Origin of the sequence: Synechococcus sp. CCAP 1479/9, assembly GCF_019038535.1 — a bacterium.
Taxonomy (GTDB): domain Bacteria; phylum Cyanobacteriota; class Cyanobacteriia; order PCC-6307; family Cyanobiaceae; genus Cyanobium.
In genome coordinates this window covers 1-53,424 of the sequence record NZ_JAFKRK010000002.1, presented here as the reverse complement: position 1 = coordinate 53,424, position 53,424 = coordinate 1, and the positions used below count along the sequence as shown (strand labels likewise).

Genomic DNA, 53,424 nt, shown 5'->3' with positions numbered 1-53,424 from the left:
CCGGTTGCCAGCAGCCTGCGAGCCAGGAGGCGCCGGTCAAGATCGGCTACAGCGCCTGGCCGGGCTGGTTCCCCTGGAAGGTCACCGAGGTCAAGGAGCTGTTCAAGGAGCAGGGGGTGGCGGCCTCGATGCAGTGGTTCGACGGCTATCTCGATTCGATCAACGCCCTCAACGCCGGTCAGCTGGATTGCAACAGCCAGACCCTCAACGACACCATCAGTTCCGTGGCGGGTGGGGCTGATCTGCAGGTGGTGCTCCAGAACGATTTCTCCACGGGCAATGACCAGATCATTGCCGCGGCGGAGATCAAGTCGATCCCCGAGCTGAAGGGCAAGAAGGTCGCCGCCGAGGAAGGCACCGTCGACCACTTCCTGCTGCTCAAGGTGCTCAAGGATGCGGGTCTCTCCGCCAAGGACATCACCTTCGTTCCCCTCGAAACCGGCGCCGCCGCCGCGGCCTTCGCCGCCGGCAAGGTGGACGCCGCCGGTGTCTATGCCCCCTTCACCACCCAGGCCCTGAAGCGACCGGGCAGCCGGGCCCTGGCCACCTCCAAGGATCACCCGGGAGCGATCAGCGATCTGCTCGTCTGCCGCACGGAATTCGTCGCCAAGAATCCCGAGAAGGTCCAGAAGATCGTCAACGCCTGGTTCGCCACCCTCAAGACGATCAAGGACGACCCCGCCGGCACCCTGCCGATCCTGGTGGAGCGCTCCGGCGTCAGTGAAGCCGAGTTCAAGGAGTACAACGCCGGTACCACCATCCAGACCCTGGAGGAAAACCGCAGCAACTTCAAGCCGGGCACCACGATGCTGTCGCTGCCCTATGCCGCCGAACAGATCAGCGTCTTCCTGGTGGAGACGGGCCTGGCCAAGACCAAGCCTGACCTCACCAAGCTGCTGAATTCCCAGTTCGTCGACAACGCCCGTTGAGCACCATGGCCCGGTCCCCAGCCCTGCGCCGCTTCCTCAGCCACCCCTGGGTCCTGGGGGTGCTCGGCATCCTCACCGTCTTCCTGGTGTGGTGGCTGATCACCTCCAGCGGCATGGTCGACAAGCTCTTCCTGCCGGGCCCCGGAGCGGTGTGGCTAGCGGGCAGCGACCAGTTCCAGCGCGGCATCCTGGTGGCGGATGCGGTGGCCAGCATCAAGCGGGTCTTCATCGGCTTCGTGATCTCGGCGGGGCTGGCCCTGCCGATCGGCATCGCCATGGGCACGAACCGCACCATCTGCCACTTTCTCGAACCCCTGATGGCGCTGATCCGCTACATGCCGGCGCCAGCCTTCATCCCCCTGCTGATCATTTACTTCGGCCTCGAGGAACTCCCGAAGGTGATGTTGATCTTCATCGGCACCTTCTTCTTCAACGCCCTGATGATCATGGATGCGGTGAAGTTCGTTCCCTCCGAACTTGTGGAAACGGCCCTCACCCTGGGGGGCCGGGGTCTGCCGATCCTCACCCGGGTCGTGGCCCCCTACATCGCCCCCCAGGTGCTCGACACCTACCGCATCAACATGGCATCCGCCTGGAACCTCGTGATCGTCGCCGAACTGGTGGCCGCCAACGAGGGCCTGGGAAAACGCATCAGCCTGGCCCAGCGATTCCTGCGCACCGATGAGATCTTCGTCGGCCTGATCGTGATCGGACTGATTGGTCTCATGATCGATCTGGGTTTCCGGTTTCTGATGCGACGGGCCTGTTCCTGGGCCAACTGAATCCCATGCATCTCCAGGTTTCCCAGGTTTCCAAGAGCTTCGGCGAGGGGCGGTATCGCAAGCTCGTTCTCGAAGACATCAGCTTCGAACTGGTGTCGGGTCAGTTCATGGCCCTGGTGGGGAGTTCGGGATCCGGCAAGTCCACCGTGATGCGCTTGATCGCCGGGCTCGAGCGGCCCAGCGAGGGCAGCATCCACCTCGATGGCGTGCCCGTCCGGCGCCCCGGCTCCGACCGCGGCATGGTGTTCCAGAAGTACAGCCTCTACCCCTGGCTCACGGCGGCCCAGAACGTCGCCTTCGGCCTGTCCCTCCAGGGACGGGGCAAGGCGGAGATCCGCGAGCGGACCGCCTACTTCCTCGACGTGGTCGGGCTGGCGGACGCGGCCCGGCTGCTGCCGCGGGAACTCTCGGGGGGCATGCAGCAGCGGGTGGCCATCGCCCGGGCCCTGGCCACCGAGCCGAAGGTGCTGCTGCTGGACGAACCGTTCGGGGCGCTGGATCTGCAGATCCGCGAATCGATGCAGGAGTTCCTCCATGACCTCTGGAAGCGCACCGGGCTCACCGCCCTGCTGATCACCCACGACATCGAGGAGGCGTTGCTGCTCGCGGGCACCGTCCACATCATGGCGCCGCGTCCCGGCAGGATCGTCCACACCGTCGATGTCCAGCTGGACCGCTCCGACCTGCGCCACCTGCGCGTGTCCCAGCCCTTCCTGGAACTGCGCGAGGAACTCGCCAGCCGCCTGCGCAGCCTGGATGGCTCCCTGCTCTGAGCGTTCCCTCCGCCCTGCCCTGACCGTTCGTTCCATGGACACCGCCACCCGGGCCGCCTTTCTGCCAACGGAGCTGTACGGCTCGGCGTCCGTGGCCGCCCTCGAGCGCGAGCACTACGCCAGCCGCTTCTGGCACCCCGTTGCCGCCGCCGCCGATCTGCCGCCGGGGCATGTGCGGGCGCTGGAGCTGCTGGGCCTGCCCGTGCTGCTCTGCCACGGCAGCGATGGCGTCGTGCGGGCCTTCCGCAACCGCTGCCCCCACCGAGCCGTGGCCTTTCGCGAGCCGGCTGAGGGCAGCGTGGCCTGCCGGAGGCTGGTGTGCCCCTACCACGGCTGGACCTACGACCTGGGCGGCACGCTGCTGGCGGCCGCCCGGGAAGGGGAGTTCGTCGACCCCTTCGATCGCGGTGCCTGGCCACTCGAGGCCCTCGGCTGCCAGGTGCGGGCCTCCCTGATCTGGGTGGCCCTGGGGGCCGATCCGATCCCCCTCGACGACCAGCTCGATCTGCCGCTGCAGGAAGCCCCCGAAGCCCTCGCCCGAACCCTGGTGCCCCTGGCCTTCCACGAACGGGGGCTCGCCTGCAACTGGAAGATCGCCCACGACAACACCCTCGACGACTACCACGTCGCCATCGCCCATCCCACCACCCTGCATCGGCTGCAGGGCCCGGTGCGCGACTACCGCCATCGCTTCGGCACCTGGGTCAACGTGCTGGCCACCCCCTGGCCCGAGGCGGAGGGTGAGTTCCTCACCTTCGGCCTGCCGCCGTGGAACCACCTGCTGCTGTGGCCCGACGGACGGATGGCGATGATCCAGTTCCTGCCCGAGACCCTGGACACCTGCCGCATGCAGGTGTGGCTGCTGGGCCCCGCCTCACGCCAGGCCGAAGGGGAGGCGCTGATGGCGGAGATGGTCCACTTCCTGGCCGAGGACCGGGACCTGGTGGAGTCGGCGCAGCGGGGCTACAGGGATGGTTTCCGCACCGGGCCGCCGCACAGGCTGGAGGCCCGGATCCTGCACCAGCAGAGGATCTATGCGGCGCTGCTGGAGCCCTGGTACGCATCGGGGCGGATGCCCAGATAAACGGCCTCCTTGAACAGGGCGCGCTTGGCATCGGCGTCCTGACGCTGCTCGGCGATGGCGTAGCGGGCGCGCAGGGAAGAGACCAGGGTGGCCTGGCGGGGATCGGAGCCTTCACTGGAATGGCTGGCTGATGGTGTGGCGGTGGGGGCGTCGATCACGTTCATCACGACGTAACTCTGTTCACGATGAACACAGCTTATCGCTGTTTCCGTCTAAAGGCTGGCTACGCAACCACTGCGCCATCGCCCGGTTGATCGTCAGCAGATCGGCCACCGGGCGGTCGGTGAAGGGGAGGGTGGGCATGTAGCCATCCGGTCCGAACTCGGGCGTGAGGCTGGGCGGCGGCGCACCGCGCTGGAGCGCCCTCTCGGTGAACAGGCGCCAGCAGGACCGATGGGCCGCGAGTGCCTCCGCATGCTCAGGGGCGAAGGGATGGGACACCTGGGGACCCTGGGCATGGCCCACCCGGGCATGGATGTGGTCGACCCGGTCGGCCATCAACCGCACCGGCTCCAGATCCGGGGTCATCAGCCGTTCGGCCACGACGCACCAGTGGCTCAGGTCGGCCGTGAGCCGCAGCCCGGGCACGGCCTCCAGCAACGGCGCGATCGTCCAGGGCATCCCCAGGCAGCGGGACCGGTGGGTTTCGAAGCTCACCGGCAGGCCGCTGGCCGCCGCCAGGGCCTGGGCCTCGGCCAGGAAGGTCAGTTGCCGCTCCAGGGGCCAGGCATCGCTGCCGGTGAGCACGGTCACCCGGTGGGGGCGGAGGTGGGCGCAGCGGTCGAGCTGGTCGCCCAGTTCGGCGAGGTGCTGGGCCGGCGTGACGGCCAGCTGCGGCACGTAATCCCCACCGGTGACCACCTCCAGCACCAGGGGCCTGCCGGAGGTCAGCAGACGGGCGGGTCCGTCCGGGTCGCCGACCAGGGAGGGATGGTGGATGTTCAGCTCCAGCCCGTCGAAGCCCCCCCCTTCCGCCGTCTCCAGGGCCGTGGCGAGGGGGCCTTCGAAGCCCCAGAGGGAGAAGAACAGCAGGGAAGGCACCGGGCCTGCACGACGCAGGTCCCACTCTTCCCTGCCGCGGGAGATCAGCGCGTAACCATCCCCACAGGGCGCCACACCCGGTGCGAGTGTTCGTGACGAACGGTGTCCGGCGGACCCCGAGCGGGACAGTGGGTCCACGACGTCTCCCTCCGCCGACCAACGGCGACCTTCGTGACCGCCTCCCCACCCTCCGCGCCACCGGCGGCCGGCCCGGGCGCCGCTGCGCCGCTGCTGTCCGGTCCCCTGCTGCAGCGCCTCAACGAGCGACGGGATGGGCCCGGCTGGCGCCGGCTGACCTTCCACCTCACGGTGCTGGGGCTGGGGGCCCTGCTCTGGGGATGGCCCATGCCGCCCGCCCTTCCCGCCGCAGCCTTCTGGGGCCTGCGGCTGGTGGGCCTGCTGCTGCTGGGCTGGGGCCTGGCCTTCGGCTTCTGCGCCATGCACGAGTGCGGTCACCGCACCGCCTTCGCCGACAAGGGCCTCAACGACGCCGTGGCCTGGTGGGCCGGTCTGCTGAGCTTCTACAACGCCGATTACTACCGCCGCTACCACCAGTGGCACCATCGCTTCACCCACCAGCCGGGCCTCGATCCGGAGCTGGAGGACGCCCCCCCCACCAGCCTGGCCGGCTATCTGCTGGAGCTCAGCGGGCTTCCCTGGTGGATCGGCAAGCTGCGCGGCCATGCCGCCGGCCTGCGGGGTGACTTCGGCGGCAGGCCCTACATCCCCGCCGAGGCGGCCGCGGCCGTCACCCGCTCGATCCGGCTCCAGGTCGCCGTCTACGCCGTCCTGCTGGCCGCCTCCCTGTGGCAGGGCAACGGCGCCCTGTTCTGGTTCTGGCTGCTGCCCCTCGCCGTCGGCCAGCCGCTGCTGCGCTTCGTGCTGATGGCCGAGCACGGGGGCTGCAGCACCGACACGGACGGCCTCAGCAACACCCGCACCACCCTGACGCTGCCGCCCCTGCGCTGGCTGATGTGGGACATGCCCTTCCATGTCGAGCACCACCTCTACCCCTCGGTGCCCTTTCACGCCCTCGCCGAGGCCCATGGCCATCTGGCCCCGCATCTTGTGCACACGGGCCAGGGCTACCTGGCGGTGCACCGCGATTTTCTGCGCGATCCCGCCCGACTCGCCCTCCCCTGAAACCCGCTCCCTTGCCCCCCAGCCCCGCCCCCCCGCGCCGCTTCAAGCTCGGGGACTTTCCCCTCGCCGCAGGCGGGATCCTTCCCGCCGCCTGGCTCGACTATCGGGTCTACGGAACGCTGGCAGGCGACCGCTCCAACCTGGTGCTCTACCCGAGCTCCTACGGCGCCTGGCCCGAGGACATCGACTGGGTGGTGGGGCCGATCCTCGATCCGGAGCGCTGGTGCGTGGTGCTGGTGAGCCAGTTCGGCAATGGCCGCTCCACCAGCCCGAGCAATGCCGGACCTGGCCTGGCTCCCGGCCACTGGCCCGTCGATCACCGCGACAACGTGGCCGCCCAGCGCCGGCTGCTGGAGGAGGTCTTCCAGGTGGCCGCGCCGGCCCTGATCTACGGCTGGTCGATGGGGGCCCAGCAGGCCTACCACTGGGCCGTGCTGGAACCGGAGCGGACCCAGCGCATCTGCTGTGTCTGCGGCACGGCGCGCACCACGGCCCACAACCGGGTGTTCCTGCTCAGCCTGCGCCAGGCCCTCACCGCCGATCCCCACTGGGATGGGCTCCGCTTCCGGGGTGTGCCCGAGCAGGGGTTGCGCACCTTCGCCCTGATCTACGCCAGCTGGGCCGCCAGCCAGCCCTTCTATCGCCGCGGTGCCCATCGCCAGCTGGGCTACGCCAGCGTCGAGGCCTACGTGGAGCAGGCCTGGCTGCCGGCCTACCGCCGCCATGACCCCCATGACCTGCTGGCCATGCTCGACGTCTGGCTGGCGAACGACGTGGCGGCCGCCGCCGGGATCAGCGCCGTGGAGATCAGCGCCAACGATGCCCATGGCGATCCCGATGCCGACCTCGCCGCGGCCCTGGGCCGGATCCGGGCCCGGACCGCCGTGATCGCCGGTCGCCACGACCTCTATTTCACCCCCGACGACTGCCAGGCCGAGGCCGCCCTGATCCGCGGCGCCCACTTCGAGGTCCTGGAGTCCGACCTGGGCCACCGGGCCGGCAATCCCCGCGACGCACCGGCCGAGCAGCAGCAACTGCGGGCCGCCGTGGATCGGCTCTGCGCCGACTGACGGCTTTGCGCCGACTGACGGCTCTGCGCCGACTGACCGCCTCCGGCCAGCCCCCACACCCGCCTCACCCCGCAACACCCCCGATGACCGATCTGGCCCGCTTCGCCGCCACCCATGGCATCCGCCACTTCCTCTTCTCCTTCTGCGACCTGTTCGGGGTGCAGCGGGCCAAGCTGGTGCCGGCGGCCGCGGCGGCCGAACTGGCCCGATCCGGGGCCGGCTTTGCCGGTTTCGCCGCCTGGCTCGACATGACCCCGGCCGATCCGGACGTGCTGGCGATCCCCGACGTCACGAGCCTGATGGTGCTCCCCTGGCAGAAGGAGGTGGCCTGGGTGGCCACCGATCTTCAGGTGGAAGGTGTGGCACTGGAGCAGTCCCCCCGGAGGGTGCTCCAGCGGCAGATCGCCCGGGCGGCGGCCATGGGCCTGCAGTTCCGCAGTGGCGTCGAGGCGGAGTTCTTCCTGATGGACCCGGAACGGGACGCCATCGCCGATGGCCTCGACCGGCAGTCCAAGCCCTGCTACGACCAACTGGCCCTGATGCGCCACTACCCGCTGATCAGCGAACTGCTGGACGGCATGGAGAGCCTCGGCTGGGGGCCGTACCAGGCCGACCACGAGGACGCCAACGGTCAGTTCGAACTCAACTGGACCTACGCCGAATCCCTGCTGACCGCCGACCGCCACGCCTTCTTCCGCGTGATGGCGGCCGCCCTGGCGGAACGCCATGGGGTGCGGGTGAGCTTCCAGCCCAAGCCGATCCCGGCCCTCACCGGCAACGGCGCCCACCTGCACGCCTCGCTCTGGGACGAAGGGGGGCGCAATGTGTTCCACGACCCGGCCGGGGAGAAGGGCCTGTCGGAGGTCGCCTACCGGTTTCTCGCCGGCCTGCTGGCCCACGCCCCGGCCCTGTGCGCCCTCACCAATCCGGTGGCCGGCAGCTACAGGCGCCTGGCGCGGTCCGTCACCAGTTCCGGCGCCACCTGGTCCCCCTCCTGGATCAGCTACGGCGGCAACAACCGCACCCACATGGTTCGCATCCCCGACGACCAGCGGATCGAGCTGCGTCTCGGCGACGGTGCCGCCAACCCCTACCTGCTCCAGGCGGCAGTGCTGGCGGCGGGTCTGGACGGCATCGAACGGCGGCTCGAGCCCGGCCCCCGCAGCGATCTGAACACCTACGTGGAGGCACCGGCGGGGGCGACCTCCCTGCCCACCTGTCACGCCGATGCCCTCGAGGCCTTCCGCCACGACGCGCCGCTGCGGGACTCCCTGGGGGAACCGTTCTGCACCGCCTACGAAGCCCTGGTGGCCCAGCGCAACGACGAGTGAAGGCCCAGGGGGGCGACCCAACCCTGCGCGGGCGAAGACCAGCACGATTGCCTATGGCCAGGGCGGCCGGGAGGGATGAGAGTGACCACAGAAACCAGGAGGCTCCAGCGATGGAAGACACCCCGCCCGGTCAGATGTCAGGAGTGTGCTGACGGCAGGCCCCTGCTCCAACAGTCTTGTTCCCTATAACGGTTTCCCGATCGATCGCCGATCACCCGATGCATCGTTCAGGTGCCCCCGGGTCCATGGAAACCGGCTCCTGGATGCCTCGGCCCCAGGCGCCTCCCCTCCGCAGCTCCGACTCCGAAACCCACCCCAGGGGACTCCATATGGATCCCCAGCCCAGCTGACCTCTCTTTGATGGCGCGTCCATGGCGGAGGAGCATCCTCGTCTCCCTCCCCATCACCCATCCACGGTCCCCAAGGACCCGATCGTCAGCCCTTCTGATCGTCAACCGTCCGGTCAACCGTCCAACTGAAACCGTCACACCGACCGTTCAAGAGGAGTCACCACCGACATCAGACAATCCGAACCACGTCTGGAACGTCACCGTTCCACCCCAAGCCCGGCGATCCTGGACTCCGGGCTTTTTCATGGGCCAGCAAGCGTGGCCATCGGATCCCGGCGGCCCGGCAGAACCGCCTAGATTTGCTTAACAATTGGTCAGGGTCGATGGCACGCCTGCCCTGGGCCGTTCTGCTGCTGACACTGCTGGGGGCCCGTTATCTGACCTGGCGCTTCAGCGCCAGCCTCAACCTCGCCACGCCGTTGTCCGCCAGCCTCAGCTTGCTCACCCTTGCGGCGGAACTGGTGCTGCTGGCCGGTTTCTTCCTGCAGCTCTGGTTCACGCTCCTGCCCGAACGACCGGCTCCCCCCACGGGTCCGATCTCCACGCCCGTGCCGTCGGTCGACGTGCTCGTGCCCAGCTGCGGCGAACCGGCCGATCTGGTGGAGCGCTGCCTGCGGGGGTGCCTGGCGATGGACTACCCCAGCCACTCGGTCTGGCTGCTCGACGACAGCGACCGGCCGGAGCTGGCGGAACTCTGCGAGCGCCTCGGCTGCCGTTATGTCGCCCGCCGGGAGCACGCCCATGCCAAGGCCGGCAACCTCAACCACGGACTGCGCCTCTGCAAGGGGGAGCTGGTGGCGGTCTTTGACGCCGACGTCGTGCCCCTGAAGCCCTTCCTGCGCCGCACGGTCGGCCTGTTCGCCGACCCGTCGGTGGGCTTCGTGCAGACGCCCCAGAGCTACATGAACGCCGATCCGGTGATGCGCAACCTGCGCCTGGAGCGCTGGCTGCTCCCGGATGAGGAAAGCTTCTACCGCTGGATCCAGCCCACCCGCCAGAACCTCAATGCCGTGGTCTGCGCCGGAACCTCCTTCGTGATGCGGCGCGAGGCGCTGGATCGGGTGGGCGGCTTCGAGACGGCCACCCCATCGGAGGATCTGGCCACCGGCATCCGGATCACCGCCGCCGGCTACCGCAACCACTACCTCTCGGAGAAGCTGAGCGCCGGTCTTGCCCCCTTCACGGCGGCGGCCATGGCGCGGCAGCGCTGCCGCTGGGGCAGCGGTTCCCTGCAGACCCTGCGCACGGGAGCCGATCCGCTGCGGATCCCGGGGCTCAGCCCCCTGCAGCGACTGGCCTACAGCGAAGGCATCCTCCACTGGTTCACCTTCCCCGCCCAGCTGGTGCTGCTCTGCACGCCGCTCAGCCTGGGCCTGTTGGGCATCGCCCCGATCCTCTTCAGCGGGGATGCCCTGCTCACGGTCGCCATGCCGTTCGTGTTCAGCCAGCTGCTGCTCACCCGCTGGCTGAGCGGCCATGCCCGCGCCGCCATCCTGCCGGAGCTGTACCGCTGGATCTTCCTGGTACCGATCTGTGCCGCCGTGGTCGCCACGGCCCTGGGCCGGCCGCGGCGGTTCCGGGTCACCCCGAAGGCGGTGGTCGGCCGGGAGACCGGCCCTGATGCGGGCCTGCTGCTGCCGCTGCTGGCACTGCTGGCCCTGCAGCTGGTGGCCCTCTGGAACCTGGCGCCAGGTCGCCTCCCGCTGATGGCCGGCCAGGAGGGACTGCTGCCGGTCCCGGCCGCCACGGTCGGGGTGGTGCTGGGCTGGAGCCTGCTCAACGGCCTGCTGCTGCTGCTGGCGATCCGCAGCTGCTGGGATCGGCCCCACCGGGAAGGGGTTCCCTGGTTTGCCCTCTCGGTGCCGGTGCGGCTGCAGCACAGCGGCGGGACGGTGCACGGGCGCCTGCGGGCGGTCAGTGCCACGGGCGCCGAGCTCGGCCTCGAGAGCGCGGAGGACGCGCCCTTGCTGCAGGCGGCCGACAGCCTCAGCCTGGAAGGCCTGGTGCCAGGTGTGGCCCTGCCGTTCCTGGCGATGGCCCAGAAAGGTGGTGCCATCGGCGGGGTGTGGGGGCCGCTGACCCCGCTGCAGCGGGATCAACTCGAGACCGTGCTCTACCGACGCGAGGGGCTCTGGCCCACCCTGCGGGCCCCCTTCGAGGTCCGCACCCTGCCCCTGGTGCTGCTGCGCACCTTGCAGCGGGTGGAGCCGGAACGCTGGTTCCGCCGCAGCCTCATTCCCCAGCTTCCACCGCTGGTGGAGCTGCCGCTCCCCAGGCATGCAGACCTTCCAGCACGGGCAGGAGCGCCCGGCCCCGCTCGCTGAGGTCGTACTCCACCCGCGGCGGCACCTCACCGAAGACGCGCCGGCAGACGACGGCATCGGCCTCCAGCTCCCGCAGCTGGGCGGTCAGCACCTTGTGGCTCACCCCCACCAGGGAGCGTTGCAGGGCCGAGAAGCGCTTGGGACCCTCGCGGAGCCGACAGAGGATCAGCAACTTCCAGCGGCCGCGCATCACCCGCAGGGCCAGCTCCGCCGGGCAGAGCTGGGAACCCTCGGAGTCCAGGGAATCGGGGAGAGAGGCCGTCACGGGGATCTGGGTTACCGGCAGGTGCCCCAGGCACAAGCGGGTGCGTTCTTGTCAGTCAGGGTCGGGGTCCGCCAGAGTCCCTCCATGACCTTAACAATCCCTTACGGCCCGGGGCATCCCCGCTCCAGCCGGTCGGTCACCGCCCCATGAGCGACCTGTTCACCCCCCTGACCGTGGGCCCGCTGCAGCTGCCCAACCGGGTGCTGATGGCCCCCCTCACCCGATGCCGGGCCGAGCCGGGCCATGTTCCTGGCCCGCTGATGGCCACCTACTACCAGCAGCGGGCCAGCGCCGGCCTGCTGATCGCCGAGGCCACGATGGTGATGGAGGGCAACTCGTCCTTCTGGCACGAACCCGGCATCCATTCGGCGGCCCAGGTGGCGGGCTGGCGGCTCACCACCGACGCGGTCCATGCCGCCGGTGGGCGGATCGTGCTGCAGATCTGGCACGGCGGCCGGGCCTGCCACCCCCTGCTCAACGATGGCCGCCAGCCCGTGGGGCCTAGCCCGATCGCCATCACCGGCGACGAGGTGCACACCCCCGAGGGGAAACAGCCCTATGTCGTCCCCCGGGAGCTGGCCGACGACGAACTGCCGGCGATCGTGGCGGGGTTCCGCCAGGCCACCCGCAACGCCATCGACGCCGGCTTCGACGGGGTCGAGGTGCATGGCGCCAACGGCTACCTGCTCGACGCCTTCCTGCGGGACGGCAGCAATCGGCGCCAGGGTCCCTACGGCGGGCCGGTGGCCAACCGGGCCCGGCTGCTGCTGGAGGTGCTGGAGGCCGCCCGGGCCGAATCGCCCTTGGTGGGTCTGCGGATCTCGCCGCTGAACGGCTACAACGCCATGGTCGACAGCGACCCCATCGGACTGTCCGCCTGGCTGGCCCAGCGGCTGGAGAGCACCGGGCTGGATTACCTGCACGTGATGCGGGGGGACTTCCTCGGCCAGCAGCACGGCGACGTGCTCACCCCGATCCGAGCCGGGTTCAGCGGGGTGCTGGTGGGGAACATGGGCTACACGGCCGAGGAGGCCAACGCCACCATCGCCGCCGGCCAGCTGGAGGCGGTGGCCTTCGGCACGCCGTTCCTGGCCAACCCGGACCTGCCCGAGCGCCTGCGCCGCGGCGCCCCCCTCCAATCCCCCGACCCGGCCACCTATTACTCCCCCGGTCCGGCCGGCTACACCGACTACCCCTTCCTGGAATCCGCCTGACATGTCCCCCGATCTTCTGGTGCTCAGTGCCAGCAACGGCGAGAACCTGAAACTCGCCGAGCGTTTCGCCGCCGCCGCCCACGCCCGCGCCATGGCCGCCGAGGTGCTCGACCTCACCACCCTCTCCCTGCCGCTCTACAACCCCCGCACCCACGCGGAGTCCGGCCTTCCCGCCGAAGTGGAGGGGCTGAGCCGCCGGCTTGAGGCCGCCCACCGCTGGGTGATCTGCGCCCCCGAGTACAACGGCTCCCTGCCGCCGGTGCTGACGAGCGCCATCGCCTGGCTCTCGGTGCAGGGGGACGGCTTCCGCAGCCTGTTCAACGGTCGACCGATCGCGATCGCCACCCATTCCGGCGGTCCCGGCGTCGAAGTGCTGGCCGTGCTGCGCATCCAGCTGGCCCACCTCGGGGCCCACGTGGTGGGTCGCCAGCTCTCCAGCAGCCGCAGCAATCCCGCCAAGGACGGCAGCATCGACGACATCGTCCACCGCCTCCAGCGCATGGAACTGATCCAACCCTGAGACCCACACCATGACCCTTGTCTTCCGACCCGCCTCCGAGCGCTTCCACAGCCGTCTCGACTGGCTGGACAGCTGGCACAGCTTCTCCTTTTCCCACCACCACGATCCGGCCTGGATGGGGTTCGGACCGCTGCGGGTGATCAACGACGACACGATCGCCGCCGGCCGCGGCTTCGGCATGCATCCCCACCGGGACATGGAGATCGTCACGGTGATGGTGGACGGCCAGCTCAACCACCACGACTCCATGGGCCACAGCGAGGTGCTGCGGGCCGGCGAGGTGCAGGCGATGAGCGCCGGCACCGGCGTGGTCCACAGCGAGGTGAATCAGGGCGAGAGCCCCTGCCGGCTGCTGCAGATCTGGATCGAGCCGGATCGGGCGGGCCACCCCCCCGCCTACCGCCAGGAGCCCTTCCGGCTCCAGCCGGGCTGGACGCCGCTACTGGATCCGGATGGACGCCAGGGGGCCCTGGCCATCAACCGGCCGGTGCGGCTCTGGCGAGCCAGGGTCGGGGCGGGCGAGCGGCTGGAGCTGGCCATCGCCTCCGACGCTGCCGGCTGGCTTCAGGTGATCGATGGGGAGGGCACGGCCTTCGGCCAGCCGCTGCAGCGGGGCGACGGTCTCGGCTTCCCCGCCGCCGATCCAGACAGCCTCCAGGCCGGCCCCGACGGAGCGGACGTGCTCCTGTTCGAACTGCGCTGAGCGGATCCCGACCGACCGGGGCGGGCGCCGCCCCCCCGGCACGGCCCCAGGATGGGGGGAACAGCCTGACGTCATGGCCCGCTTCCTGCTGCTCTTCAGGCCCCGGGCTCCCCTGCCGCCGACGGAGCTCATCGGTCGGCTGGATCCCCTGTTGCTGCGGTTCCACGCCGACGTGGAGCACCGCTCCCCCGCCCATCTCAGCGCCATGGTCCGGGGCGAGCACGAGACACTGCGACTGCAGCTGATCGCCGACGTGCAGGCCAAGGCGGATGGTCCCGTGCTGGAACTGGTGCTGATGAGCCGGGAGGCCATGGGGGCGGGGGCGCCCCACACCAAGCAGCTGTTCGAGACCCTGGTGGCGATCGCGGCCGAGGTGATGCCCGACCTTGACCTGGTGTTTCGATCCGACAGGGACGGCGCTTTGCCTGACCGCAACTGAGAAAATCGACCGAATGCAGACGCTCTCGCCGACCCCTGCCGCCCTCGCGGAGCTGCAGCCGCCCCGCGGCTATCGCGTGCTCGCCTGGCTCGGTCTGGTGGCCAACCTGCTGGCCCTGCCGCTGGGCCTGGCGGCGATCCTGCTCACCAGCCTCTGGCGCACGGCCAATGTGGTCGTCTACACCAGTGCCGTGCTGCCGGCGGTGGCTCTGGGGGTGGTGGCCTGCGTCGCCCTGCTGAAGTGGCGCCTCTGGGGTCAGGTGCTGGCGATCGTGGCGCTGTCGCTGGATCTGGCGATCGAGATGGCCTACGGCATCGTGCGGCTGGCGCTGGTGGGTGAGGAACGGCTCCTGCTGGCGGTCGCCGCCCCCCTGGCCTGGGGCCTGACCCTGACGGCCCTGGTGTTCTGGTGCCGTCCCGCGATCCGCTCCTACCTGCGCTGAGGGCCGCCCCGGGCCGGCGGGCAACCTGCCGTTCTGTATCAACGGCTCCACCCATGGGGCAGGACGCAAGGATTGGATACCCTCCAGCCGACCCAAGCTGTTTCCATGCCCAGCCCCCAACGCTTCGCCGCCATTCAGGAGATTCACCAGCGCCCGCCGGTGGTGACCCCCCCCATCGAGTCGCTGGATGAGCTCTGGGCCAGCGACGTGTTCAGCCTGGCCAAGATGAAGGCGGCCCTGCCCAAGGACATCTTCAAGTCGGTGCAGCGCACCATCAAGGAGAACGGCAAGCTCGACGTCTCGGTCGCCAACGTGGTCGCCCAGGCGATGAAGGAATGGGCCACCGGCCGTGGCGCCCTCTACTACGCCCACGTTTTCTATCCCCTGACCAACGCGACCGCTGAGAAGCACGACGGCTTCATCTCGGTGCAGGGTGACGGCTCCGTGATCACCGAGTTCACCGGCAAGGTGCTGGTGCAGGGCGAACCCGACGGCTCCTCCTTCCCCAGCGGCGGCATCCGCACCACCTTCGAGGCCCGCGGCTACACCGCCTGGGACATCACCAGCCCGGCCTTCCTGATGGAGACCCCCAACGGTCTCACCCTGTGCATCCCCACCGTCTTCATCTCCTGGACCGGCGAGGCCCTCGACAAGAAGACCCCCCTGCTGCGCTCCAACGCCGCCATGAACAAGCAGGCCCAGCGCCTGCTGCGGCTGCTCGGCGAAACCGAGGTGGCCCCGGTCAACTCCAGCTGCGGCGCCGAACAGGAGTACTTCCTGGTCGACAGCGCCTACGTGCCCCTGCGTCCCGACCTGCTGCTGGCCGGCCGCACCCTGTTCGGCAAGCCCTCCGCCAAGGGCCAGCAGTTCGACGACCACTACTTCGGCGCCATCCCCCTGCGGGTGCAGGTGTACATGCAGGACGTGGAACGTCAGCTGTACAAGCTGGGGATCCCCGCCAAGACCCGCCACAACGAGGTGGCACCGGGCCAGTTCGAGATCGCCCCGTTCTTCGAGGCGGCCAACGTGGCCACGGATCACCAGCAGCTGATCATGACCATTCTCAAGAGCACGGCACGCCGCCACGGCATGAACTGCCTGCTCCATGAGAAGCCCTTCGAAGGCATCAACGGCTCCGGCAAGCACGTCAACTGGTCGGTGGGCAACCCCACCCAGGGCAACCTGCTGGATCCCGGCAGCACCCCCCACGAGAACATGCAGTTCCTGCTGTTCTGCGGCGCCGTCATCCGCGGGGTGCACAAGTTCGGCCCCCTGATGCGGGCCGTGGTGGCCACCGCCGGCAACGATCACCGCCTCGGCGCCAACGAAGCTCCCCCGGCGATCATCTCCGTCTACCTGGGCAGCCAGCTGGAGGACGTGTTCCGCCAGATCAAGGAAGGCGACGTGACGGGCTCCACCCATGCCGGCGTCATGCAGCTGGGTGTCGACACCCTGCCCGAGTTCCCCAAGGATCCCGGCGACCGCAACCGCACCTCCCCCTTCGCCTTCACCGGCAACCGCTTCGAGTTCCGGGCCGTCGGCTCCAACCAGTCGGTGGCGGGCCCCCTGGTGGCCATGAACACGATCCTGGCCGATTCGCTCGCCTACGTCAGCGACCAGCTGGAGCAGAAGATGGCCGCCGGCGAAAGCCTGCCGGGCGCCGCCTTCTCCGTGCTCAAGCAGATCATGACCGACCACGGCAACGTGGTCTTCGGCGGCGACGGCTACTCCAGCGAGTGGCACCGCATCGCCGTGGAGGAGCGGGGCCTGGAGAACCTGCCCACCACGGCCGATTCCTTGCCCGTGCTGCAGCGGCCTGAAGTGCGCGACCTGTTCGCCCAGCAGGGTGTGCTCACCCCCCTGGAGCTGGAAAGCCGCTTCGAGGTCTACGCCGAGCAGTACGTGCTGGCCATCGACGTCGAGGCCAAGCTGGCGGTGCAGATCGCCCAGACCCAGATCTACCCGGCCGCCATGCGCTACCTGGGTGAGCTGGCCAGCTCCCTGCAGCTGCAGACCTCCATGGGTCTCCAGGTGTCCCCGGAAACCCAGCACAAGGTGGCGTCCCTCAGCGCCAAACTGATGGAACTGAGCGGTGCCCTCGAGAGCGCCATCAGCAACGCCCCCCACGGCACCATCGCCCACATGCGCTACTCGGCCGACACCCTGATGCCGCTGATGCACCAGCTGCGGGAGGCGGTCGATGGTCTCGAGGCCCTGGTGGACGACAACCTGTGGCCCCTGCCCTCGTACCAGGAGATGCTGTTCATCCGCTGAACGGCGCACGTTCCGCTGCGGGGAGGGCCTTTCGGGGCCCTCCTTTTTTTGGCCCCACGGGGGGAGACCTCAAGATCTGCACGCTTGGTTCCCATCGGCACAGTCACTGGCCGAGCGGAGGTGCTGGAGTCGTTGCATGAGCGTTCCCGCCGACCTCCCGGATCTGGATGAGCACTACGGCTCCTACTGCCGGGCCATGCGGATGCTGGTGCGGGAAGGGAAGAGTCTCAAGAACGTGCAGCGGACCGTCTGCTGGCAGCAGCTGGCCCGTCTGCACGACTGCCGCCCGGCCCGCTACCAGGAGCCGGATGCCCTCTATCTGAAGCTGTGCCGCGAAGGCGGGGCCTCCGGTGGAGCGGCCTCGAAGCGCTGAGGACCGGACGGCGACGGGGGAGCTTTTCCCGGATTCGGTCACATCGGCCACTGACAGGCACCCCTGGAGCGAACGATGACGGGTGTTCCCATGCTTTCGACGTTTTGTCCATGGACGCACCTACGGCCTTCGCCGCGGTGGCTCTCGCCGCCGTCTCCTGGGACGGGGCCCTCACCATGGCGGGCACACGGGCCCTACGCCACGCCCTCGACTACCGCGCCCCCTTCAAGGGAAGAAGCGACAAGGAGATGATCAGCCTGATGGACACGCTGCTCCAGGGCCTGCGGGCCAAGGGGGCGATCGGCCTGATGGAGGAGGCGGCCGCGGTGCTGGACGACCGGCAGCGGCACACGGCCTATGCGGTGGCGGCGGAGATCATGCGCTCCGACGGCCCCCTGCAGGACCAGGAGCAGGCGATCCTCGCCGACCTGGCCGGCACCCTGCGCCTCGACCCGGAGGAGACCACCAAGGTCCTCGAGGTGATGGACGTTCTCCATGCCAGCATCCTGGAGCCCGCCGTGAGCGCATGAGTTCCGCCCCCGCCGGCCTCCGCATCGCCGTGGTGGGGGCCGGCAGCTCCGGCCTGTTGCTCGCCCTGATGCTGCAGCGCCAGGGCCACCGCGTCTCCCTGTTCGAGCGCTCCGGGCGGCTGCGCACCGAGGGCTGCGGCATCCTGCTGGTGAAGAGCGGTGTGGAGGCGGTGGCGGCGGCCGCCGTCCCGGGCCTGCTCGACGACCTGCTGGCGGGCGGCCATCCCGTGCAGCGGTTCGTGTTCCGCAACCTCAGGGGCGACCTGATCGAGGCCAGCCCGGCGGAACGGCAGGCGGGGGAGCTGCCCTCCCTGCTGATCCACCGCCGCGCCATCCTCGACGCCCTCTGGCGCCATCTCGATCCCGCCTGCTTCCACGGCGACCATGCACTCGTCAGCTGGAGCCAGAGCGAGGACGGCGTCGAGGCCCGCTTTGCCGATGGCCGCCAATGGACGGGCGATCTGCTGGTGGGGGCCGATGGGATCTTCTCCCGGGTGGCGGCCCTGCTCTGCCCGGAGCGACGCCTGCAGTACCTGGGGGATCGGGTCTGGCGGGGGGTGGTGACGGACGCGACCTTCTGCACCGACGGGGATTTCTTCGTCTACGCCCGGGGCCGGGGCATCTACGCCAACTTCTTTGATCTGGGCCCCGACGGGGAGGGGCGGGGGCGCACCCACTGGGGCTTCTTCCAGGAGGAGGAGCTCCCCGATGATCGGGAGACCCGACAGAGGCTGCTGGAAGAGGGGGTGCCCGCCGCCGCCCTCGCCAAGCTTCCCGCCGATGCGGCCGCGGTGATCGCCGCCACGGCCCCGGAAGGGGTGGTGGCCAACTGGTCGTTCGACATCGACCCCCTGCCTGCCCTCGTCGCCGGGCGGGTGGCCCTGATCGGCGATGCCGCCCACGCCATGAGCTCCTCCCAGGCCAGGGGGATGACGGCGGGACTGGAGGATGCGGTGGCCCTGGCGGCCCAGCTGGCGCCCGGCGCCGCCGCCACACCGCAGCTGGCGCTGCAGGCTTACCAGGAGGAGCGCCTGCCGGTGGTCCACCGCTACCAGGAGCGCAGCCGCCAGGTGAGCCATCGCACGGGACGGAAGCGCCCGCCGACCCGCGATACCGCCGCGACGCCGGTTGCGGAGCAACACCGAAAGATGTTGTGAAGGTGACAGTTCGGATCTGGCACAGGGGCCAGAATGCCAATCCTGTATTAGAGGCAAGACGTGGCGATCTCCTTACCTCAGTCCTCCCGCTCGCGCAGCAGCGCCCAGACGCGTAGCAACGTCCAGACGTGCCGCACCTACCGGCTGGTGGATCAGCAGGGTGATCCCCATCCCATCCTCGACGACCTTTACGACTCCCTGGATGCCGCCTGGACCGAGGCGCTCCATTGGTGGCAGGAGGAATTCGGCCCGGTGCAGGGTCCCGTCGGCATCGGCGTGGAGGTGAGCACCCTGAGCGGTGAGTGGCGCACCCTCCGGTATCCCGGCAGCTGATACCCGGAAAGCTGAGCAGGCCTCAGGCCACCGTCACACCCTTCCAGAACGCCACCCGCCCCCGGATGTTGCTGGCCGCTTCCTTCGGCTCCGGGTAGTACCAGACGGCATTGGCATTCTCCTTGCCGTCGACGATCAGGTCGTAATAGTGCGCTTCCCCCTTCCAGCCGCAGAAGGAGCGGTGGCTGGAGGGGCGGGTGCAGGCTGGGTCGAGGGCATCGGCCGGGAAGTAGGCGTTGCCTTCCACCGTCACGATGTCGTCACTGCTGGCGATCACCTTTCCGTTCCAGCTGGCCTGCATCGTGGGCGTCATCAGGGACCCCCATCCTGGCGCCTGCCCAGCGACACCGGCCGATTCACTCACCAATCATTGGGCTGGTAGATCCTCAGGGTCCCCACCCCCACCGGGCTGGGCACCGGCCCGGGGCCGGCCGGGATCGCCGTCACCTGGAACAGGTAGGTGTCGGCCTGGACGGGGTTGAACCAGGGCCGCACCGACACCGTCACCGTCGCGCCGGGAGGGACGGGCTCGGGGAAGCTGAGGTCGAAACGCCGGGCAGCAGGATCGAACGCGGCCTGCACCGGGATCCGGCGCCCCTCACTTCGGGGCAACCCGAGAAAGGCGCGGGTCCGCTCGACGGCAAACGGGAACTGCCAGTCGGCACCTCGGGTCTGCTGGATGGTCAGGCCGCCGAGGGAGGCCCCCGCCCCCTCATCAAGGCTGAGGGTGAAGAAGTACTCCGCGGGCGACTGGCCCACGTTGGTGGTGTAGCTGGTGAGGGTGACCTTCCAGGGGGCCCGCACGAACTGGGTGCGACCGCCCAGTTCCAGGGCCTGGACGGCGGGAGCGCCGGCCGCAACGGCCAGGCTCAGCGCCGCCAGCGGCGGCACCACCCGGCTGAGGCCCCCCAGGGAAGCACGACCCGAAATGCCTGCCATGGCCTCCAACACCATCGAGGCCAACGTTAGGGGGCGGTGCCGAGGGGCCGGCTCGCGGCGGCAAGGAAGGGGGACGGGTCCTGGTCGCGGCGATGCTGCACGGGGATCGGCTCCCCCGCCGCCGAGGGAGCGGCCGGATCGAGACGGGCCGTGGCCTCCAGGGAGCGGCGCAGCAGGCGGGCCGCGTGCAGTGGCATGTCCCTGGGCACGCTGACGCGATCCCGCAGGTAGCGCAGACCACGGGCCGACCCGGGGGGAGGCGGGCAATCCTGGCCCGTGATCAGCCGGGTGAGGGCGCAGCGCAACGGCCGGTCGAAGCCATCGGATCCGAGGGGATTGCGCGCCAGGAGGGGCCCCCGGTGCCGGAGCACCCGGCCCAGGGCCACGGCGGCCGCATCGGCCGGCTCGCCCTGGCTGGTCTCGGGATCGGACCCGGGTGGGGCCACGATCGGCCAGGGGCCGGCGTCGATGCGGTCGGCGAGATTCCGCTGCTCGGCGCTGCCGCTGGCGTAACACCCTCCCATCTGGGGAGGCAGGTCATGGGCGTGGGTGTGGAAGTCGCTCTGGGTGCCGAGGTAGGTGGAGCGCTGCTCGAGAGCCCGGAACCAGCGATCGATGGCGGGATGGCGCTCCCGCAGCAGGTAGCCCTTGTAGTACGCCAGGCTGGCGTTCATGCGCTCGACGTAGGGCACGAAGATCAGGTCCACCGTGCCCAGCTCCCCGACCAGAAACGGTCCCGGCTCGGCCTCGAGGGCGCTCGCGAACCGTTCGGCCCAGCGGTCGAAGCCCTCCCGGCCCCGGGCCTCGTCGGCGCCCCCCCGGGCCGGGACGCAGAGCCATTGGCACCAGGCCCGGAACAGCTGACGCTCCAGCTGGCGCAGCGGCAGGGCCACGGACGACTGCATCGCCGGCCCCAGGGGGCCGAAGCTCTGCTCGAGGGCCTCAAGGATGCGGTCGCTTTCGGTGATCAGACGACCATCGAGCTCCAGGGCCGGCAGCATGCCGCTGGGAACCCGCTCGGTGTACCAGGGCTCCTTCCGCCCGTAGCAGAACATCGTCACCTTGCGGGTCCGATGGGGAACCCGTTTCTCCTCCAGCCACAGCCAGACCTTCTGGCAGTAGGGGCACCAGGCGTGGTGGTCGCGATACAGCGTGACCCGGACCTCCGACTCCGCGTGCCCGAAGAGCCGCAGCCGGGCTTGGGGGCTGGTGGGACCTGCGTTCGGATCGCTCGGCGCCGGCCCGGCGGCCAGGGCCAGCGCGCCCCAGTCCATCGGCTCGGGAGGCATGTCTGCGGGGCCGGCCATGCAGGGGCTTAGGGGCCAATCACCCTAGTCAAGCTGCCAGGGGCGGTAGCTCCAGGGCGCTCGCACCACCCCGGCCGGCGAATCTAAAGTTCAGTTCCACGCTTCCAAGCAGCCCCCATGTTCGACGCCTTCACCAAGCTCGTCGCCCAGGCCGACGCCCGCGGCGAATTCCTCAGCCCCGGCCAGATCGATGCCCTGGGCGCCATGGTGGCCGAGAGCAACAAGCGGATGGACACGGTCAACCGCATCACCTCGAACGCCTCCAAGATCGTCACCAACGCCGCCCGCGACCTGTTCGACCAGCAGCCCGCCCTGATCGCCCCCGGCGGCAACGCCTACACCCACCGCCGCATGGCCGCCTGCCTGCGCGACATGGAGATCGTTTTGCGCTACGTCACCTACGCGATCTTCACCGGCGATGCCTCCGTGCTCGAGGATCGCTGCCTCAACGGCCTGCGCGAGACCTACCTGGCCCTCGGCGTGCCCGGTGCCTCCGTGGCCGAAGGCATCCGCAAGATGAAGGACGCCGCCATCGCGATCGCCAATGATCGAAACGGCATCACCCCCGGTGACTGCTCCGCCCTGATGTCGGAAGTGGGCACCTACTTCGATCGCGCCGCCGCCGCCGTCGCCTGATCTGAGCGTCCGCCGCCACCATCCCGCCGGGGCCCTGCCCCGGCTTTTTTGTGACCGTTCACTGGCCGGAGGGCCTGATTGTTCGTTTGGCTACACAACCATGTCACCCAGGCACTGAAGGTGATTTCTGCCTTTCCCAAGGTTCACCCCCCTTTTCCGATGCATGGATCACCGACTGGTGCATCGACGTCATCCGCGTTATCCGCACTGATGACCTTCGATCGCCTTCGCGGCCGCTTTCTGGCTGGGCTTCAGGATCAACGGCTCAGGAAAATCGCCTTCTTTCTGCTGGCGGTGGGGGCCGGCATCGGTCCGTTGCTCGCCGGCTCGGCCAAGGCGGCCCTGGCCTTGGCTCCCACCGATGGCGCCGACACCCTGCTGATGTTGGTGGGTTCGGCCCTGGTCCTGCTGATGACCCCTGGCCTGGCCTTCTTCTACGGCGGCTTCACGCGTCCCAAGAACGTGTTGAACTGCATGATGATGAGCTTCTTCCTGATGGGGCTCATCGGCGTCCTCTGGGTTGTGATCGGCTACAGCCTGGCCTTCGACGTCGGCTTCGGCAGCCCCTTCATCGGTGGCCTGGGGTCAATGTTCCTCCATGGCGTCGGCGGAGAACTCGGCGACCAGCCTCTGGCTGCCGGCTTCCCGATCAGTGCCACATCCTTCGCCCTGTTCCAGGGCATGTTCGCGATCATCACGCCAGCCCTGATCTCCGGGGCCCTGGTGGAGAGGGTCAGCTTCAAGGCGTGGTTCTGGTTCTGTCTGATCTGGAGCCTGCTGATCTATTCCCCCATGGCCAAGATGGTCTGGGGCGGCGGCTTCATCGGTCCGTTCGGAGCGATCGGCGCCATCGATTTCGCGGGTGGCACCGTGGTCCACATCGCTTCCGGTGTGGCGGCCCTCGTCGCCGCCGCCATCATCGGCCCCCGCACCACCTGGCCGAACAGCAAGCGCCCGCCCCACAACGTGCCCTTCATCCTGCTGGGGGCCGGCCTGCTGTGGTTCGGCTGGTTCGGTTTCAACGGCGCCAGCATGTTCGCCTCCAAAACGGCGGGCTATCCCTTCCTCACCACCACCACCTCCGCCTCGGCCGCCCTGCTGACCTGGTGCCTGATCGAATGGTTCAAGGATGGCAAACCCACGGCCGTGGGCGCCGCCACTGGTGCCGTTGCCGGCCTTGTGGGCATTACCCCCGCTGCCGGGTTTGTCTATATGGAGCAATCGCTCCTGATCGGCGTCATCACGGCGGTGGCCTGCTTCGTTGCCGTGCGGGTGAAGGCCGCCATCCAGTTCGACGATTCGCTTGACACCTTCATGGTCCACGGCGTGGGCGGAACCGTGGGCGCTCTGCTGACGGGCATTCTTGCTTCCAAAGCGCTTGTACCTGGCGATTACTTCCCCTTGTCGGCCAAGATTCTTGAGGAATCAGGAAACTTCGGCCTGTTCATCGCCCAGCTCAAAGCCGTGATCCTCACCTATGGATTTGTCGCTCTCGGCACGGCTATTATTCTCTGGATTCTCGGGGCTCTGATGCCACTTCGCGTCAGCCCTGAAGAGGAAGAGCGCGGTCTCGACTTCGTGGCTCACGGAGAAGAGGCGTACGATCCAATGACCAACTGACGACCAAACCTTCCATGAAAATGATCACGGCCATGGTCCGCCCCTCCAAGGTGGATGCCATCAAGACAGCCCTCGTCGCCCTTGACATCATCGGCATGACGGTCACCGACTCCCGTGGATTCGGTCGCCAGAAAGGCCAGGTCGAGCGCTACCGGGGAACGGAGTTCACCGTCGAGTTCCTGCCCAAGGCAAGGATCGAGATCGTCGTCCCCACGGCCAAGCTGGACGCGGCGATCGCCGCCATCACCCAAGCCGCCCACACCGGTGAGATCGGCGACGGCAAGCTCTTCGTCACCCCGGTCGAATCGGTGATCCGGATCCGCACCGGCGAATCCGGCGAATCCACCCTCTGAGCAGCGGCCGCCGACACCGGCGCGTCCACCGTTCATCACCCGGAGCTGGCCAACACGGTCAGCTCCTTTTTTGTGGGCACTTGACGGACTCCTGATGGGATGCCGGCGGACTTCTGTGGGGCTCCAGTCCATCCCGCAGCCGTTCCGCAGGCCCCCAGCCTGGCCATCCGCCAGGATTCCGGGACCCGCCGCCGCCATCGCCGGCCATGGAGCAGACCCGCACCCTGCTGATCAGCGGCGCCAGCCGGGGTATCGGCCGGGCGATCGCAGAACGGGCCCTGGCCGAGGGCCATCGGCTCAGCCTCGGCCTGCGCGATCCAGCCGCCCTGCCGGAAGGCCCGCTGCGGCAGTCCGCCCGCCAGGGGGGCGACCGGGTGGTGGTGCATCCCTATGACGCCCGCGACCCAGCCCAGGCGACGGCCTGGGTGGCGGCGACGCTGGCCCACTTCTGCGCAATCGACGGGGTGATCCACTGCGCCGGGCTCTTCTCCCGGGTGGGCCTGTTGTTCGGGCCGGGCGGCGAAGGGGAGATCGAGGACCAGTGGCGCGTCAATCTGATGGGACCCTGGTGGCTCACCCGGGCCGCCTGGCCGGCGCTGGTGGCCAGCGGCGACGGCCGGGTGATCACCCTGGTGTCGATGAGCGGCCAGCGGGTGAAGGGCTCCCTGGCTGCCTACCCGTGCAGCAAGTTCGCCCTGATGGCCCTGTGCCAGTCGATGCGCAACGAGGGCTGGGACGCCGGGATCCGGGTGACGGCGATCTGCCCGGGCTGGGTCAACACCGCCATGGCCTCCCAGGTGACGGCCCTGCCCGCCGACGCCATGACCCAGCCCGAGGACCTGGCCGCCCTCACCGCCCAGCTGCTGCGACTGCCCGCCAGCGCCGTGCCCTTCGAGCTGAAGATCAACTGCGTGCTGGAACCCTGCTGAGGCGGCTCAGATCAGCCGCGAGCCGGAGGCCGCCTGGCGCTGGGAGGGGTCGAACACGGCCGCCACGGTGCGGATCAGCCAGCGGCCCGAGGCGGTCACCTCCACCAGGCCCCGGCCATCGGCCTGGCTGAGCCGCACCAGGCCGTCGTCGGCCAGGTCCTGGAGGTCGGCCCACTCGGCGGCGTAGCGCTCCGGATCGATCGCCACCCGGAAATGGCACATCACCTCGCGGATCAGCTCCCGCCGCTCCAGCACCTCCGGATCGCTCACCACCAGCCCCCGCTCCACCGGCAGCTGGCCGGCGGCGATGCTGGCGGCATAGGCCTTGAGATCCCGCTGGTTCTGGCTGAAGAGCCCGGGGAACTGGCTGATCGCCGTGGGGCCCACCCCCAGCAGCTCCAGCTCCCCGCCGGTGGTGTAGCCCTGGAAGTTGCGGTGCAGGCGCCCCTCTCTGGCCGCCACGGCCAGGCTGTCGCCGGAGAGGGCGTAGTGATCCATGCCGATGGCGTCGTAGCCGCAGCCGCCCAGGCGCGCGGCGGCACTGTCCAACATCTGCAACCGCTGACGCTGGCTGGGCAGATCCTCGGCGGCAATTTTCCGCTGCAGGGGGAGCTGCTCGGGCAGGTAGGCGAAGGAGAACAGGGACACCCGATCGGGGCGCAGGTCCTGCACCAGGGCCAGGGTGGCGTCGAACCGCTCCGGCGTCTGGAGCGGCAGACCGCAGATCAGATCGACGTTGACGCTGACGAAACCCGCCTCCCGCATCCAGGCCATGGCCCGGCGCAGCTGGTCCACCGGCACCACCCGGTTCACCGCCTGCTGCACCAGGGGGTCGGCATCCTGGATGCCGAAGCTGATCCGGGAGAAACCCAGGCGGCGCAGCTCCATCACATCCTCCCGGCTGAGGGCCTCCGGATTCACCTCGATCGAGGCCTCCAGATCCCTCTCCAGATCGAAGTGGCGCTCGACCAGCTCCCAGAGCCGCTGGCGCTCGGGGATCGTCAGGTAGTTGGGGGTGCCCCCGCCCCAGTGCAGCTGGGCGAGGCGCCGCCGCTGGCCGGAGTGGCGGCTGATCAGCTCCAGTTCCGCCGCCAGGGCCTCCAGATAGGGATCCACCACCTTCGAACCGGCGCCGGTGGTGATGCGGTTGCAGCCGCAGAACCAGCAGGCGTTGCGACAGAAGGGCACGTGCACGTAGAGCGACAGCGGCGCCTCAGTGGGGCGGGCCAGCTGGGCCTCCAGGTCGGCCGCACTGACGCCTCCGTGGAACGCGGCGGCCGTGGGATAGCTCGTGTAGCGGGGGACGGGCCGGTCGTGCTTGAGCAGCAGATCGATCGGGGTGGTGGGACGCGGGGAAACGGTGGCCGCAGGGGTCATGGGAGGGGATGGGGTGTGGCGGGAGGAAAGGGGGGAGAGGGGCGGGGCGGCTAGGCGGCGAGCTCCCCCAGCTCCGCCAGCAGCCGCTGGGTGTCGTGGAAGGCGATCACCGATTCCTCCAGCAGTTCCAGCTCCTCGTCGGCGCTGAGGTCCATCCGTTCGATGGCGTCATGGAGTTCCTGCTTCAGCCCGGGGATGGGGCGCTGGAACGCCCAGAACTGCAGGGGCGGCAGGCCCTGGCCAGCGAGGATGGCGTTGGCCTGCTCGGCCAGCTGCTGGCCACCGGAGAGATCGCCGCCGTAGCGCACGTAGACGTGGGCCATGAAGCGGTGCGGAGCCTGCTGGGCCAGGCGCTGCAGATGCTCCAGCCAGATCGCGGCCGCCGCGGAAGCGGGCGTGGCGGGGACAACGGCCAGCCGGGCGATGTCCTGGTGCAGGGCCTGGCTGCGGGCCAGGTCGGCCCAGGGGAAACCCTCGGCTCCCAGGGCGGCCGCCAGCAGGGGGCCCCGGGCCTCGATCAGACCGTAGGCGGGGGCGAGGGAACGGATCAGGGCCGCAAGCTGGCGTGGGTGGGCCTGCCCCGCCAGCAGCGACCGGGAGAAGGTCATGCCCTCGGCCTGGTGGTGGGCGGCACCGATGCGGCCATGGAGCCGGCGCACCCTGGGGCCGAACCCCTTGCGGGCGAGAACATCGGCGGGGCCGGCGTGGTCGGAGATGGCGACAGGGATGGCGGTGGTCATGGGGAACGGCGCTGGGGGAGAACGAACCCGGGAGGGGCGCTGATGCCTACGATATAACGGTACTGTTGTTCCATGCTTCTGTGGAGACAATTTCGTTGCATCCACCGCATCCGCTCTCCACCTCCGTCCCCTCCGCACCCCGCCCCGCCATGTCCGCCACCACCCTGGCCCCACCCACCGCGCCCATGCGCTCCCTCTCCTTTCTGGTGGCCCCGCTGGGGCAGCTCAGCGGGGACGGCCAGCTGCGGGAACTGATCGAGGAACGCCGCCAGCGCAAGGGCGCGGACGTGGAGCTCTGGTATCTGGGACAGGATCTGGTGGAGGAGCTGCACCTGGCTCAGGCCTTCCGCCATCCCCCTGCGAAACACCAGGACCCGGGGAGTGCACAGGGGCCCATCGAAGCGGTCGTGGCCGGCGACGCGGCGGTGATCACCTGGCTGCAACTGCGCTTCGGCGGCTGCGCCGGCAGCCTCGCTCTGCCGACGGGCTGGCTGCAGGAGCGGGCGGGCGCGCTGCCGCCCCGGGCGCCATCCGCCGCCACCAGCAGCGCTCGCGCCGACAGGGGCTAGAGGGGGAAGTCCGGCACCAGGGGCCATCGGTGGCCGGACGCGGGGAACACCCCCGGCTGTGGTCCCGGAGCCATGACAGCGACGCTCGGGGGTGTTTCCGTTGGGCTGACGGCCCGATTCCCAGGGCGGAGGCGCAGTGAACCCGACCGCAACGAACCCAACCGCTACGACCCGTTCGAGCCACCCCCAGGCCCCTGCCGCCGGTGCCTGATCTCACCCCGGCCGTCGGCGGCACCTCCGCCGCCCCTTTCTGCAACCTGCTGCTGCCCACCGGCGCCCAGGCGCGGGGGCGCACCCTCCCCGGCCGCAAGGTGGTGATCGTGGGCTGCGGCGCCGTGGGCATGGCCTGCGCCGTGGCGATCCTGCACCGGGGCTGCCAGGAGGAGCTGGTGCTGGTGGATGTGGCCCATGATCGGCTGGAGGGGGAGGTGATGGACCTCTGCCATGGCCTGCCGTTCCTGCCCCGCACCGATCTGCGGGCCGGGAGCGTGGAGGACGAGGGACGGGATGCCGATCTGGTGGTGATCACCGCCGGCGTGGCCCAGCAGCCGGGCCAGTCACGGCGGGAGCTGATCGAGCGCAATGCGGCTCTGTTCCGCAGGCTCGTGCCGCCGATCGCCCTCCACTGCCCCCGGGCGGTGCTGCTGGTGGTGAGCAACCCGGTGGATGTGCTGACCCATATCGCCGGTCAGCTGAGCGGTTTCCCCGCCCACCGGGTGATCGGCTCGGGCACCGTGCTCGATTCCGCCCGTTTCCGCATGGCCATCAGTCGCCGGCTGGGGATCGATCCCCACGACGTCCAGGCCTGGGTGATCGGCGAACACGGTGATTCGGAGGTGCCGGTCTGGAGCCGGGTGGTGGTGGCTGGCTCGGGGCTGGTGGATGGGGGCTGGGAGGGCAGCCGCACCCTGGAGGACCCTGAGCTCCAGGAGCTCTTCCACAGCGAGGTACGCCAGGCGGCCTACGAGATCATCCGGCTCAAGGGCAGCACCTCCTGGGCGATCGGGCTGGCCACCGCCGAGATCGTCGAGGCGGTGCTGCGCAGCAAGGACCAGATGCTCACGGTGAGCAGCCGCAGCCACGGCCACTACGGCCTGCCCGATGTCTGCCTCAGCCTGCCCACGATCGTCAACGACAGCGGCGCCGCCGCCCTGGTGCAGATGGCCCTGAGTGAGAAGGAGACGGGGCAGCTGCGCCACAGCGCCGAGGTGCTGCGGGGCATGCTCGATGAGGCGGGGTTCTGAGGGGATGGATGGTGGCGCCATGGGCCAGAAGCCCCCGAAAAAAGGGGCCCTTGGAGGGCCCCGGTGGCACGGCGGGACGCAGGGTCTCAGATGAGTGCGTTGATCGCGTAGTCGATGTAGTTGTTGGCGATGACGCCGGGGTCTCCGCTGATGCCGTGGTTGGCCTTGATGTGGTTCAGGGCTTCCACGTACCAGGAGGGGGAGAGTTCGAAGGCGCGGTTGATTTCATCGAGACCGGCGATCAGGTACTCGTCGAGGGGGCCCGTGCCGCCGGCGACGAGGGAGTAAGTGATGTGACGCAGGTAGTAGCCGATGTCACGGGAGCACTTGGCCTTGCCTCGGGCGTCGAAGGCGTAGTTGTTGCCCTGGAGCTGGGTGGTGTAGGGGAACTTGTTGTAGACGGCCTGGGCGGCACCGTTGACGAGTTCATCAGCCTTGGCGGTGAGCGCCTTGGCGGCCTCGAGGGCATTCTTGGCGCGCTCGTAGCGACCGAAGGCGGCATTCAGCTCCGTGTTGCTGAGGTACCGGCCCTGGGAATCGGCGGCAGCAACGGCTTCGGTGAGGGGAGTCTTGGACATGACGGGATGAATGGCAGAGGTGAATGGGTGGGAGGCCGTCAGCTGACGGCAGCGGCGGCGCGGTCGAAGTAGGTGCCGATCTCAGAGGCCAGCGCGGAGCAGTCCCCCTGGGTGATGCCGTTGCGGTCGAGCACCAGATCGATCGCTGCGCCCTTGATCAGGCGGACGCCTTCGGCCACCGACGCTCCGGGCACTCCCAGGGCCAGATAGGTCTCGCGCAGACCGTTGAGGCAGCGGTCCTCAAGCACCGACGCGTCACCGAGATAGACCGCATAAGTGACATAGCGGAGAATGATGTCGAGGTCGCGCAGGCAGGCGGCGACGCGACGGTGGGTGTAGGCGTTGCCACCGGGGGCGATTAGGGCAGGCTGCTGGGCGAACAGCTCGCGGGCCGCGTTGGTGACGAGCGTGGAGGCGCTGGAGGTGATCCGGTTCACGGCATCCAGACGCTTGAAACTGTCGGCGACGACGCCGGAAAGAGCGTCCAGCTGGCCGGAATTGAGGAACTCGCCGCGGACATCTGCCTGGGCGATGAGTTTGGTGAAAGCGTCGTAGGTCATGACAGTGACTACTTCTCCCGATGCGGGGATGAGGTTGTTTGAAGAACGCGTACCTCTCCGGCCGAAAGATCCGGCAAGAAGGGTTCATCGCGCACAGACATTCTCGTCGCCAAGGGCCTGTTATTCTTCCATTGACTTCACAAAAGGTCATCGCATTCATGGCCATTGTAGTTTCAACCACATGGGCGGATATGCGCTTCAGAGCCTGATCCTGAGAAGGAAGAACAAGATGGGGTTCCGATGTAGTTCTGGCCACTCATTCTTGAATCAGCTCGTACACCGACCAGCCCGATTCTCCTGGCAGGCCGATCTGGGAGAGACGGCAGCTCAGGCAGCCAGGCGCCGCAGCGCGGCCACCAGGGCATCCACGTCACTGTGGGTGTTGTAAAGACCCAACGTCGCCCGCACGGTGCTCTCCACGCCAAAGCGACGCAGGATCGGCTGGGCACAGTGGTGGCCAGCGCGGACGGCGATTCCCTCCTGATTGAGAGCCGACCCCACCGCCTCGGGAGCCTGCCCATCGAGCAGGAACGAGAGCACGCCAGCCTTGTGATCCGCACGACCGAACAACCGCAGGCCCGGAATGGCGAGCAGCAGAGGCGTGGCATAGGCCAGCAGATCCTGCTCCGCCCTCTCGATCGCGTGCATGCCGATCCTCTCCACGTACTCCAGGGCCGTGGCCAGACCCACGGCGTCCGCGATGTTGCCGGTACCGGCCTCGAAGCGCTGGGGCGGATCCTGGTAAAGGGTGCGCTCAAAGGTGACGTCGCGGATCATGTTGCCGCCCCCCTGCCAGGGGGGCATGGAACGCAGCAGATCCCGCTTGGCGTAGAGAACGCCGATGCCGGTGGGTCCGTAGATCTTGTGACCCGAGAACACATAGAAATCCACGTCCAGGGCCTGCACATCCACCGGCGTGTGGGCAATGCCCTGGGCTCCGTCCAGCAGGACCAGGGCACCATGCCGATGGGCGATCGCGATCATCTCCTCAACGGGAGGGATCGTGCCCAGGGCATTGGAAACCTGGGTGAAGGCGACCAGCTTCGTGCGGGAGTTGAACAGATGCTCGTACGCCTCCAGGATCACCTGGCCGGTGTCATCCACTGGGGCGATCCGCAGCCGGGCTCCCTTCTCATGGGCCAACTGCTGCCAGGGCACGATGTTGGCGTGATGCTCGAGATGGGTGAGCACGATCTCATCGCCCGGCTCGATGGTGTGCCGACCCCAGGACTGCGCTACCAGATTGATCGCCTCGGTGGTGCCCCTGAGGAACACGATCTCCTCGCTGCTGGCCGCGTGCAGAAAGCGGGCACTGGTGGCGCGGGCCTGCTCATAGGCCTCGGTGGCGCGCGCCGCCAGTTCATGGGCCGCCCGGTGGATGTTGGAGTTTTCGCTGCGGTAAAAACGCTCCAGCCGCTTGATCACCGCCAGTGGCTTCTGGGTGGTAGCGCCGTTGTCAAGCCACACCAGTTGCCGCCCGTGGATGCGCTCCTGCAGGATCGGAAAGTCGCGCCGTAGATATGCCGGATCAAGGGGTTGCGCCGTGGGGGAAGCCTGCTGGGTCAGGTCCAGCGGCGAGAGCCCCGCTGGTGCCCCGGCCATGGCCTCGGGTTGGGGCACCTCCGAGGTGGGGAGGCGAGTGGGGGATGGGGCGCGCTCGGCGATGAAGTAGGGCAGGTCCAAGGCCACGGGGAACTGGCTGATCACCCCCTGCAAGGAAGGGAAGGCATGGGGAATCTCAATGGCGAGGGGCGTCAATGCCTGGGGATCCACCGATTCAGACGCCTGGGGAGCGAGATGGGTTGCGGAGACGTCATCGCGCAGTTGACGATCCACATGGAGCTCTGATCCTCCCGAACCTGCCTGGCTCCGTGATGGGTCTGAGGAAAGACCATCCGAAGCGGCGGGGAGCTGGACAACGGATGCAACGGTCTGGGAAGGATGGCCAGAGAGCTGCGCCTGGATCAGGCTGGCCAGACGGTCCAACTCCAGTTCACTCGGGAAACCGTGGGGAATGGCCGCCCCGTCACTGCCCCCGCGGTGATCAGCGGTAGTCATGCTGGTAGTTATGGAATTTGTCCACTTCAACGTTTTCGAGCACGGCGATGGCGTCTTCGGTGAGAACGGCCAACGAGCAGTAGAGCGAGATCAGATAGGAGGCGATCGCCTTGCGTCCGATACCCATGAACTTCACCGACAGCCCCATGCCCTGTTCGCCGGGAAGGCCTGGCTGGTAGAGGCCCACCACCCCCTGTCGCGCTTCACCGGTGCGCAACAGCAGAATGCTGCTGCGACCCGCCTCGATCTTCAGCTTGTCGCTGGGAATGATTGGCAAGCCCCTCCAGGTGATAAAGGGTGAGCCGTAGAGGGTGACCGTCGCCGGAGGAACACCGCGACGGGTGCATTCCCGGCCGAAGGCGGCAATGGTGAGGGGGTGCGCCAGGAAGAAGGCCGGCTGCTTCCATACCTTGGTGATCAGTTGATCGAGATCATCAGGCGTGGGGACACCACTGATGGGCTGAAGACGCTGAGAAGGAATAACATTGTTGAGAAGCCCATACTCCTTATTGTTGATCAGTTCACTTTCCTGGCGCTCCTTGATCGTTTCAATCGCCAGCCTCAGCTGCTGCTGGATCTGATCATGGGGGTTGCTGTAGAGGTCGGAAATCCGAGTATGGATATCCACCGTCGTTGTGACAGCACTGAGAAAGTACTCGCGAGGCTCCTCTTCATAATCGACGAAGGTTTCGGGGAGATCGATCTCATCTCGCTGTGAGCATGCCGTCAGAACCCGCGACTCGTCCTTGACCTTGTTGACGCGATAGATGCCGGCCTCAACCCCAACCCAGGACAGCATCGGCACCAACCAACGCGGCGAAATGCCGAGCAGCTGCGGAACGGTCTTGGTGGCATTCGCCAACTGACGTGCCGCTGCATCGCCTAAAGCCAGATGGGAGGATTTACTGGTTGCCATGGATGTTCAATCAAAAATGGGCAGGATTGGAATCGACAAACCACAGAGCAAACAAAATGCTCTTGAGGAGATAGTCAGTGGTGCACTGGCCCTCAGAGACTGGAGAGCAAGACATCACCTCCGATCAGGAAAGCCACTCATGGGATCACTTAAATACCTCCCCCCTCTCCAAAGGTCTCAGAAAGAGCTTTGGCCTGGGTGATGGTGGTGCCTGGCGGGACGCTGCTTGTCAACCAGACATTCCCACCAATCGTGGATCCCTTGCCGATGGTCACCCGGCCCAGGATCGTTGCCCCGGAATAGATAACGACATCGTCTTCAACAATCGGATGGCGGGACTCGCCCTTGACGAGATGCCCATGCTCATCGACGGGGAAGTGCTTGGCTCCCAGGGTGACGGCCTGATAGAGGCGCACATTCTTGCCAATGATGGACGTGCCGCCGATCACAACACCTGAGCCATGATCGATGAAGAAGCTGTCGCCGATGACTGCGCCGGGATGAATATCCACACCCGTGGCGGAATGGGAAAGCTCAGCAATGATGCGCGCCACCACTGGCGCGCCGAGGCTGTGAAGGGCATGGGCAAAGCGATGGTCGGTGATGGCCTTCATGCCTGGGTAGCAGACAAGCACCTCCTCGATACTGCTGGCGGCAGGGTCGCCTCGAAACGCCGCATGCAGGTCGGAGTCGAGCTGGGAACGGATGCGCGGAAGCTGATGGGCGAAAGCGAAAACAATCTCCGTAGCCTGCTGATCAAGCGTCGGATCCTGCCTGCCGTCATGGGGCAAGGATCGACGGGACTCGATCTCAATGCGGACCTGGTGACGGAGCTCCCGCAGGCAGGTGTCGAGCGTATGGCCAACGAAGAAGTCGGTGGCCGTCGAAGAGCTTGGAACGCCCATCAGGTCGGGCTCTGGGAGCCCTAGGCGATGGGGATAGAGGGAGGCTCTCAGGCCCACCAGCACCCGTTTCAGCGCATGGGTTGAAGGCAGGGGAACCAGGGTATTCGGATGTTGCCAGAGGAGTGGAGACTGGACCCGAAGTTCCCGGAGAGAATCGACAATTCCGGCAAGGTTCAAGCCATGGTCCCCCATACCTTCAGGCTCATCGAGGAGAGATTCGGAGCGACGCTGTCGCACAGAGGTGATCACGTCAGCGCCCAGCAGCGACAGCACGCACCAGCGGATCCGGCCAGTCGCGCAGTCCCGACCGCAACGAAGCCACGGCTGTGTATGCGAGGTCTTGAAGTTCCAGGGCTGCGAGGGCGCTTCTGTTGCCACCAGCGCAGACCACCACCACGGAATGGGATGGATCCTTGAGGATCCCAGGGATCTCCTGGGAGAGAATTGAAGCCCTCACATTGATGGAGCCTGGAATATGCCCAGCCCCATACTCCTCTGGTTCACGGACATCGATCACTGTGGCTCCATCAGCGATCAGGTGCTTCACGCCGTTGGCATCAGACTCCCGGATCTGCGAGCGCGCCGCCGCCGCTCTCTGAAGGAAATCCGAGCCATGCAGAAGAGACATGTGGTCGCTCCGTGATCACATGATCATCCCTCGATTGGTATGCCTGGCAACGTAGTTTCACCCACATCGAGGGGTACGTGCGACTTCAATCAAAGCGCCAGACCATGCTCATTGAAGAGCCCTTCGAACAGGGCTGAACTCAGATAGCGCTCGCCGGAATCCGGCAGCACCACCACGATCGTCCGACCGGCAAAGGCCTCCTCATGGGCCAGCCGCACCGCCGCTGCCGCGGCCGCACCGCTGGAGATGCCGGAAAGGATCCCCTCTTCGCGGGTGAGACGCCGTGCAAAGGCCACCGCTTCCGCACTGCTGACCTGTTCGACCCTGTCGACCAGATCGAGATGCAGATTGGCAGGAACGAATCCGGCCCCGATCCCCTGGATCTTGTGGGGTCCAGGCTGAAGCGGTTGTCCCGCCAGGGTCTGGCTGATCACCGGACTCTCCACCGGCTCCACGGCCACCGACACCAGGGGCTCGCCGAGCGTTCGCTTGATGTACTGGCTGACGCCGGTGATCGTGCCTCCGGTGCCGACGCCTGCCACCAGTGCCGCCACGCGACCGCCGGTTGAGGCCCAGATCTCCGGTCCCGTGGTGTCGTGGTGAATACGTGGGTTGGCTGCATTGGCGAACTGCTGCAGCAGCACATAGCGATGGGGATCGGATGCGGCGATGTCCTGGGCCCTGGCGATCGCACCGGCCATGCCCCGGGCACCCTCGGTCAGGACCAGCTTCGCTCCGTAGGCGATGAGGAGCTTGCGCCGCTCCAGGCTCATGGTTTCCGGCATGGTGAGGGTGAGCGGAATCCCCCGCGCCGCTGCCACGAAAGCGAGGGCGATGCCCGTGTTGCCGCTGGTGGGTTCGACGATCTCCTTTCCGGGACCGAGCAGACCGTCCTTTTCCGCCTGCCACACCATCGCCGCTCCGATCCGGCACTTCACCGAATAGGCGGGATTGCGTCCTTCGATCTTGGCGTAGACGATTCCCTTGGCCTCACCGACGACGCGATTGAGTCGAACCAGCGGCGTCTGGCCAATCGAGAGGCTGTTGTCTTCAAAGGCGGGAAGGGCCGCCGCCGGCGTGGCGGCGAAACCTGTGGAGGTCATGACGGGGCGACGAAAAGCCAGACCTAGCCATGGACCTCCCAATCCCGTCGTGGTGGCGATTACACCCCCACCTCCACCGCCCGGCCCGCCAGTCGCGCCACCAGCCCCCGGGCCTGGCGCGGCTCGAAGCCCACCGTCTCGATCGCTGCCTGGAAGCAGCCCACGAACTCGCCCACCAGCTCGGCCGGGTCGATGCCGATCGCCGTCAGGTCGTCGCGGACGCTCTGGAGCATCGCCATCACGATCGGGACGGCGCGCTCACAGCAGGCCGCGATCGGTGCGGCCACCTCCGGGAACCAGGCCGCCAGCCAGCGGCTGCCGTACGCGAGGTGTTCGGCCTCGTCGGTGAGCACCGACTCGATGATCGGCGCGGCGAAGGGGTCGGCCACCGGCTGGTAGCAGCGGTAGGCGGCCACGGCGAAGCTTTCCACGATCAGGCACTGGATCACCAGGGCGCTGACGCGGTCGCCGCTGCTCACCGCCTCACGGAACAGCCGGTGCAGCGGTGCGAACAGGCGACGCGCCAGCGGCAGATCCGGGCGGATCCCCAGCTGCCTGCCGCAGCCTGAGAAGTCGCGGGCATGGTGCCCCTCCATGGCGGCGAGCCGCATCAGGTCGTCCCGGTCCTCCGGAAGGAGGCCTGCCAGCAGGCGGAAGTGGCTGTCCGCCAGGCCCTCACCCACGATCACCAGGGCGTTGATGCGGCTGTAGGCGTCGCAGTAGGCGGCGCTCAGATGGGGCTGGGGCATGGGAGAAGGGGCAAGGGAACAGAAGCTGAACGATCCGCTGGTGGAGGCCGCAGGGAAAGCCGCGGGCAGCCCGGGCTCAGCCCGCCTCCGCCCGCACCATCGGCTGCCAGAACTGCCGCCACAGCAGCCCGCCGAAGCGCAGCCTCAGGCCGATCTGGTGCCAGGGGCCGGCCCCCTGGCGGCGGGCGGCCCCCATCTCCTGGAAGCAGGCGACAAGGCGATCCCGCAGGGCGATGAAGCCGCCGGATTCCAGATCGAACACCCAGGGGAAGGCCCGGCGGGCCGTGCGGTTGGTCTGACGCATCACCTCGGCGTCGAAAGCCTCCGGGTCCATTCCCAGGATCCGGTAGAACTCGCCGCGCTCACAGACCGTGAGGCTGTGGGTGAGAAACACCGACCACAGGAAGAAGCGACTGAGCAGCTTGCCGCGCAGCCCCTGGCGCAGGGCCGGCCAGCAGCGGATCAGCATGTTGAAGATGTCACCATGGCGATTCTCGTCCTGGCACCAGGGCTCGAAGAAATCGAACAGCGGCGCGAAGTTGCTGTCGGGGTGGGCCTTGAGATGGCGGTCGATGAGGATGTACCGCCAGTAGCCGATCTTCTCCGATAGGAAGACGCTGTAAAGCACCCAGCTCAGGGGGAACCAGGTGATCGGTCGCTTGGTGCTGAGGCTGGGCAGGTCGATCTCGATGCCCTCGGCCACCAGGGCCCGGTTGAGGAAACCGGCATGGCGGGCCTCATCGCGGGCCATCAGCTGGAACAGCCGCCCCATCTCGGGACGCTGCTCCTGGAACAGCCGCCGGGAGAGCTCCTTGAACAGCAGGAAGCCGGAGAACTCCGACACGCAGGAGCGCACCAGATAGCTCTCATACGCCTCCTTCTCCTCGGGGCTCAGGTCCCGGAGCCGGTCCAGCGGTGCCTTGCGATCGAAGTGGTCGCGGTTGTAGTCCGCCTCCATCTCGGCGAGCATCGCGTCGAAGGCCGGCCGTTGCGGCTCCAGATCCGTGCGGGCCGCCTTGGCGATCTGGGTCGTATAGAACCGCGGGGTCAGCAGGTCTTCCCGCAGGTGGGGCGCCGCAGGAGGGGTGGAGAGGGTGGCGGTCATCAGGGGGCGACGCGGCTGCGCATCATAACGACATCGTGATACTACGTGATCCGGTTGCAGCAGACCTGTGGTTTCACGATTCTGTATCAACAGTCTGAGACGCAAGCGTGGTAGCCTCCCCACCATCCCGGGCTTCGCTGCGGTCGATGGAATCTCTGGCCGACTACTTCAAGGTGTTCTCCGAGCCCAACCGGCTCACCGTGCTTGAGACCCTGCGGCCGGGCCCCCTGAACGTCACGGCCGTCGTCGAGAAGACCGGCCTCAGCCAGGCCCTCGTGTCCAAGCATCTCAAGCTGCTGACGATCGCCGGTGTGGTGCGTCGCCGTCCCGAAGGCAGCCTGGTGTTCTATGAAGTGATCGACAAGGGCGTCTTCCAGCTCCTGGCCCAGGCCCGGAAGCTGATGCTCGCTTCCCGCCGCCAGCAACTCGATGCCCTTGCGGCCATCCTCTGACCGTCCCGCCGACCTGCCGGGCGACCTCCCCGCCGACCTGGAGGCCCTCAAAGACGCCCTGGCCGCAGGCCGCCGCCACTTCGCCGGACTGCGGCTGGGGGATCTCGATGGCGTGGCCCTGGATCTGGGCGACTGCGACCTGCACGGCGGCTGCTTCAAGGAAGGCCGGTTCGGCCACGCCCGGCTGGCGGGAGCGAACGTGGAGGCCGCCTGCTTCCAGCAGGCCCTGCTCTGGGGGGCCGACCTCTCCGATCTCAAGGCCAGCGGCTCCTTCTGGCACGACGCCGACCTGTCGGCGGCCCGGCTGCAGGGGGCCGATTTCGGCGGCGCCCTGATGCACCGCTGCTGTCTGCGGGGGGTGCTCGGGGCCCACAGCCGCTGGCGGTCCACCCGGCTGGTGGAGGCCGACTTCCGCGGCAGCCTCGACCAGCCCACCGACCTGGGCGGGGCCGATTTCCAGGGGGCCGACCTCAGCTTCGCCCTGATGCAGGGGGCCCTGCTGCAGGGGAGTGATCTGCGCGGTGCCTGCCTCTACGGCACCAACATGGGAGGCGCCGACCTGCGTGATGCCGATCTGAGCGGCTGCGACCTGCGGGACACCGATCTCCGGGACGCCATGCTGGAAGGCACCGTGCTCCACGACGCCCTGCTGCCATGACCGACTGCTTCGATCTGATCGTCCTCGGGGCGGGCTCCGGTGGTCTGGCGGCCGCCAAACGGGCGGCCTCCTACGGGGCCTCGGTGGCGATCGTGGAGGGCGACCGGGTGGGGGGCACCTGCGTGATCCGCGGCTGCGTGCCCAAGAAACTGCTGGTCTACGGCTCGGCCTACCGGCACCTGCTGGCCGATGCCTCCAGCTACGGCTGGCAGCTGGATGGCTTCCGGCCCGACGCCTCGGTGCTGCTCGCCAATGTGCGCCGCGAGGTGGACCGGCTCAATGAGCTCCATATCGGCCTGCTGGAGAAGGCCGGCGTGGAGCTGGTGCGGGGCTGGGGCCGCTTCGCCGATCCCCACCACATCGATGTGGTCCAGGGCGCCGAGACCACCCGCCGGCTCAAGGGGGAGCGGATCCTGATCGCCGCCGGCGGCCGGCCTCACCGTCCCAGCTTCCCCGGGGCCGAACTGGGCTGGGTGAGCGACGACATGTTCCTGCAGGAGCGCTTCCCGGACCGGGTGGTGGTGGTGGGGGCGGGCTTCATTGCCTGCGAATTCGCCTGCATCCTGCATGGCCTGGGTGTGGCGGTGACCCTGCTGGTGCGGGGCGACCACCTGCTGCGGGGCTTCGACCGGGAGGCCTCCACGGCCGTGCAGGAGGCCATGGAGGCTGAAGGCATCGAGATCCGCTTCGCCCACAGCCCCGCCGCCATCACCGGCGTCCCCGGCGCCCTGGAGCTCACCACCCAGAGCGGTGAGGTGCTGCCCTGCGGCGGCGTGCTGCTGGCCACGGGCCGGCGGCCCTTCCTCGAGGGGCTGCAGCTGGAGTGCGCCGGGGTGGCGGTGGAAGGGCACCGCATCCCGGTGGATGCCGACCAGACCACCAACGTGCCCCACATCCATGCGGTGGGCGACGTGACCGACCGCATCAACCTCACCCCGGTGGCCGTGGACGAAGGCCGGGCCTTCTCCGACACCGTCTACGGCAACAAGCCCCGCCAGGTGAACCACGACCTGGTGGCCAGTGCCGTGTTCAGCCAGCCGGAACTGGCCGGGGTGGGCCTGAGCGAGGAAGCGGCGATCGAACGCTTCGGCCCCGACGGCATCCGGGTGCACCGGGCCCGCTTCCGCCCCATGGCCCAGGCCCTGCCGGCCCGGGGTCCCCGGGTGCTGCTCAAGCTGATCGTGGAGACCGCCACCGACCGGGTGGTGGGCTGCCACATGGTGGGCGAGCACAGCGCCGAGATCATTCAGATGGCGGCGATCGCCATCGGCATGGGGGCCACCAAGGCCGACTTCGACCGCACCATGGCCCTGCACCCCTCGGTGGCCGAGGAGTTCGTCACCATGCCCGGCTGATCGGACACAAGCCGCTCAGAGATCGTCTTCGACGCCCGGCTTGATGGTGCAGTCGGAGAGGGGGTAGCTGACACAGAGCAGGGCGAAGCCTTCGCCGATCTGGTCATCGTCGAGGAAGCTCTGGTCGGACTGGTCGACACTGCCGGAGAGGATCTTGCCGGCGCAGGTGCTGCAGGCTCCGGCACGGCAGGAGTAGGGCAGATCAATACCCTGCTCCTCGGCCGCGTCGAGGATGTAGGTGTCGTCGGGACAGCTGAAGGATTTCCCTCCTTCCAGGCTGATCGTGAAGCTCGCCATGGTGACGCAGGGGGACGACCAGCAAATCCTTGGGGAACCGGACGCGCGTGTGTGTATCGCAGCGAACATCGTGCGCGGGCGGGCACACGGGGCCTTCAGGACCCGGCGCCACCCTGGGGGTCGCCGAGGAAGCCCCAGGCCCGGCGGAGTCCCGGGTCGGACAGCTCCCAGGCATGCTCACTGGCCACCACCGCGGCCCGCACCCCTTCCCCCGTGAGCCCCCTGGCCACCCGGGCGCTCTCGAGCAGCTGGCGGAACCGCAGGCTCTCCTGCAGCAGCCGCTCGACCCGCTCCGGCCCCCCGGCGCTGGTGAGCATCGTCGGTTGCCGGGCGCAGAGTTCGAGGGTGTCGATGTGCTGCTCCAGCCAGGCGGCCTCGTAGTGGAGCATGGCGTCGCTGCAGCCCTGGAGCCGGGCGGCATAGAGGGTCAGATGCTCCTCCAGCACGGCAGGATCGCCGGAGCGGTCGACCGGAGCCGGAGCGGTGGAGCGGTCATGGAGCCGCTGCATGATCTGACGCAGGTAACTCATCGGCGGTGGCCTCGCGGCGCTCGTGCGGTCGGTGGGGTCAGACGGCCGCCAGGCCCCGTTCGTTGAACACGCCTTCGAACAGCACCGAACTGAGGTAGCGCTCGCCGGAGTCGGGCAGCACCACCACGATGGTGCGGCCCTCGAAGGCCTTCTCCCTGGCGAGCCGCAGGGCCGCCACCGTGGCGGCGCCGCAGGAGATGCCCGCCAGGATCCCCTCCTCCCGCATCAGGCGGCGGGCCATGCTCACCGCCTCCTCGTCGCTGACGGCCTCGACCCGGTCGACCAGGCTGAGGTCGAGGTTGGCGGGGACGAAGCCGGCGCCGATGCCCTGGATCTTGTGGGGACCGGGCCGGAGATCCTCGCCGGCGATGGTCTGGCGGATGACGGGGCTGTTGAACGGCTCCACCGCCACCGACACCAGCGGCTGGCCGAGGGTGGTCTTGATGTAGCGGCTGACGCCGGTGATGGTGCCGCCGGTGCCGACGCCGCAGACCAGGGCATCAACCACCCCGCCGGTGTCGGTCCATATCTCGGGGCCGGTGGTGTCGTGGTGGATGCGGGGGTTGGCCGGGTTCACGAACTGCTGCAGCATCACCCAGCGGTCCGGTTCGGACTCCGCCAGCTCCCGGGCGGCGGCGATGGCACCCCCCATGCCCAGCCTCCCCTCGGTGAGCACCAGGTGGGCGCCATAGGCCGTGAGCAGCTTGCGCCGCTCCAGGCTCATCGTCTCCGGCATGGTCAGGGTGAGGGGGATGCCCCGTGAGGCGGCCACGAACGCCAGGGCGATGCCGGTGTTGCCGCTGGTGGGCTCGATCAGTTCCTTGCCGGGCCCCAGCAGTCCATCCTTCTCGGCCTGCCAGATCATTGCCGCGCCGATGCGGCACTTCACCGAATAGGCCGGATTGCGGCCCTCGATCTTGGCGAGCACCCGGGCGCCGCATCCCTCCGTGACGCGATGCAGCTCCACCAGCGGGGTCTGCCCGATGCTGAGACTGTTATCGGCATGGATGGGGCTCATGGTGCTCCCTCTGGTTCCGGTCCATGGGCACCTTAGTCAGCGCGCGATCCCAGGGGACTGTCAAGCAGCTGGGGCACGTCGTCCGGGCGACGTCGGCCCATACGATCGCCCCCGTCGGACGCAGCGTCACCAGGGGTGAAGACACCGGTCCCCGGGATCCATGGACCCATCGCCCTGTTGCTGCTGCTGCTCTCCATCGCCGTGGTGACCGTGGTGATCGACCGGGGTCGCTACTGGTGGAACTGGTGGCGCAGCCGCTCCTCGAGGCGCCAGCAGTGGGAGCGGGTGCTGGCTGACCAGGGCGGAACGGCCGCCGGGCGCCTGCTGGAGGACTGGGAGCTGGAGATGCGTTTCGGCGAACCGCTGCTGCAGGCGGCCGTCGTTCTGGCGCCGCTGCTGGGGCTGGTGGGCACCGTGCTCGGCCTGATGCAGGTGCTCGCCAGCCTCGGCCCCCAGCTGCTGCTGCCGGCAGGGGCCAACCTGGCCGGCTTCGGCCAGGTGCTGCTCAGCACGGCCCTGGGCCTGATCCTGAGCCTGATCGCCACGACCGGCCTGTTCGCCAACCAGTGGCTGCGCCGCAGCCAATGCCTGCGGCTGCAGCGCCTCGGCCGTCCCTGGGCACCGTTGGCATGAACCACGCCCTTGCCGCCCTGGTGGGGTTGACCCTGCTGCTGTGCGGGTCGGTGGCGGCCCTGGCCGACCTGGCCCGGCAGCGACAGCCGCGGCTGCGGCCCCCGGGGGGCGCCTCCCTGACGGGGGCCCTCTGGATCGTGCGGGCGCCCGGCGATCGCTGGTTCGTGAACGGGGAACCCGTCTCCCGCGGCCGACTGCCGGGCCTGCTGGCCTCCCAGCCGGCCGGCAGCGAGATCCACTTCCTGCCGGCGGCCCGCCTGCCCCTGGGCGAGGTGGCCCGCTCCCTGGCCCACCTGCGTTCGATCAGCCCCCGGCCGGTGGGGCTGGCCCTGCCGGAGGCGGGACCATGAACCCCGACACCGGCCAGACAACTGCCTGGGGGGCCGCCCTGGACGCTGCGGCGCTCGGGGCGGTGGCCACCGCACTGGCGCTGCTGACCCTGGCCCTGGTCCTGGTTCCCCAGCGGCTGGCCCAGCGTCCGGCGAACCAGGGGATCGTCAGCCTGCACCTGGGCGCCGACGGCCGGCTGCGGCTCTGGAACCAGTCGGTCCTGCCCGGGCAGCTGGCCGCGGTGCTGAAGGGTCTCAAGGACGGCCCTGGCCAGCCAACCCTGCGTCTGATCCCCGATCCGGACGTCCCCTGGGGAGCGGTGCAGCAGCTGATGGAGCGCCTGGGCCGTTCCGACCTGCCCCTGGAGCTCCAGCTGCCATGAAAGCCAGCCTCCCCCGCCCGTGGGTCTTCCGCCTGCAGGCCCTCCCCCTCCCCCGTTGGCGCCATCTGCGGCTGCCCCTGCTCGGGGCTCTGGCCCTGAACGGGCTGGTGGCCCTGGCGGCCCTGCGTCCGCCCGCCAGGACAGCCCCCGCCGTGGCCGCCACGCCACCGGATGACACCCCCGAACTGCTCCGGTTCAGCCGCCAGCAGGCACGGGAGCCTTCCCTGACAGCCCTGCCCCTGCCGCCGCTGAGCGCCCTGCCGCCGCCCCCTCCGATGGATCTGCCGGCGCAAGCACGCCGCGGGGTCACCGGCCCCCGGCGCGGCGATGGCGGCACAGCCCGGAACCGGGAGCGGGCGGCGGTGGCCACCCCGGCGTCACCGGGAGCCCCCCAGGAGCGCGCCAGCTCCGGGCCGGGCCCGGAGCTGGCAACCCGGATGCTCGCCCTGGCCCTGCAGGCCCGGCCGCTCGAGGCGGCCGAGGCCGCCGCCGTTGCGGCCCTCTGGGAGCAGGCGACGCCCACCCGGGAGGTCCCCTCCGGGATGGTCCCCGCTCCGGACGGGATGGAACTGCGGAGGCTGCCGCTGGCCAGGGTCCGCAGCGCCGGCCTGCCGTTCAGCGATCCCCTCGCCGTGCTGGCGGGCGGCAAGCTGCTGCTGCTGTGGCCCGACGGGAGCACGTTCTGGATGCTGGCGGCTGCCGGCGACAGCCGTGCCGCCGACGCCAGCCGTACCTCCAGCGCCAGGCCCTGAGCGGGGGCAGGGCTCAGTCGCCGCTGGCCTGCAGCACCGCCAGCGCTTCGAACAGGCGCCCCAGGGCTTCGGCCAGGGCACCGGGTTCGAGCATGCCGTAGCTGAGCCGCAGCAGGGCGTGCCCACCGGCCTGGGGCAGACCGAAGCTGTCACCCGGCAGGGCGGCCACGCCGTGCCCCAGCACCAGATGGCGCATCAGCGGCTCGCCCCCCAGAGCGCAGGGGAACCGCAGCAGGCCATAGAAGGCGCCATCAGGGGGGCCCAGCAGCTCCAGCGCCTGGCCGCCGGCACGGGCCGCCGCCACCGCGTCGAACAGCTGCCGGCGCCGCTCGCCCAGGGCCGCGATGTGGGGCCGGCACCAGGCCGGACCGGCCTCCAGGGCCGCCAGCGCCGCCCGCTGGCTCACCTGGGGCGGACAGATCAGCACCGTGTCCTGCACCTTGGCCAGGGCCCCCATCAGCTGGCGGGGGACCGCCGCGTAGCCCACCCGCCAGCCGGCCATGCCGTAGGCCTTGGAGAGGGAGAACAGGGACACCGTGTGCCCGCCGCTGCCCGGGCGCCGACCGGGGCTTCCATGGGGCACCGTCCCATGGATGAAATCGGCATAGGCCTCGTCGCTCACATGCAGCAGCCCGTGGCGGTGGCACAGGGTGTTGATGGCCGCCAGCACCTCCGGCGGCGCCACCAGGCCGCTGGGATTGCTGGGGGAGATCGTCACGATGGCGCGGGTGCGGGGGGTGATCGCCGCCGCCAGCCGCTCGGGGTCGGGCACCAGCCCCGCCGCCACCGGCACGGGCACGCCGCCGGCCAGGCGGATCGCCATGGCGTGGTTGAAATAGAAGGGCAACGGCAGCAGCACCTCGTCGCCCGGGTCGCAGAGCACCTGGGCGATGGCGTGGAAGGCCATGTTGCTGCCGGCGGTCACCAGCAGGTCGCTGCCCTCCAGATCCAGCCCGCGCACCTCGGTGAGCTCCCGCCGGACCGCCTCCAGCAGGGCCTCCTCCCCCTGCACCGGCCCGTAGCGGTCGAGCCGCCGGTCGGCCTCGGCCATCGACCGGCCGACGGCCTGGCGCACCGCCTCCGGTGGCCCCCAGCTGACCATGCCCTGCGCCAGGGAGAGGGCGTCCGGGCGCTGGCGCATCAGGGCCCCCACCTGGGCGATCACCGGGTCGGCCACCGCCGCCATCCGCCCCGCGGCTCCGGGAGCTGTCTTCACCACATCAGGCCACCCCATCTCAGGCCACCGCGGGGAGCAGCAGCTCCATCACCGCCCCGCCCCCGGGATGGTTGGACGCCTGGATGCGGCCGCCATGGGTGACGGCGATCTGCTGGACGATCGCCAGACCCAGCCCGCTGCCGCCCCGGTCGCTGCGCACCCGGGAAGGATCACCCCGGTAGAAGCGCTCGAACATGTGCTCGAGGTCGTCCTCGCTGAGCCCGGGGCCCTCGTCGCGCACCGACAGCAGGCACCAGCCCGCCGTCGCTTCGATCTCCACCCACACGGTGCCCTCCTCCGGGCTGTAGCGCAGGGCATTGTCCAGCAGGTTGAGCACGGCCCGGTGCAGCCGGGAGCCATCCCCCAGCACCGCCAGGTCCCCCGCGGCGATGAGCTCCAGGCGGATGGAACGCCGCTCGGCCAGGGGCCGCAGACCGAGCCAGACCTGCTGCACCAGCTGGGGCAGATCGACACGGCTGCGCAGGCGCACCCCCTCGGGCAGGGTGTTCTCGAGCCGGGAGAGCTCCATCAGGTCGCCCACGAGCCGCTGCAGCCGCAGCAACTCCCGCTGCAGCCGTTCCACCAGCACCACATTGGCGTCGTTGACGTGGGCGGCCAGGCTGTCACCCACCAGCAGCAGGGCCGTCAGGGGCGTCTTGAGCTCGTGGGCCACATCGCTCACCCAGCGCTCCTGCTGCTCCAGCTGGGCTTCGAGCGAACGACGACTCTGGAGCAGCAGCGCCACCCAGCCGTCGTCCCCGGGCAGGACGAACACGGCCAGCTGCTGCTCGCCGAGCTCCCAGTCGAGGCGCTGGGGACGCTCCCGCCGCCGGGCGTTGCGGACCACCTCCAGCAGCTCGGGCGAGCTGCAGACCCGATCGAGGGGTTCCTGGCGCCGCAGTCCCGCTCCGGGGGCCTCCAGCAGCCGTTCGGCCCGCTGGTTGATCAGCTGGATGCGGTCGCCGCTGTCAAGGATCAGCCAGCCATCGGGGGCCTCCCCGATCCAGCGCAGCAGCTGGCGGTGCCACAGGCCGGAACGGGCCCGGGCGGGCCGGCTGGTGCGGCGCGCCAGCAGCCAGCCCAGGGCCAGCCCCAGCAGACCCGCCAGCAGAACCCCCATTCAGCCGAAGCGGTAGCCGAAGCCCCGGACGGTGATCAGGTGCTCGGGCGCCGAAGGGTTGGCCTCCAGCTTCTCCCGCAGCCAGCGGATGTGGACGTCGACGGTCTTGCTGTCGCCGAAATAGTCGTAGCCCCAGACCCGTTCCAGCAGCTTGTCGCGGCTCCAGACGCGGCGGGGGTGCTGCATGAACAGCTCCAGGAGCCGGTATTCCTTGGGCGAGAGGTTGACCTCGAGGCCGTCGCGGGTGACGCGGCATTCCTCGGGATACAGGCTGAGGTTGGCGTGCTGGAGCACCTTGGCGACCACTTCCACCGAGCGGCTGCGGCGCAGCAGGGCCCGGCAGCGGGCCACCAGCTCCCGCAGGCCGAAGGGCTTGATGAGATAGTCATCGGCCCCCACCTCCAGCCCCAGCACCCGGTCGGTCTCGCTGTCGCGGGCGCTGACCACGAGGATGGGCGTCTGGTTGCCGGCGGAGCGCAGCTGGCGACAGAGATCGAGGCCCCCCAGCCCCGGCAGCATCAGATCGAGCACCACCAGGGAGAATTCCTCCCCAGGGGGGCATTCCTGGAGGGTGCGCAGGGCCTCCCGGCCGTTGCCGCAGGCCGTGACCGAAAACCCCTCCAGAACGAGGACGTCGCGAATGGTCTCGCGGATCGTGTCGTCGTCCTCGACGACCAGGAGGGGGGGATGCATGACGGCATTATCGGCGTCCGCAGCGGGCAGATCCCAGAACTGTCTCAACGCCGTGGCAGATAGCTGACCACCAGACGCCGCTGGCTGTCGAGCTGCAACCAGCCCTCGTCGCGCAGGGTGCCGATCACGCGCGTGACGGTGACCCGTGTGGTGGCCAGGGCGCTGGCCACCTCCTGATGGGTGAGGCGCAGGTTGAGGCGCAGGCCCGATTCGCAGGGCTGGCCGTACTCGCTGGCCAGCAGTTCGAGGAAGCCGCGCACCCGTTCATCGACGCGTTTGAGGCCCATCAGGGCGAGCAGGGCCTGGCTCTGCTGGATGCGCTGGCCGAGGGCCTCCAGCATGGCCACGGCCAGGGTGCCGTCCTGGCGGATCTCGCTGCAGCTGAGGCAGAGCAGGTCGGTGTCGGCCAGGGTGGTGGCGGCGTAGGCCTCGACACCATTGAGGGGATCGCCGAACGGCTCGTTGGGGCCGGCGAGGCCGAGCAGCATGTCGTCGCCGTGAATGGTGATGGCGCTGAGCTTCACCATGCCGCGAACGACGAGCCAGACGTTGTTCTTCAGCAGCGGCACATGGCTCCCGGCGCTGACATGAACCAGACTGCGTTTCTGGTAGTTCGCTTCGAGAAGTTCGCGAAATCCATCCTTGCTGCCGGATTCACGGGAGGGCGTGAATACCATCGGGGAAAGCGCATCGGATGCAGCGAACTGTATGCAGCGACACCCGCCGGACGGGCAAAGGGCTGGTAGTGCTTTGGTTAAGAGCTCGGTAAGGCGAGGGCCAGCGGGGGCGCTTCCGGGTGGCTGTCGGAACGCCGTTCAAGCCAGAGCGCCATCGAGAGGCTGCGCCGGCGTTCGGGCAGGATCAACCCATCGGCTCGCTGCCGCCACTGGTCCCAGCAGCCCTGGGCCCTGCGGCGCAACAGGGCCTCCAGTGCCGGCAGGCTCCTGGCCAGTCCGGCCGGCAACTGATCGTCGATCGCCCTTTCCAGGACATGGAGGTCGTTGAGTTCTCCCAGCAGTTCCTGCAGCTCCCTCAGTTCAGCCACCCACTGCCGGCAGCGTGAGCCGGTGACGGCGCCGAGGTTCTCGAGTCCGTATCGGGCGGTCTTGAGCCGTTTGCGCAGGTCATGGACCCGCTCCATGTCCCCCTCCTGTTTGAGGATGAACCAACCGGGATGCTGGAACAGCCCGGCGATCAACGGGGCCTGCCACTCCAGGGTCCAGGCCACCAGCGGCAGCTCCCCCAGCCGCGTGAACTCGGGATGGCGCAGCCAACCCTGCAGCTGGGACAGCAGCTTCAGGTAGCCGCTGCTCTGGAGGGTGGTGACCACCTGCTCATAGGCCAGGGCCCGTTCACGCCTCAGTTGCTTCAACACGGGCTTGAGAGCCCGTTGTTCCGCCTCGGGAAGCTCGGGCATCAGGTCCTTCTCCAGCCGATCCCTGAGCACATCCAGGTCCCGCGCCAGGCCGAGCCGCCGCACGGTCTTGGCCAGGCGGGGGTCAGCCACGGCCTTGGGCAGCTGCAGGGCGGGGCCGAACTGGTGCAGGCAGGTGCGCAGCCGCCGCAGCGCCACCCGCATCTGATGCAGGGGTTCGGGATCGTTGTCGGCGAGCACGGGCCCCTGCAGCGACGCGAGCTTGTGGGTGAAGCGCCCGATCAGATCGACGGCGAACGCTCCGTTGCTGAACGGGTGGTCATCGTGCGGGCTGGCCATGGGAGGGGCCGGAGGCCTCAGCGGGGTGATTTCGAACGGATCTGCTGGAAGCTGCGCCGGATCGCCTCATTGATCGAGAGCCCGACGGGCAGATCGCCCCCGAAGGAGGTGCCGATCAAATGGCGATAAAGCTTGGACTCAACCACACGATAGGTGTCCGGAGGCAGGGGGATCACCCCGGCCCTCTCACTGAAACGCAACCCACCTTGGACCGTGAAGGTGATGAAACGACGCACCTCGGGTCGATCCCTGAGATCCTTGTCGTTGATGTAGACGAACAAGGGTCGCGAGAGGGGCACGTAGCGCTCCTGCTGCACGTTGTCGATGGTCGGTGGCCAGGTTCCCTTGGGACCCGTGATGGCGAGCGCCTTCAACTTGGTGGCCTGAGCACGGTAGTAGGAAAAGCCGAAATAGCCCAGCGCCAGAGGGTTTTTCTCAACACAATTCACAAGAACGTTGTCATCTTCACTGGCGGTGTAATCGGTGCGGGAATTGCGAGAATCCCCATTGATTGCTTTGTTGAAGTAATCAAACGTTCCTGAATCGGCCCCCGGGCCGCACAGATTGATCGGCCGATCCGGCCATGAGGCGTTCACCTGCTTCCAGCGCTTGATGCGTCCCTGGGCCTGTCGGTTCCACAGGGTGGAGAGCTCGGCCGTGCTGATGCGGCTGGCCCAGCTGTTGCTGGGATGGACCACCACCGAAATGGCATCGAAGGCCAGCGGCAGTTCAATGAACGTCACCCCCTTGGCGGCGCAGGCCTTCAGCTCCTTGGAGCTGATCGGACGGGAGGAGTTGCTGATCGGAATCTCCCCGCTGCAGAACCTGCGCATGCCAGCCGAGCTGCCCGTCTCCTTCAGGGCGATGGACACCGGCGAACCCTGGCGTTTCTGGAAGGCCTTGACGGCCTCTTCCAGGATGGGGAACACCGTGCTCGAGCCCTCGATGCGCACCACCGGAGCCGTCCCCATCTGGGCCTGGGCGGGCACCAGGGCCAGCCATGGCGTCAGCCAGACGCCGAGGAGGGCACCCAGTCCACTGAAAGCCATCACGCCCCTCGACCGGACTGTCGCAGGCAGCTTCAGGACCATGGTTCGAGACCAGCGAAGGAAGGACGCTGCGCCGATCCTGCACCAGCAAGCCGAGGGGTTGGGTTAAGGACAGATTGTGGGCGCCAGCTCAGCCCTGGCCCGTCCAGTCCTGGAACCAGCCCCGGCGCCACAACCACCAGGCCTGCACCGTGGCGATCAGGAGCATCAGCAACATGACAAACGCGTAACCATGGCGCCATTTCAGCTCGGGCATGAACTCGAAGTTCATGCCGTAGACGCCGACGATGAACGTGAGCGGCGCGAAGATGCTGGTGAGGATGGTGAGGGTCTTCATCACCTGGTTCATCCTGTTGCCCACACTCGCCGCATAGGACTGGGTGATGGCATCGCACTGACCCCGCAGCGACCCGCAGGCCTCGAACAGCTGGTCGACGAGTTCGGCCATGTCCCGGAAGCCCTCCAGGGCCTCGGTGCCCAGCAATCGTTGCCGTTGCCGCAGCAGCAGCCGGATCTGATGGCGCAACGGCCAGATCAGGGTGCGGATGATGCGCAGGTTGCTCCTGAATTCGTAGGAGCGGCGCAGGATCAGGGGGCGGGGGTTGCGCAGGGAGGATTCCTCCAGCGCATCCAGCCGCTGGGACATCGCCTCCAGCATCGGGAACAGATCATCGAGCAGGTCATCGATGACGAAGTGCAGGATGTCGTCCAGGTCCCGGTCGGCGAGGGACCCCGACTTGGACAGCAGCCACTCGGTGAGATCCGGGAAGGGATCCCCGCCGCAGCCCTCCTCCAGGGTGATCAGCAGGCCGGGCAGAAGCACCAGGCCCACCTGCTCACTGACCAGATGGGCAGGATCCTTGGCGAAGCTGAGCCGGTGCAGCACCACCAGCAGCACATCCTCCAGGCCATTCACCTGGGGGCGCTGGGGCACCTCCAGCAGGGGGGGCAGCAGCACCGCCGGCACCTCCAGGCGATCGAGGAGCTGCTGGATGTAATGGCGATCCCCAAGCCCCTGCAGGCGCAGCCAGAGCGGGGTGCCCGCCTGGCGCAGGCTGGCCAGCCGCTCGATGGCGGGGGAGGGGGTGCGCACCGGCCCGGAATCCAGGAACAGCACCGCATCGGCCCGGGTGGGCCCGAGCCCGCCATGGACATAGAGATGGGTGGGCAGACCGGCCGGACGCTGCTCCAGGCGCTGGGAATTCAGCGCCCCTGGGGTGAGTCGCACCACGGGACTTCCGGTTGTTGCCACGATTCAACCGCAACGGCCCGATGGTGGGTATGACAGGCGTGGCGGGGGTTTTGGCGCTGGCCCCTGATCTTTACGGAGTCTTAAGGCTGGCTGGCTAGGTTGAGCCATTGCTCTTGACGATTCGTTGACCAACCAGCCCTCCACGGGACCAACCAACCCCGAACTCGGCCGGCAGCAACGGGATGTGCAGTCGCCCATGGAAGCCCATGGCAGCTACCGCGGCAGCGACTGGAGCCCGGAGCGGCTGATGTTTCATCAGAATCTGGAATCCTTCGCCGACCAGGTGGGGTTGATCGTCGGCCTGCAGGCCAACGGCAAGATGAGCCAGGACGAGGCCTACGCGAAAATCAAGAAGATCTGGAAAGGCCTCAAATTCACCCGCAGTTCCCTCTTCGACGAATCCACGGACTGAATCGGTTCCGCTGATTCCCAGGGGCAGGCTCAAGACAGCGGGTCGCCCCCTTCACAGTGGCTCCGGAACGCCAGGCAGGTGAGAGGTGGCTGGCTGGGGTCGGCCGTTGTGCGGGCCCCGATTCCCTCCAGCACCGTCACGGTGGCCCAGAGGCAGGGCACGTGCGCCGCGGCGCAGATCCGCAGGATTTCCTCCTGAATCGCAGCCAGGGACTCCCAGCCACACTCGATCGCCAGATCGCTGCGGGCGATCATCACGCCCACCGGGGCGCCATGGGCCATGGCCGCAAGCAGCAGCCCGGGCAGGTTGAGAAAGGCCTGGCGGGTTTCGATCCTGAGCATCACCGCCAGATCACCCCGGCCCCGGTCCTCCAGGCACTGGCGCAGGGTCTGGATGTCGGACTCCCGGTGCACGAAGGACGTGCTGATCATGTCGGCGTGACCCGTCACGAATGCCAGATCCTCGATGTCCCTGGCGGTGAGGGCCGGCGTGCGCAGGTCACTGTCGGGGAACCTGATCCCCTTGTCGGAGCGGAGCCGGCTGCCCCTGGCCCGGGCGGTGGTGACCTTGAGCCGCACCCCCCGGTCTGACACCCTCCGGACCACGGCGCCGATGCGGCCATCGTCGAAGAACACCCGCTCACCGCGGCGCAGATCACTGAACACCTCCGGCAGGGTGCAGGGGAGCGTGCCGGCACCCTGGTCCGGCTCCGGCGTCAGACGGATGGCATCGCCTGGGCGCAAAAGCCGTTCGCCACTCACCGGCGCCAGCGGACCCACGCGCAGCCGGGCTTTGCCGTGCCGCTGGCGGAACACCAGGCCGGACGTGAAATGGCAGGTCTTGTCGGCCTGCAGCATCAGAACCCCATCGGGGCCGCGTCGCACCACCTGGAGGGTGCGGCGGCGGCCGGAGGCATCCCGCCCCTGCAGACGATTCCCCCGCTTCAGCCACTTCGCCTTCGACAGTCGCGCCGGCAGCAGCACGGCGTCCGTGTCCTGCGGCCGGGGCAAGGCTCCAGGCGGCACCACCAGAATCCGCACCGGCTGGGTGGGCCGCCCCATCCGGTCGCGGCGGGGACGGGCGCGGATCACCGCGGGCTGGGGGGCCAGCTGGCCGGTGCGCAGCTGCGGGCCCGCCAGGTCCATGGCGATCACACAGGGGCGGCCGCTGGCCACCCGGGCCGCTCTGAGCGCCTCCACCATCCGGCCCCAGACCACGGGGTCGTCATGGGCGCAATCGATGCGGGCGATGGTCATCCCCGCCGCCAGCAGTTCAGCGACCAGGGCGGGGCGCTCGGCCGCCTCCGCCGGCAGCGTGACCATGAGCCCGGCGCCGCCCGCGGCGGCCAGGGCTCCGAACAGCCGGTCGCAACGCTGCTCCAGCACCTCGGGACCGGCCAGGCCAGGGGGGCCCAGACCTTCGAGCGCTTCAAGCGCGCTGATCACCGCCTCCAGACTGGCCAGCAGGTGGGCGTCGCCATCGGTGAGGGGACACAGGCCCCGTTGCCGCAGCGCCTTCGGCAGGCCCGGATGGGCATGGCGGTGGAAGGCGATGACATGCAGCAGGTTGCGGGCACTGGCCCGGTGGCGGGGGTGAATGGCCCCCAGGCAGGCGGCCTCCTCCACCTCGATGCGCTCCAGGGTGGCCCTGAGGTCCCGCAACGTCTCAAGCAGCCAGAGGTCCGGGGCGGGCGTGGGGTCCTTCACGGACTGGGCTGCAGGGTCGGGAATGGGAACTGGGCAGGCCCTTCCATCTTCCCAAGGTGAGGGGATTCCTGCGTTCCTCGGTTCTTAACCCTGTCTGGTGATGGTCGAGGGGTGCCCGTGACCATCCAGCATGGCAAGCACCAAGGCCACCGTGATGGGTCTTCCTGAAGCTGGCGCCTACATCGATCCCCAGCGCAACGGCCTGACGGCGCAGGATCTGCTCGACGGCCTGATCGAGCACCTGCTCTATTCGCTCGGCCGGAGGGTGCAGAAAGCCGACCGCCATGACCTCTACATGGCGCTCAGCTACGCCGTGCGGGACCGGCTGATGACCCGCTACCTGGCCGGTACCGAGGCCATCGACGCCCACCCCAGGCGGATCGTCGCCTACCTCTCGGCCGAGTTCCTGATCGGCCCCCAGCTCGGCAACAACCTGCTGATGCTCGGCATCCAGAAGGAGGC

At 68.7% G+C, this 53,424-nt stretch carries 60 protein-coding genes and 1 pseudogene (1 of these 61 only partly in view); 33 read left to right on the top strand and 28 right to left on the bottom strand.

Annotated features, from left to right (window positions below; genetic code table 11):
* The 4 genes in view from KUG38_RS00805 to KUG38_RS00790 are tightly spaced (at most 34 nt apart) and all read left to right on the top strand, a layout consistent with a single transcriptional unit that may run on beyond the window.
* Window positions 1–929, top strand: the 3' portion of a protein-coding gene (locus KUG38_RS00805) for an ABC transporter substrate-binding protein (RefSeq protein ID WP_216918602.1). 82 nt of this gene lie to the left of the window's left edge; 929 of the gene's 1,011 nt are visible here — the last part of the coding sequence; the start codon falls outside the window, past its left edge; its stop codon occupies window positions 927–929.
* Between the two features lie 5 nt (window positions 930–934).
* Window positions 935–1,711: an ABC transporter permease gene (locus KUG38_RS00800; protein ID WP_216918601.1), complete on the top strand. Its 777-nt coding sequence runs from the start codon at window positions 935–937 to the stop codon at window positions 1,709–1,711.
* Window positions 1,712–1,716: 5 nt separating this feature from the next.
* A complete protein-coding gene (locus tag KUG38_RS00795; RefSeq protein WP_216918600.1) occupies window positions 1,717–2,484 on the top strand; it encodes an ABC transporter ATP-binding protein in 768 nt (255 codons plus the stop codon).
* 34 nt (window positions 2,485–2,518) lie between these two features.
* Window positions 2,519–3,568 (top strand): aromatic ring-hydroxylating oxygenase subunit alpha, encoded by a 1,050-nt coding sequence (locus tag KUG38_RS00790; RefSeq protein WP_216918599.1) that lies wholly within the window; start codon window positions 2,519–2,521, stop codon window positions 3,566–3,568.
* Here KUG38_RS00790 and KUG38_RS00785 read toward each other — a convergent pair.
* Both KUG38_RS00785 and KUG38_RS00780 read right to left on the bottom strand, forming a co-directional pair.
* Window positions 3,517–3,732: a hypothetical protein gene (locus KUG38_RS00785; protein WP_216918598.1), complete on the bottom strand. Its 216-nt coding sequence runs from the start codon at window positions 3,730–3,732 to the stop codon at window positions 3,517–3,519. The two genes, KUG38_RS00790 and KUG38_RS00785, sit on opposite strands and share 52 nt — an antisense overlap.
* Before the next feature lie 16 nt (window positions 3,733–3,748).
* Window positions 3,749–4,609 (bottom strand): sugar phosphate isomerase/epimerase family protein, encoded by an 861-nt coding sequence (locus KUG38_RS00780; protein ID WP_353617677.1) that lies wholly within the window; start codon window positions 4,607–4,609, stop codon window positions 3,749–3,751.
* Window positions 4,610–4,780: 171 nt separating this feature from the next.
* Between KUG38_RS00780 and KUG38_RS00775 the strand changes: the two genes are divergently transcribed.
* The 4 genes from KUG38_RS00775 (at window position 4,781) to KUG38_RS00760 (ending at window position 10,827) form a co-directional block, all read left to right on the top strand.
* Window positions 4,781–5,752: a fatty acid desaturase gene (locus KUG38_RS00775; RefSeq protein ID WP_353617676.1), complete on the top strand. Its 972-nt coding sequence runs from the start codon at window positions 4,781–4,783 to the stop codon at window positions 5,750–5,752.
* A gap of 11 nt (window positions 5,753–5,763) precedes the next feature.
* The gene (locus KUG38_RS00770) at window positions 5,764–6,822 is read left to right on the top strand and encodes an alpha/beta fold hydrolase (RefSeq protein ID WP_216918596.1); all 1,059 of its coding nucleotides are present in this window, start codon (window positions 5,764–5,766) and stop codon (window positions 6,820–6,822) included.
* An 83-nt stretch (window positions 6,823–6,905) separates the two neighbouring features.
* Window positions 6,906–8,153 carry a type III glutamate--ammonia ligase gene (glnT, locus tag KUG38_RS00765; protein ID WP_216918595.1) on the top strand — a complete coding sequence of 416 codons (1,248 nt, stop codon included), beginning with the start codon at window positions 6,906–6,908 and terminating at the stop codon, window positions 8,151–8,153.
* A 673-nt stretch (window positions 8,154–8,826) separates the two neighbouring features.
* Window positions 8,827–10,827, top strand: a complete 2,001-nt coding sequence (locus KUG38_RS00760) for a glycosyltransferase family 2 protein (protein ID WP_216918594.1) — start codon at window positions 8,827–8,829, stop codon at window positions 10,825–10,827.
* Here the strand turns inward: KUG38_RS00760 and KUG38_RS00755 are convergent.
* Entirely contained in the window at window positions 10,736–11,092 is a 357-nt protein-coding gene (locus KUG38_RS00755; RefSeq protein ID WP_353617675.1) for a winged helix-turn-helix transcriptional regulator, read from the bottom strand. The genes KUG38_RS00760 and KUG38_RS00755 overlap by 92 nt on opposite strands.
* A gap of 146 nt (window positions 11,093–11,238) precedes the next feature.
* Between KUG38_RS00755 and KUG38_RS00750 the strand changes: the two genes are divergently transcribed.
* The 10 genes from KUG38_RS00750 (at window position 11,239) to KUG38_RS00705 (ending at window position 19,077) form a co-directional block, all read left to right on the top strand.
* Window positions 11,239–12,306, top strand: coding sequence for an alkene reductase (locus KUG38_RS00750; RefSeq protein ID WP_216918593.1), 1,068 nt, complete (start codon window positions 11,239–11,241; stop codon window positions 12,304–12,306).
* A 1-nt stretch (window position 12,307) separates the two neighbouring features.
* Entirely contained in the window at window positions 12,308–12,826 is a 519-nt protein-coding gene (locus KUG38_RS00745) for an NADPH-dependent FMN reductase (protein ID WP_216918592.1), read from the top strand.
* A gap of 10 nt (window positions 12,827–12,836) precedes the next feature.
* Window positions 12,837–13,529, top strand: a complete 693-nt coding sequence (locus tag KUG38_RS00740; protein WP_216918591.1) for a pirin family protein — start codon at window positions 12,837–12,839, stop codon at window positions 13,527–13,529.
* Between the two features lie 73 nt (window positions 13,530–13,602).
* Window positions 13,603–13,968: a hypothetical protein gene (locus tag KUG38_RS00735; RefSeq protein ID WP_094584051.1), complete on the top strand. Its 366-nt coding sequence runs from the start codon at window positions 13,603–13,605 to the stop codon at window positions 13,966–13,968.
* 13 nt (window positions 13,969–13,981) lie between these two features.
* Window positions 13,982–14,410 (top strand): Hepatitis C virus core protein, encoded by a 429-nt coding sequence (locus KUG38_RS00730; RefSeq protein WP_216918590.1) that lies wholly within the window; start codon window positions 13,982–13,984, stop codon window positions 14,408–14,410.
* A 105-nt stretch (window positions 14,411–14,515) separates the two neighbouring features.
* Window positions 14,516–16,684: a glutamine synthetase III family protein gene (locus KUG38_RS00725; RefSeq protein WP_216918589.1), complete on the top strand. Its 2,169-nt coding sequence runs from the start codon at window positions 14,516–14,518 to the stop codon at window positions 16,682–16,684.
* Between the two features lie 136 nt (window positions 16,685–16,820).
* The gene (locus KUG38_RS00720) at window positions 16,821–17,057 is read left to right on the top strand and encodes a DUF3136 domain-containing protein (RefSeq protein WP_216918588.1); all 237 of its coding nucleotides are present in this window, start codon (window positions 16,821–16,823) and stop codon (window positions 17,055–17,057) included.
* Between the two features lie 110 nt (window positions 17,058–17,167).
* Window positions 17,168–17,587 (top strand): tellurite resistance TerB family protein, encoded by a 420-nt coding sequence (locus tag KUG38_RS00715; RefSeq protein WP_216918587.1) that lies wholly within the window; start codon window positions 17,168–17,170, stop codon window positions 17,585–17,587.
* Complete coding sequence (locus KUG38_RS00710; RefSeq protein ID WP_216918586.1) at window positions 17,584–18,744, top strand: FAD-dependent oxidoreductase; 1,161 nt, start codon at window positions 17,584–17,586, stop codon at window positions 18,742–18,744. Before KUG38_RS00715 ends, KUG38_RS00710 begins: the two co-directional genes overlap by 4 nt.
* Window positions 18,745–18,804: 60 nt before the next feature.
* Window positions 18,805–19,077 carry a hypothetical protein gene (locus tag KUG38_RS00705; RefSeq protein ID WP_353617673.1) on the top strand — a complete coding sequence of 91 codons (273 nt, stop codon included), beginning with the start codon at window positions 18,805–18,807 and terminating at the stop codon, window positions 19,075–19,077.
* A gap of 22 nt (window positions 19,078–19,099) precedes the next feature.
* Here KUG38_RS00705 and KUG38_RS00700 read toward each other — a convergent pair whose 3' ends face one another.
* From KUG38_RS00700 to KUG38_RS00690, 3 genes are read right to left on the bottom strand one after another with little or no spacing between them, the layout of a single operon-like run.
* Complete coding sequence (locus tag KUG38_RS00700; RefSeq protein WP_502988667.1) at window positions 19,100–19,390, bottom strand: DUF427 domain-containing protein; 291 nt, start codon at window positions 19,388–19,390, stop codon at window positions 19,100–19,102.
* A gap of 47 nt (window positions 19,391–19,437) precedes the next feature.
* Complete coding sequence (locus KUG38_RS00695; protein WP_286195470.1) at window positions 19,438–20,016, bottom strand: DUF2808 domain-containing protein; 579 nt, start codon at window positions 20,014–20,016, stop codon at window positions 19,438–19,440.
* 26 nt (window positions 20,017–20,042) lie between these two features.
* On the bottom strand, window positions 20,043–21,323 hold the full coding sequence (locus KUG38_RS00690; RefSeq protein ID WP_216918584.1) for a glutathione S-transferase family protein: 1,281 nt from the start codon (window positions 21,321–21,323) through the stop codon (window positions 20,043–20,045).
* A gap of 117 nt (window positions 21,324–21,440) precedes the next feature.
* Here KUG38_RS00690 and cpcB (KUG38_RS00685) point away from each other — a divergent pair, with 117 nt between their 5' ends.
* From cpcB (KUG38_RS00685) to KUG38_RS00670, 4 genes are all read left to right on the top strand, one after another.
* Window positions 21,441–21,959: a C-phycocyanin subunit beta gene (cpcB, locus tag KUG38_RS00685; protein ID WP_094584041.1), complete on the top strand. Its 519-nt coding sequence runs from the start codon at window positions 21,441–21,443 to the stop codon at window positions 21,957–21,959.
* A gap of 210 nt (window positions 21,960–22,169) precedes the next feature.
* Complete coding sequence (locus KUG38_RS00680) at window positions 22,170–23,579, top strand: ammonium transporter (protein WP_286195469.1); 1,410 nt, start codon at window positions 22,170–22,172, stop codon at window positions 23,577–23,579.
* Between the two features lie 14 nt (window positions 23,580–23,593).
* Window positions 23,594–23,932 (top strand): P-II family nitrogen regulator, encoded by a 339-nt coding sequence (locus KUG38_RS00675; protein ID WP_094584039.1) that lies wholly within the window; start codon window positions 23,594–23,596, stop codon window positions 23,930–23,932.
* 206 nt (window positions 23,933–24,138) lie between these two features.
* The gene (locus KUG38_RS00670) at window positions 24,139–24,861 is read left to right on the top strand and encodes an SDR family NAD(P)-dependent oxidoreductase (RefSeq protein ID WP_216918582.1); all 723 of its coding nucleotides are present in this window, start codon (window positions 24,139–24,141) and stop codon (window positions 24,859–24,861) included.
* Between the two features lie 6 nt (window positions 24,862–24,867).
* Here KUG38_RS00670 and hemN read toward each other — a convergent pair whose 3' ends face one another.
* Both hemN and KUG38_RS00660 read right to left on the bottom strand, forming a co-directional pair.
* The gene (gene hemN / locus KUG38_RS00665; RefSeq protein ID WP_216918581.1) at window positions 24,868–26,238 is read right to left on the bottom strand and encodes an oxygen-independent coproporphyrinogen III oxidase; all 1,371 of its coding nucleotides are present in this window, start codon (window positions 26,236–26,238) and stop codon (window positions 24,868–24,870) included.
* A 50-nt stretch (window positions 26,239–26,288) separates the two neighbouring features.
* On the bottom strand, window positions 26,289–26,978 hold the full coding sequence (locus tag KUG38_RS00660) for a biliverdin-producing heme oxygenase (protein WP_216918580.1): 690 nt from the start codon (window positions 26,976–26,978) through the stop codon (window positions 26,289–26,291).
* A 149-nt stretch (window positions 26,979–27,127) separates the two neighbouring features.
* On the opposite strand from KUG38_RS00660, the gene KUG38_RS00655 reads away from it, so the two are divergent.
* Both KUG38_RS00655 and KUG38_RS00650 read left to right on the top strand, forming a co-directional pair.
* Window positions 27,128–27,547, top strand: a complete 420-nt coding sequence (locus tag KUG38_RS00655) for a hypothetical protein (RefSeq protein WP_286195468.1) — start codon at window positions 27,128–27,130, stop codon at window positions 27,545–27,547.
* A 203-nt stretch (window positions 27,548–27,750) separates the two neighbouring features.
* Window positions 27,751–28,791, top strand: a complete 1,041-nt coding sequence (locus KUG38_RS00650; RefSeq protein ID WP_216918579.1) for an L-lactate dehydrogenase — start codon at window positions 27,751–27,753, stop codon at window positions 28,789–28,791.
* Between the two features lie 86 nt (window positions 28,792–28,877).
* On the opposite strand, the gene cpcA is transcribed toward KUG38_RS00650, so the two are convergent.
* From cpcA to acsF, 9 genes are all read right to left on the bottom strand, one after another.
* A complete protein-coding gene (gene cpcA / locus KUG38_RS00645; RefSeq protein ID WP_106222828.1) occupies window positions 28,878–29,369 on the bottom strand; it encodes a C-phycocyanin subunit alpha in 492 nt (163 codons plus the stop codon).
* Between the two features lie 38 nt (window positions 29,370–29,407).
* On the bottom strand, window positions 29,408–29,929 hold the full coding sequence (cpcB, locus tag KUG38_RS00640; protein ID WP_106222827.1) for a C-phycocyanin subunit beta: 522 nt from the start codon (window positions 29,927–29,929) through the stop codon (window positions 29,408–29,410).
* Window positions 29,930–30,256: 327 nt separating this feature from the next.
* Window positions 30,257–31,765, bottom strand: a complete 1,509-nt coding sequence (locus KUG38_RS00635) for a SufS family cysteine desulfurase (protein WP_353617672.1) — start codon at window positions 31,763–31,765, stop codon at window positions 30,257–30,259.
* Window positions 31,766–31,973: 208 nt separating this feature from the next.
* Window positions 31,974–32,903, bottom strand: coding sequence for a family 2A encapsulin nanocompartment shell protein (locus KUG38_RS00630; RefSeq protein WP_216918577.1), 930 nt, complete (start codon window positions 32,901–32,903; stop codon window positions 31,974–31,976).
* A 149-nt stretch (window positions 32,904–33,052) separates the two neighbouring features.
* Entirely contained in the window at window positions 33,053–34,081 is a 1,029-nt protein-coding gene (gene epsC / locus KUG38_RS00625; RefSeq protein WP_353617671.1) for a serine O-acetyltransferase EpsC, read from the bottom strand.
* On the bottom strand, window positions 34,059–34,436 hold the full coding sequence (locus KUG38_RS00620; RefSeq protein ID WP_216918576.1) for a rhodanese-like domain-containing protein: 378 nt from the start codon (window positions 34,434–34,436) through the stop codon (window positions 34,059–34,061). Before KUG38_RS00620 ends, epsC begins: the two co-directional genes overlap by 23 nt.
* 89 nt (window positions 34,437–34,525) lie before the next feature.
* Entirely contained in the window at window positions 34,526–35,539 is a 1,014-nt protein-coding gene (cysK, locus tag KUG38_RS00615; protein ID WP_216918575.1) for a cysteine synthase A, read from the bottom strand.
* Window positions 35,540–35,598: 59 nt separating this feature from the next.
* Window positions 35,599–36,288: a long-chain fatty aldehyde decarbonylase gene (locus tag KUG38_RS00610; protein WP_286195467.1), complete on the bottom strand. Its 690-nt coding sequence runs from the start codon at window positions 36,286–36,288 to the stop codon at window positions 35,599–35,601.
* A 76-nt stretch (window positions 36,289–36,364) separates the two neighbouring features.
* Entirely contained in the window at window positions 36,365–37,393 is a 1,029-nt protein-coding gene (gene acsF / locus KUG38_RS00605; RefSeq protein ID WP_216918574.1) for a magnesium-protoporphyrin IX monomethyl ester (oxidative) cyclase, read from the bottom strand.
* A 146-nt stretch (window positions 37,394–37,539) separates the two neighbouring features.
* On the opposite strand from acsF, the gene KUG38_RS00600 reads away from it, so the two are divergent.
* The 3 genes from KUG38_RS00600 to gorA are packed head-to-tail and all read left to right on the top strand — an operon-like array spanning window position 37,540 to window position 39,858.
* Window positions 37,540–37,845: an ArsR/SmtB family transcription factor gene (locus KUG38_RS00600; protein ID WP_094584033.1), complete on the top strand. Its 306-nt coding sequence runs from the start codon at window positions 37,540–37,542 to the stop codon at window positions 37,843–37,845.
* On the top strand, window positions 37,823–38,503 hold the full coding sequence (locus KUG38_RS00595) for a pentapeptide repeat-containing protein (RefSeq protein WP_216918573.1): 681 nt from the start codon (window positions 37,823–37,825) through the stop codon (window positions 38,501–38,503). Before KUG38_RS00600 ends, KUG38_RS00595 begins: the two co-directional genes overlap by 23 nt.
* Entirely contained in the window at window positions 38,500–39,858 is a 1,359-nt protein-coding gene (gene gorA, locus KUG38_RS00590; protein ID WP_216918572.1) for a glutathione-disulfide reductase, read from the top strand. Before KUG38_RS00595 ends, gorA begins: the two co-directional genes overlap by 4 nt.
* 15 nt (window positions 39,859–39,873) lie before the next feature.
* Here gorA and KUG38_RS00585 read toward each other — a convergent pair whose 3' ends face one another.
* The 3 genes from KUG38_RS00585 to cysK (KUG38_RS00575) all read right to left on the bottom strand — a co-directional run bounded on the left by KUG38_RS00585 (window position 39,874) and on the right by cysK (KUG38_RS00575) (window position 41,703).
* Window positions 39,874–40,155 (bottom strand): 2Fe-2S iron-sulfur cluster-binding protein, encoded by a 282-nt coding sequence (locus KUG38_RS00585; protein ID WP_094584030.1) that lies wholly within the window; start codon window positions 40,153–40,155, stop codon window positions 39,874–39,876.
* Window positions 40,156–40,250: 95 nt separating this feature from the next.
* Window positions 40,251–40,685, bottom strand: a complete 435-nt coding sequence (locus tag KUG38_RS00580) for a hypothetical protein (protein ID WP_216918571.1) — start codon at window positions 40,683–40,685, stop codon at window positions 40,251–40,253.
* A gap of 37 nt (window positions 40,686–40,722) precedes the next feature.
* Window positions 40,723–41,703 (bottom strand): cysteine synthase A, encoded by a 981-nt coding sequence (gene cysK, locus KUG38_RS00575; protein ID WP_216918570.1) that lies wholly within the window; start codon window positions 41,701–41,703, stop codon window positions 40,723–40,725.
* Window positions 41,704–41,838: 135 nt separating this feature from the next.
* Here cysK (KUG38_RS00575) and KUG38_RS17090 point away from each other — a divergent pair, with 135 nt between their 5' ends.
* From KUG38_RS17090 to KUG38_RS00555, 4 genes are read left to right on the top strand one after another with little or no spacing between them, the layout of a single operon-like run.
* Window positions 41,839–42,336, top strand: coding sequence for a MotA/TolQ/ExbB proton channel family protein (locus KUG38_RS17090; RefSeq protein ID WP_216918569.1), 498 nt, complete (start codon window positions 41,839–41,841; stop codon window positions 42,334–42,336).
* The gene (locus KUG38_RS00565) at window positions 42,333–42,686 is read left to right on the top strand and encodes a hypothetical protein (RefSeq protein ID WP_216918568.1); all 354 of its coding nucleotides are present in this window, start codon (window positions 42,333–42,335) and stop codon (window positions 42,684–42,686) included. The genes KUG38_RS17090 and KUG38_RS00565 overlap by 4 nt, the downstream gene beginning before the upstream one ends.
* Window positions 42,683–43,048 (top strand): ExbD/TolR family protein, encoded by a 366-nt coding sequence (locus tag KUG38_RS00560; RefSeq protein ID WP_216918567.1) that lies wholly within the window; start codon window positions 42,683–42,685, stop codon window positions 43,046–43,048. The genes KUG38_RS00565 and KUG38_RS00560 overlap by 4 nt, the downstream gene beginning before the upstream one ends.
* Window positions 43,045–43,800 (top strand): hypothetical protein, encoded by a 756-nt coding sequence (locus KUG38_RS00555; protein WP_216918566.1) that lies wholly within the window; start codon window positions 43,045–43,047, stop codon window positions 43,798–43,800. Before KUG38_RS00560 ends, KUG38_RS00555 begins: the two co-directional genes overlap by 4 nt.
* A gap of 13 nt (window positions 43,801–43,813) precedes the next feature.
* Here KUG38_RS00555 and KUG38_RS00550 read toward each other — a convergent pair whose 3' ends face one another.
* From KUG38_RS00550 to corA, 7 genes are all read right to left on the bottom strand, one after another.
* A complete protein-coding gene (locus KUG38_RS00550) occupies window positions 43,814–45,016 on the bottom strand; it encodes an aminotransferase class I/II-fold pyridoxal phosphate-dependent enzyme (protein WP_353617669.1) in 1,203 nt (400 codons plus the stop codon).
* A gap of 19 nt (window positions 45,017–45,035) precedes the next feature.
* Window positions 45,036–46,136, bottom strand: a complete 1,101-nt coding sequence (locus KUG38_RS00545; protein ID WP_216918565.1) for a sensor histidine kinase — start codon at window positions 46,134–46,136, stop codon at window positions 45,036–45,038.
* Complete coding sequence (locus tag KUG38_RS00540) at window positions 46,137–46,829, bottom strand: response regulator transcription factor (RefSeq protein WP_216918564.1); 693 nt, start codon at window positions 46,827–46,829, stop codon at window positions 46,137–46,139.
* Window positions 46,830–46,873: 44 nt separating this feature from the next.
* Window positions 46,874–47,506 (bottom strand): Crp/Fnr family transcriptional regulator PtrA, encoded by a 633-nt coding sequence (gene ptrA, locus KUG38_RS00535; RefSeq protein WP_094584020.1) that lies wholly within the window; start codon window positions 47,504–47,506, stop codon window positions 46,874–46,876.
* A gap of 77 nt (window positions 47,507–47,583) precedes the next feature.
* Window positions 47,584–48,543 (bottom strand): CHAD domain-containing protein, encoded by a 960-nt coding sequence (locus KUG38_RS00530; RefSeq protein ID WP_216918563.1) that lies wholly within the window; start codon window positions 48,541–48,543, stop codon window positions 47,584–47,586.
* Between the two features lie 17 nt (window positions 48,544–48,560).
* Window positions 48,561–49,514: a PstS family phosphate ABC transporter substrate-binding protein gene (locus tag KUG38_RS00525; RefSeq protein ID WP_286195478.1), complete on the bottom strand. Its 954-nt coding sequence runs from the start codon at window positions 49,512–49,514 to the stop codon at window positions 48,561–48,563.
* Window positions 49,515–49,722: 208 nt separating this feature from the next.
* Window positions 49,723–50,820 carry a magnesium/cobalt transporter CorA gene (gene corA, locus KUG38_RS00520; RefSeq protein WP_353617668.1) on the bottom strand — a complete coding sequence of 366 codons (1,098 nt, stop codon included), beginning with the start codon at window positions 50,818–50,820 and terminating at the stop codon, window positions 49,723–49,725.
* A 148-nt stretch (window positions 50,821–50,968) separates the two neighbouring features.
* Between corA and KUG38_RS00515 the strand changes: the two genes are divergently transcribed.
* On the top strand, window positions 50,969–51,256 hold the full coding sequence (locus KUG38_RS00515; RefSeq protein ID WP_353617667.1) for a DUF7219 family protein: 288 nt from the start codon (window positions 50,969–50,971) through the stop codon (window positions 51,254–51,256).
* Window positions 51,257–51,285: 29 nt separating this feature from the next.
* On the opposite strand, the gene KUG38_RS00510 is transcribed toward KUG38_RS00515, so the two are convergent.
* Window positions 51,286–52,962: a pyruvate kinase gene (locus tag KUG38_RS00510; protein ID WP_216918560.1), complete on the bottom strand. Its 1,677-nt coding sequence runs from the start codon at window positions 52,960–52,962 to the stop codon at window positions 51,286–51,288.
* Between the two features lie 130 nt (window positions 52,963–53,092).
* On the opposite strand from KUG38_RS00510, the pseudogene KUG38_RS00505 reads away from it, so the two are divergent.
* Window positions 53,093–53,424: pseudogene (locus KUG38_RS00505) on the top strand (glycogen phosphorylase); the annotation flags it as partial.

What these genes read in the sequence shown, in the direction of transcription:
- KUG38_RS00580 (WP_216918571.1), bottom strand. Translation starts at nt 40,685, where the DNA reads ATGAGTTACCTGCGTCAGATCATGCAGCGGCTCCATGACCGCTCCACC.
- KUG38_RS00545 (WP_216918565.1), bottom strand. Translation starts at nt 46,136, where the DNA reads ATGGGGGTTCTGCTGGCGGGTCTGCTGGGGCTGGCCCTGGGCTGGCTG.
- KUG38_RS00585 (WP_094584030.1), bottom strand. Translation starts at nt 40,155, where the DNA reads ATGGCGAGCTTCACGATCAGCCTGGAAGGAGGGAAATCCTTCAGCTGT.
- KUG38_RS00760 (WP_216918594.1), top strand. Translation starts at nt 8,827, where the DNA reads ATGGCACGCCTGCCCTGGGCCGTTCTGCTGCTGACACTGCTGGGGGCC.
- KUG38_RS00795 (WP_216918600.1), top strand. Translation starts at nt 1,717, where the DNA reads ATGCATCTCCAGGTTTCCCAGGTTTCCAAGAGCTTCGGCGAGGGGCGG.
- KUG38_RS00690 (WP_216918584.1), bottom strand. Translation starts at nt 21,323, where the DNA reads ATGGCCGGCCCCGCAGACATGCCTCCCGAGCCGATGGACTGGGGCGCG.
- KUG38_RS00700 (WP_502988667.1), bottom strand. Translation starts at nt 19,390, where the DNA reads ATGACGCCCACGATGCAGGCCAGCTGGAACGGAAAGGTGATCGCCAGC.
- KUG38_RS00565 (WP_216918568.1), top strand. Translation starts at nt 42,333, where the DNA reads ATGAACCACGCCCTTGCCGCCCTGGTGGGGTTGACCCTGCTGCTGTGC.
- KUG38_RS00730 (WP_216918590.1), top strand. Translation starts at nt 13,982, where the DNA reads ATGCAGACGCTCTCGCCGACCCCTGCCGCCCTCGCGGAGCTGCAGCCG.
- KUG38_RS00530 (WP_216918563.1), bottom strand. Translation starts at nt 48,543, where the DNA reads ATGGCCAGCCCGCACGATGACCACCCGTTCAGCAACGGAGCGTTCGCC.
- KUG38_RS00800 (WP_216918601.1), top strand. Translation starts at nt 935, where the DNA reads ATGGCCCGGTCCCCAGCCCTGCGCCGCTTCCTCAGCCACCCCTGGGTC.
- cysK (WP_216918575.1), bottom strand. Translation starts at nt 35,539, where the DNA reads ATGACCTCCACAGGTTTCGCCGCCACGCCGGCGGCGGCCCTTCCCGCC.
- cpcB (WP_106222827.1), bottom strand. Translation starts at nt 29,929, where the DNA reads ATGACCTACGACGCTTTCACCAAACTCATCGCCCAGGCAGATGTCCGC.
- KUG38_RS00740 (WP_216918591.1), top strand. Translation starts at nt 12,837, where the DNA reads ATGACCCTTGTCTTCCGACCCGCCTCCGAGCGCTTCCACAGCCGTCTC.
- KUG38_RS00560 (WP_216918567.1), top strand. Translation starts at nt 42,683, where the DNA reads ATGAACCCCGACACCGGCCAGACAACTGCCTGGGGGGCCGCCCTGGAC.
- KUG38_RS00720 (WP_216918588.1), top strand. Translation starts at nt 16,821, where the DNA reads ATGAGCGTTCCCGCCGACCTCCCGGATCTGGATGAGCACTACGGCTCC.
- gorA (WP_216918572.1), top strand. Translation starts at nt 38,500, where the DNA reads ATGACCGACTGCTTCGATCTGATCGTCCTCGGGGCGGGCTCCGGTGGT.
- cysK (WP_216918570.1), bottom strand. Translation starts at nt 41,703, where the DNA reads ATGAGCCCCATCCATGCCGATAACAGTCTCAGCATCGGGCAGACCCCG.
- KUG38_RS00540 (WP_216918564.1), bottom strand. Translation starts at nt 46,829, where the DNA reads ATGCATCCCCCCCTCCTGGTCGTCGAGGACGACGACACGATCCGCGAG.
- glnT (WP_216918595.1), top strand. Translation starts at nt 6,906, where the DNA reads ATGACCGATCTGGCCCGCTTCGCCGCCACCCATGGCATCCGCCACTTC.
- KUG38_RS00610 (WP_286195467.1), bottom strand. Translation starts at nt 36,288, where the DNA reads ATGCCCCAGCCCCATCTGAGCGCCGCCTACTGCGACGCCTACAGCCGC.
- KUG38_RS00555 (WP_216918566.1), top strand. Translation starts at nt 43,045, where the DNA reads ATGAAAGCCAGCCTCCCCCGCCCGTGGGTCTTCCGCCTGCAGGCCCTC.
- KUG38_RS00660 (WP_216918580.1), bottom strand. Translation starts at nt 26,978, where the DNA reads ATGACCACCGCCATCCCTGTCGCCATCTCCGACCACGCCGGCCCCGCC.
- KUG38_RS00790 (WP_216918599.1), top strand. Translation starts at nt 2,519, where the DNA reads ATGGACACCGCCACCCGGGCCGCCTTTCTGCCAACGGAGCTGTACGGC.
- KUG38_RS00745 (WP_216918592.1), top strand. Translation starts at nt 12,308, where the DNA reads ATGTCCCCCGATCTTCTGGTGCTCAGTGCCAGCAACGGCGAGAACCTG.
- cpcB (WP_094584041.1), top strand. Translation starts at nt 21,441, where the DNA reads ATGTTCGACGCCTTCACCAAGCTCGTCGCCCAGGCCGACGCCCGCGGC.
- KUG38_RS00675 (WP_094584039.1), top strand. Translation starts at nt 23,594, where the DNA reads ATGAAAATGATCACGGCCATGGTCCGCCCCTCCAAGGTGGATGCCATC.
- hemN (WP_216918581.1), bottom strand. Translation starts at nt 26,238, where the DNA reads ATGACCCCTGCGGCCACCGTTTCCCCGCGTCCCACCACCCCGATCGAT.
- ptrA (WP_094584020.1), bottom strand. Translation starts at nt 47,506, where the DNA reads ATGGTATTCACGCCCTCCCGTGAATCCGGCAGCAAGGATGGATTTCGC.
- KUG38_RS00595 (WP_216918573.1), top strand. Translation starts at nt 37,823, where the DNA reads ATGCCCTTGCGGCCATCCTCTGACCGTCCCGCCGACCTGCCGGGCGAC.
- acsF (WP_216918574.1), bottom strand. Translation starts at nt 37,393, where the DNA reads ATGACCGCCACCCTCTCCACCCCTCCTGCGGCGCCCCACCTGCGGGAA.
- KUG38_RS00785 (WP_216918598.1), bottom strand. Translation starts at nt 3,732, where the DNA reads ATGAACGTGATCGACGCCCCCACCGCCACACCATCAGCCAGCCATTCC.
- KUG38_RS00670 (WP_216918582.1), top strand. Translation starts at nt 24,139, where the DNA reads ATGGAGCAGACCCGCACCCTGCTGATCAGCGGCGCCAGCCGGGGTATC.
- KUG38_RS00680 (WP_286195469.1), top strand. Translation starts at nt 22,170, where the DNA reads ATGACCTTCGATCGCCTTCGCGGCCGCTTTCTGGCTGGGCTTCAGGAT.
- KUG38_RS00655 (WP_286195468.1), top strand. Translation starts at nt 27,128, where the DNA reads ATGTCCGCCACCACCCTGGCCCCACCCACCGCGCCCATGCGCTCCCTC.
- KUG38_RS00620 (WP_216918576.1), bottom strand. Translation starts at nt 34,436, where the DNA reads ATGTCTCTTCTGCATGGCTCGGATTTCCTTCAGAGAGCGGCGGCGGCG.
- KUG38_RS00725 (WP_216918589.1), top strand. Translation starts at nt 14,516, where the DNA reads ATGCCCAGCCCCCAACGCTTCGCCGCCATTCAGGAGATTCACCAGCGC.
- KUG38_RS00525 (WP_286195478.1), bottom strand. Translation starts at nt 49,514, where the DNA reads ATGGGGACGGCTCCGGTGGTGCGCATCGAGGGCTCGAGCACGGTGTTC.
- cpcA (WP_106222828.1), bottom strand. Translation starts at nt 29,369, where the DNA reads ATGTCCAAGACTCCCCTCACCGAAGCCGTTGCTGCCGCCGATTCCCAG.
- KUG38_RS00750 (WP_216918593.1), top strand. Translation starts at nt 11,239, where the DNA reads ATGAGCGACCTGTTCACCCCCCTGACCGTGGGCCCGCTGCAGCTGCCC.
- KUG38_RS00715 (WP_216918587.1), top strand. Translation starts at nt 17,168, where the DNA reads ATGGACGCACCTACGGCCTTCGCCGCGGTGGCTCTCGCCGCCGTCTCC.
- KUG38_RS00695 (WP_286195470.1), bottom strand. Translation starts at nt 20,016, where the DNA reads ATGGCAGGCATTTCGGGTCGTGCTTCCCTGGGGGGCCTCAGCCGGGTG.
- KUG38_RS00710 (WP_216918586.1), top strand. Translation starts at nt 17,584, where the DNA reads ATGAGTTCCGCCCCCGCCGGCCTCCGCATCGCCGTGGTGGGGGCCGGC.
- KUG38_RS00630 (WP_216918577.1), bottom strand. Translation starts at nt 32,903, where the DNA reads ATGGCAACCAGTAAATCCTCCCATCTGGCTTTAGGCGATGCAGCGGCA.
- KUG38_RS00735 (WP_094584051.1), top strand. Translation starts at nt 13,603, where the DNA reads ATGGCCCGCTTCCTGCTGCTCTTCAGGCCCCGGGCTCCCCTGCCGCCG.
- KUG38_RS00600 (WP_094584033.1), top strand. Translation starts at nt 37,540, where the DNA reads ATGGAATCTCTGGCCGACTACTTCAAGGTGTTCTCCGAGCCCAACCGG.